Below are 57,671 nucleotides of genomic sequence, written 5' to 3' on the forward strand. Positions count from 1 at the left end.
GAGGCATTATAGGAGCAATGAATATGGTGCCGGAGCAGCCGGTTTAGCTTTTAAGCGAAATTATCATGCCTATGATTGGACGTTGGATAATATATTAACCTATCGAAGAACTTTCAATAACGAACACACCATAAACCTGACCATGGTGGCAGGGAGAAGGGAATTGAAAAATGAAAGTACCCAGGCAAATGGCACCAATTACGCTAATTTGGGCCTGGGCTACAATGACCTTAGCCTTGCGCAGTTACAGCTTATCCAATCTAGCGCCTGGGACGAAAGCTACGTCTATCAAACAGCACGTGCCAATTATGATTTCAGTGGAAAATACATGGTTACCGCCACGGTGCGTAGGGATGGTTTTTCCGGGTTTGCAGAAAACAATAAATTTGGAATTTTTCCTTCTGTAGGAATAGGTTGGGTGCTAAGTGAAGAAGGCTTTATGGACCAATCTGCATTCAGCTACCTGAAGTTCAGGGGCTCCTATGGAACGAATGGAAACCTGACAAGCAGGTATTCTTCCCTGGCAAGAGTCTCCCTTTATCCTGCTTATGTTTTTGGGGAAGGAGGATCTACCATTTTTGGTCAACGTGTGACCACGCTTTCCAATGCCGATTTGTCCTGGGAAACCACCACAGGGTATAATTTCGGTTTTGACTTTTCTCTATTTGATAGCCAATTGACCGGAACGTTGGATTACTATCAAAATACCACGAATGACCTCCTTTACAGTATCAATATACCGGAGATCACGGGCTTCAACAGCATTTCCACCAATGTAGGGGAAATTGCCAATAGAGGGATTGAATTTGTCTTGAAGGGAGATATATTAAACCGTGGTGGGCTTAACTGGAATGCCAATTTTAACATTTCCTCCAATAGAAACCGGATTGTCTCTTTATTGGGATTGGATGCTGATGGAGACGGTGTAGAAGATGATCTGATTGGAAGCGGTTTATTTATAGGAGAATCCATCAATTCCATTTATGATTATGAATCAGCCGGGATCATTCAATTGGGTGAGGAAGCCCCTCCCGGTTTTTTTGTGGGAACCCATGAGATAATTGATCAAAATAACGATGGGGTAGTGGATGCTAATGACCGGGTGATCATTGGCAGAAACGAACCGGCATTTAGGTTTGGTTTGATGAATGAATTCAGCTATAAAAATTTTACGTTCAGGTTTTTTATTAATTCCATTCAAGGAGGAAAAGACGGTTATTTAGGCTTTAATAATCCCAATTTGGGACAATCCGACAATGCCCGGAGATCCAACTTGTTTGTGGAAGCTGATTACTGGACACCATCTAATCCCGATGCAAAATACAGAGGGCAGGACCAGGTTGCAGGTATTGATTACCGATATTACGACAATCGTAGTTTTGTGAGACTACAGGATGTATCGCTAGCCTACCGGTTTAATCAAAACCTCATTCAGCAGTTCGGGATTCAAGGTCTGAAGCTATTTATCAGTGGTAAAAACCTGGCCACCTGGACCAATTGGGTAGGCTGGGATCCTGAAACAGGAAGCGGTCTGGATCCTTCTGGTCTGCCTGTGATGAAGGGCTTTTCAGCAGGTTTGGATGTCAGTTTTTAATCATTAAAATAAAGAATCATGAAAATATTAAACTATATCATACTTTGCGCAGGAATTTTAGTCATTGGGATTTCAGGTTGTGATGAATCAGCCATTTTGGAAGAAGTCCCATTGGATTTTGCCAGTCCGGAAAATTCCTACATTACGTTCTCGGATTTCAATGCTGCCGTTTACTCTCTTTATGACCAATCCAGAGTGATTTTATCCGATGGGGAGCATCGGCCCCTGGACTATATTTATGGAACCGACCTGGGATATAACGGTGCCAACCAGCTTCATGTGCGTTTTGGCTCTTATTTAGCCACCTTATTACCAACCAGCGGAATGGTGGAATTCCATTGGAGACAGTACTATCGGATAATTTCTGGTGCTAATACTATACTTAGCCGAATGGAAAGTTCCATGATGAACGAGCAGGAAATGACCTTGATTGAAGCTCAGGCTAAATTATTCCGGGGATTTGCTTACCGGAACCTGGCCCACCTTTATGGTGGCGTTCCCCTGGTATTGGAAGAAGTAAGTTCTCCAAAAACAGATTATGTTAGATCAAGCCGGGAGGAAGTTTACCTACAGGCCGCTGAAGATTTGGAATTTGCTGCTGCCAACCTCCCGGGTATCACCGAGGTGCGGGATGGAGAGATCAATAACCTGGCAGCCAATCATATCCTGGCAGAGGTATATGTTTCATTGGAAAGGTGGACGGATGCGATTGAAGCAGCTAGTGTGGTGATCAATGATCCCAACACCGAATTGATGACTGAACGATTTGGCTCCCTGGCCAGTGAGCCGGGAGATGTGTACTGGGACTTGTTCCGAAGATACAACCAAAACAGAGGAGTGGGTAATACCGAAGGGATTTGGGTGTGGCAATACGAAGTGGACATTCCTGGGGGAGCCATTTCTTCTTCATCAAAAATTGGCCCCCAACTGGAAAGAGACCATGCCCCCAGACCCTGGAGTTTTATAGTCCGAGATCCATCAGGCGTTGCTCCTTTCCTGTCCCAGGGTGTATCGGATTACACGGGAGGTCGCGGAATCGGCAGGTTCAGGGGAACGAACCACTTTAATTATGGAATCTGGCATTACGATTGGGAGGATATGCGCAATTCCGAACATAATTTTATCCGGGATGTGGCCTTTAACAACCCTGAATCGGAATGGTATGGACAAAAAATATCCGATCACATGTCTTTGTTCAGGCAGTCTTTGGACGATACCATTCGGTATTTCTATCCTTATCAATCCAAAGTCACCACCCCAGGCCAGCATCCACCCGAACTCTATATAGATCCCGAATTAAAATTGCTGAACTCTTCCACAGCTGGAACTACCTACAGTGACCAATACCATATCCGACTGGCAGAAACCTATTTGCTACGTGCAGAGGCCTATCTTGGTAACAATCAACCCACAGAAGCTGCCAACGATATCAATGTGGTCAGGGAAAGGGCCAATGCCAAACTGGTAAGTCCGGGAGAGGTGGACATCGATTTTATTCTGGATGAACGCATGCGCGAACTCGGAGTAGAAGAAAAACGGCGCCTGACCTTAAATCGCCTGGGCCTACTCTACGAACGAACAAACCGGTACTGTGAAGGCCGGCCTGATGTAACCAATTTCGGTGTGGACGTGCAGCCTTACCACAACCTGTTCCCCATCCCCTTTTCCGAGATCGAACGAAATACCGGTGCCCAACTGGCACAAAATCCCGGCTATGCGGCCGAATAGGCCGGGGTTTCTTTCTTATATAAATTCAGGAAATAACCCGATCTTTGATTATATTATGCCCGATTAACAAATTTTACACCCGAAACCAAGCATTTATTTTATGAAAAATGTGCTCCAAATAATCACCCTATTTGCTGTCCCTTTGATTTTTGGCTGTTCGTCGACGGAGGAAGAAACAGAGAAACGCTCCCCCAATATCCTCTTCGTGATCAGCGATGACCAGTCCTTTGCCCATACCAGCTTTGCGGGAAGTAAATTTGTCCAGACTCCTGCCTTTGACCGGGTAGCCAGGGAAGGAGTGTATTTTACCAATTGTATCGCCGGTTCGCCCGGTTGTGCCCCTTCCCGGAGCAGCATCATTACCGGCCGCCACCACTGGCAAAACGAACAATCCGGACAACATGCAGCCCCCTGGCTAAAGAAGCATGTGCCTTTTGTGGATTTGCTGGATAAAAATGGCTATATCACGGGTCGAACCGGAAAGGGAGTATCCCCCTTCCGGTATGCCCGGGATGAAAATGATTCCCTTTGGAGGGAGACCGATGCTGCCGGGATCGCTCATAGCACTATCCGCTATGAACCAGGAACCGAAGGAGATGCCCGACCTGCCAATCAGATAAATACCCTGAATTATTTTGAAAACTTCAAGTATTTCATGGAAAATGTAAGGGAAGCCGATGATCCTTTTTTCTTTTGGTACGGTGCCACGGAACCCCACCGGGCCTTTGAGCAGGATTCCTGGAAACGCACCGATAAAAAGCTTTCCGATGCGGAAGTTCCCGGTTTTCTTCCCGATCATCCCGTTGTAAGGGGTGATCTGCTGGACTATGCCGTAGAAATTGAATGGTTTGATCAACACCTGCAATACATGCTGGAATACCTGGAAGAAACAGGTGAACTGGAAAACACCATCATTATCGTTACTTCTGATAACGGCATGGCTTTCCCCAGAGCAAAGGCCAATGGTTACGATTATGGTATCCATGTTCCCCTGGCCATTCGCTATCCCAGTGCCTTTCCTTCGGGCCGCACCGTGGACGATCCCATTAATTTCATCGACCTGGCACCCACCATTCTTGACCTGACCCATACCAGTGCGGATGGAATGTTGCCAATTACAGGAGAAAGCATCCGAAATATTTTGGAATCTCCCAGAGAAGGTACGGTGGACCCCTCAAGGAAGTTTGTATTTTCCGGTCGCGAGCGACACTCTTCCTCACGTTATCAGAATTGGGGATATCCACAGCGGATGATAAGGAACCAGGAACATTTATTGATTTGGAACATAAAGCCCGATCGCTGGCCAGCAGGGGCTCCCCAACGGATAGACCCGGAAAATGAAAACGAGTTGCTGCCCCTTTATGGGATGGACGAAGAGGGCGAACACCATTCAGATTGGGCTTTTACCGATGTGGATGCGGCTCCTTCAAAATCCTTTCTGGTAGAAAACCGGAATGAGGAAGACGTGCGGCCATTTTTTGAAGCAGCCTTCGAAAAAAATCCGGAAGTGCAACTTTATAATATCCAATCGGATCCCGATTGCATGAATAACCTGGCAGATGATCCTGATTTTGCCGAAATCAAAGAAGAATTGCGGCAGGCCCTGCTGACCGAGCTGCGGGAAACAGAAGATCCCCGGGTAGTAGGCCCCGATCCGGAAGTGTTTGATTCCTACCTGCGCTACAGTCCCATGCGGGAATTTCCAAAACCCATCGAAGGAAGTACGTTAAAATGATTGGTTTAGATCGTTTTGGAAGGGTATCGCTTGTCTTGGTTTTTCTTTTGCTTAGCAAGGGAGGCCTGGCCCGGGAAATGTCCCCTGACCGACCCAACGTACTTTGGATTACCTGTGAGGATATCAGTCCCTACCTGGGGAGCTATGGTTTTGACCAGGCGCATACGCCCAACCTCGACAAGTTGGCCAAAAAGTCTATCCAATATAGCCAGGCCTACGCCGATGCCCCTGTCTGTGCGGTAGCCCGGGCCACCATCCTGTCGGGAATGTTTGCATCCACTACCGGTACCCACCAAATGCGCACAAGGGTGCAGTTGCCAAATCAGATTCCTGCCTATCCTAAAATTTTAAGGGAGGCAGGCTATTATTGTACCAACAATAGCAAGAAAGATTACAATTCCAATTTCATCAATGACCCCGATCTTTGGGACGAATCCAGCAACCAGGCACATTATAAAAACAGGGAAGACGCTCAACCTTTTTTTGCTGTTTTCAATCTTACGGTTACCCACGAAAGCCAGCTTAGCGAGGAAAGGATCCAATACTATGTAGAAAATGGTTTGATTCCGGAAAAACCCCGGATTGATCCGGCGGATATCGTACTGCCCCCTTACCACCCCGATCTACCCGAAATCAGGGAAGATTGGGCAAGGTTTCACGACCTGATCACCTTGATGGATGCTCAGGTAGGGGAATTGTTGGAGGAACTGGAAGCGGCGGGTCTTGCCGAAAATACGGTTGTTTTTTTCTATTCGGATCATGGCGGGCAATTGTCCCGCTCCAAGCGCTACATTTACAATGTAGGCACCCAGGTACCCATGATGGTACACCTTCCTGAAAAATGGGAACACTGGTCACCGCTGCCTGCCGGAAGCGTGGATGAATCCCTGGTAAGTTTTGTGGATTTGGCACCAACCCTGCTTTCCATTACCGGTTGTGACATTCCTGCCATCATGCAGGGAAGGTCCTTTCTGGGAAAGGAATCCACGGAATCCCCTGATTTTGTCCATTTTTTCAGGGATAGAATGGCCGAACGCTATGATTTCTCCAGGGCAGTGACCGATGGAAAATATTATTATATCCGAAATTTTATGCCCCACAGACCCAGGGGTCGGGATTCCCGGTACGGCTACCAGGTGCAAGCCAATTGGCGGGCCTATGAAACGGCTTACGAGGCAGGGAATACCAATGAAATTCAATCCCAATTTTACGAACCCAAACCCCTGGAACAATTCTTTGATACAGAAGCAGACCCCTGGCAGGTAGATAACCTTATCGAACAGCCGGCATCCAAAGCCAGGGTGAAAAGCATGTCTAAAGAACTGGATCGCTGGATGGTGGAGACCAGGGATGTGGGATTGATTCCGGAGCCCATGTTTCATGAAATGGCAGGAAAAGGAAAAAAACATGCCACCCTTTATGAATATGCGCAAAGTAAGGATTATCAGGTCCGGAAAATACTGAAAGCAGCGAAGGCTGCTACGGCTGATAATGCTGGAAATTTACTGAAGTATTTGAAAGTGAATGACCCCATCATCCGGTATTGGGGAGCCTATGGAATTTTTCTTCATCCGGATCAAAGCGACAGGGTTCAAAGTAGTTTAAAGGCCATGATCCGGGAGGATGAATCCGCAGCCAATAGAATCATGGCTGCCCAGGCGCTTGCCCTGTGCGGAGATGCGGATACCGCCTTTGAAACCATCATGAAGGAAGCACTAGCAACCCCCCATGGCTATGTATTGCTACAAGCCCTCAATACCTTTCAATACAGCCATACGGACGACAGGCTAAGCCTGGAAGATTGGCAAACCTTTAAGGAAAAGGAATTTGTAGCCAATGATCCCGGAGCTGGATTGGGCTATCCCCAGCGCATCATCGATGATGCCATTGCCCTATTTCCTGAGCGGCGAAAGGTGGATTGATGGTGGCAAATAATGACTGAATTCACTATATTTATTCCATGAATGCCAAAAATGACGATACCGTCAAAGAACCGGATTTGGAATACACCAATTATTCCTATGCCGACTACCTGACCTGGCAGATGGAGGAAGTGGTGGAGCTGATCAAAGGGAAAATCTTTAAAAAAGCAGCGGCTGCACCTAGACGTATCCATCAACGGATTTCAATAAAGTTAGCTGCTAAGCTCTATAACTTCCTGGAAGCCAAACCCTGTCAAGTTTACGATGCCCCCTTTGATGTGCGTTTTCCAAAGGCCTCAAAAGAGGATGAAAAAATTCACGATGTGGTACAACCGGACATCTGTGTGATTTGCGATACCGAAAAACTGGACGACCGGGGCTGCATCGGGGCACCGGACTTGATCGTAGAGATTCTTTCCCCCAGCAATAGCAAAACAGAATTGAAGCATAAGTTCGAGCTTTATGAGTCTCACGGGGTTCGGGAATATTGGATCATCCATTCTGAAACCCAGGATTTGCTCATCTACAGCCTTATCAATGAAAAATATGTCCCTTCAATTTTGTTTACTTCTGGGCATGTGGTGGAGTCCAAGGTGATTAAGGGGTTTAAACTGGATTTGGAAGCGTTTTTTGGAGATATCGAATAGATTTAAAACCAATGCTTATTCGGTTAAAGGCAAAAGCAAAACTAGTGGATCCTGCGGAAGTTATTGACCAATCTACCAATGATAAACATACTGGCATATCCTCTGGAATAAGCTGGTACCCAACCAGAAATCCAACTGGTTTTGGTTACCAAATGGAACGTGATCGTTTGATTAATTGAATCCTCTCTGGAGTCTTCGCTTATTAAAATTCAATGTTGAATTTGAGGGCCAAAGGTAGAACGATTTTACATACAACTAATTTTAAGAAAATGAAGAAACCGATTGTTAACCAATTTTTGACATTTATTTTTATCCCACTTTTATTTGTTAGCAACTACTCGCTCTTTGCCCAGGACCTAATGCGTGGGGATTATTGGAAACAACAGGTAATAGACGATGTACTGGAACCTTGGACTGAATTTGCCCGGGATAAGGAATTTGGATCATTCCATACCCTTCTCGATAAAGACTGGAAAGTAGGGGAAAAGCAGGAGAAGTATCCGGGAATGATCGCCCGGCATCTTTTTTCCTATTCCGTAGGCTACCATGTAACAGGAGACGAAAATTACCTCGAACTGGCTCAGGAAACCTTTGATTATTTAATCAAAAACGGCTGGGATCACCAATACGGCGGGTGGTTCCATGAACTGGATCGCTCAGGAAATGCCGTTTCTATGGACAAGGATATGTTCATGAATGCCTATGCCATTACTGGACTGGCCATGTATTATATCGTAACCCGGAATGAGGAGGTGAAACACTACCTGGATAAAAGTATCGACATTATGGAAAATCAAGCCTGGGATCCTGAAAATGGCGGCTATTTCCGTCGATTAGATCGAGACTTCCGCATCCAAGATTCAAACAAGGTTTTTTCTCCTCAATTGGCACCTGTCTCGGGTTATTTGCTCTACCTATACGCCGCAACACGGGAGGAAAAATACCTTCAGAAAAGTGAACAACTACTGGAGATGACGTTGACCCGCATGAACGATAAAAAAAGCGGGTGGATTATGGAGGGCTTCGACCGGAATTGGAATTCCCTTCAACAAAGGAACGAAATGATGAATACAGGTCACAATGTGGAAGTGGCCTGGATGCTCACGCGGCTTTACGCACTTACCGGTAAAGAAAACTATAAGGAGGAGGCCTTAAGATTGAATGAGCAACTTTTAAAATATGCTTTTGACAAAGACGCTGGGATTTGGTACCATAAACTCAGAGTTGACCATCCGGAACTACATAGCGAGGACAGCCCCTGGTGGGTGCAAGCCTATGGCAATATGTTTCAGCTTTATCTTTATGCCCTTTCCGACAAAGAGGAATCCTTGGGTAATTTTAAAAGGGGCGCTACTTTCTGGAACAATAACTTTATTGATAAGCAAAAAGGGGGAACCTATTTGAGTGTGGATAAACAAGGTAATTTTATCAACAGCAGTAAAGGGGTGGTGACAAAAACCTCCTATCATGCTGTAGAAAACGGATTCCTGACCATGCTCTACCTGGATTATTGGGTCAATGAGCAGCCTGTTACCCTGTTTTATCACATCAATTCAGCGACTACTGAAAAGCTGTTTCCCTTGTTATTGGAGGATCTCAATTACGATATAAAAAAAGTACGGATTGACGGCAAGTGCTGGAACAAAATAGATCAAGATCAAGGAAGCATCCGTTTACCAAAACGAGGAAATTATACTATGGAAGTTGTTTTGCAAAAAACGCAGTCTAAACCCAGGAATTAAGAGCTTCCTTTTAAGCTACTTAGACACCTTTCGTAAATTTGCTGATTTCTCAGTTGCTATTCCTGTCGATGAAATTGAATGTCGATTCTTCAAGTATTCCAGACACCCGGTTTTTGACTCGGTAAGTTTCATTAATGGATTTCTTAAGTGGAAGACAGCCTTACTTGCCCCAAATCTTTTTTAACCCGTCGCCTTTTCCCAGCAGGGGATCGGCTTCGGGCAAAGTCACCTGAGCGATGTTTTGATCTGCTTTTGGCCGTTCTCCCTTTTCTCCTTTTAGCAGGTCGGGACTCCTGCCATTGGGATAGGCACCCACTACCGTAAATTGATTGTCGTGACTTAGGCACTTATGGCCCACACCCGCGGGAATGATGATGACATCTCCCGGTTTCACCTTCACCTTTTGACCTTTTTCTCCGCCCAGCAGAATGAGAGCCTGTCCACTAAAGACTCCCAACACTTCGTGGGTATTGCTGTGGTAATGGTGAAAATCATAAACGCCCCATCGCCAGCTGTTGGTCCAATTGTTGGAAGCAAATGTTTCTTCCAGCCACCTTGCCGCTTCCGCCCCTTCTTCATCCAAAATATTCTGGTAGAGCAAGAGCGGTAAGGTGCTGTTAGGGATCACACCCTCGTCTTGGAAATATAGTTTTTTTGGTTGGGACAACGTAACAGGTATTTATGAACAAAGAATTAATCAACGGATTTTCAGCCGTATTTCCAAAATTTCTACCGATTAAGAATGCCTTCGAACATGTTCAGAAAATACAGGGGAAGTAGCTGCTGTACCTTTAATATGCCAGCTGAATTTCAAGCAAATGAAAACAAAATATATTCCTTCATCGGAAGGCTTTTTTCTGCGTAATTTGTACCTTTCATAGGGGCAGGTAATTTGGGATGTTTTCCCAAAAAGCTGTAACATTACTTCCGTAAAGCCTGCCTACCTTATTTATGGAAGGTTTTTGGCCTTTTCCGTACCAAAAAAAATGTAACCTGACCTACCGTTTGTTTAAAAGACCTGCATGAGAAATACAAACCCAAATAGCCAATACCTGCCTTTTCTCCTTTGCTCCCTGCTTTTTTTTGCCTGTGCCCCGAATGAGCCGGAAACCTCGCCGGATTCGGCCTACCAAAGCCGACTTAACAACCATACGGACTGGGGTATTTATCGGGGCCACTCCTCCGGTATCCAATATTCCGACCTGGACCAGGTGCATGCCGGAAATGTGCAGCAACTGGAAAAAGTCTGGGAATACCAGCACGGCAATCCCGTGGGACCGGGCATGTATGCCAATCCCATCATTATAGACGGTCTGCTTTATTTCACCACGCCGGAAGTAAATGCGGTCGCACTGGATGCGACCACCGGGGAAGAAGTGTGGGTGTTTCGTCCGGACCAGTACCGAAATGACGAACGCCCCTTTCGGGGAAGAAATAGAGGTCTTACCTACTGGGAAGACGAAAAGGGAGAAAATAAACGCATCCTTAACTTCGTAAAGGACCGGGTCTATGCCATTGATGCCCTTACCGGTACCCTGATCACTTCCTTTGGGGAAAACGGCTGGATCGATTTGCGCCAAAACCTGCCCCAGGATCCGGAACAGGTAGATTTTGAGGCCACCACCCAGGGCATGGTGTATAAGGACATGCTCATCATCGGTGGAAGAACGCCCGAAGGAGCTCCCTCCACCCCCGGAGACGTGCGGGGCTACGATGCCCTTACCGGGGAATTTCGATGGATTTTTCATACCATTCCCCAGCCGGGGGAATTGGGCTACGACACCTGGGAATTTGAAGAAGGAGTGAGTTATGGCGGTACCAATCCCTGGGGTGGATTGACCGTGGATGAGGAAAGGGGCTGGGTGTTCTTTGCCACCGGTTCCCCTGCACCCGATTTCATCTACGGGGGCATGCGCAAGGGGGAAAACCTTTTTGCCAATTGCGTGATCGCTCTGGATGCCACCACAGGCAAGCGCATTTGGCATTACCAAACCCTGCGTCACGACATCTGGGATTACGACCTGCCTCCGGCCCCCATCTTGGCCACCGTCACGGCAAACGGTACGGCCCGGGATATCGTGGTCCAACTGACCAAACAGGGATTTACATTTGTTCTGGATAGGGAAACTGGCGAACCGGTATTTCCGGTAGTTGATCTGCCCGTTCCTCCCTCGAAGATGCCCGGAGAAGAAGCCTGGCCCACTCAACCCTTTCCCTTACAACCACCCCCACTCAACCGGACCAGCCTTCGGGAAGCCGACCTGAGTAACATTACGCCCGAAACCCGGGAATATGTTTTAGATATTTTCCGAAAGCACGAAACCGGGCCCCTGTACACCCCGGCCTCCCGGGCAGGGGTGATCACCATGCCCGGGCATCAGGGCGGAGCGGAATGGGGTGGAGCGGCTTTTGATCCCACCACCAATGTCCTATACGTCAATATCAACGAAGCACCCACCATCCACAGCCTGGTACCCCTGGATATGGATACCGCTTCGGCTTCCCCGCTTCAACGGGGAAAAGCACTGTACAATACTTCCTGTACTGCCTGTCATGGGATCAACAAAGTCGGCAATCCTCCCTTGTACCCGCCCCTTCAAAACCTGCAGATCAGCGGAGATTCCATCAAATCCGTACTGAGCTATGGCCGGGGCATGATGCCCGCTTTTGGCCAGTTTTCGGATAGGCAGCTGGATGACCTAATCGCATACCTGCAGCACAGTGCCGAAGACCCAAAAGAAACTCCGGCTGGAACCGGTACTTCCAATTCCAGCCGGGCACCCCGCTACGCCAATGTAGCCCCCTTCTTTGTAGACCAGAATGGCTATCCCGCCATCGTTCCTCCTTGGGGAACCCTCAACGCCGTGGACCTGGATAAGGGTGAAATCCTGTGGAAGGTCCCGCTGGGGGAATACCCCGAATTGGTGGCCAAAGGCATTCGAAACACCGGGGCCAAAAGTTTCGGTGGTCCGGTGGCAACTGCCGGAAACCTGGTATTTATTGCAGGAACGCCCGATGAAAAGATCCGGGCCTTTGATACCTTTTCCGGGCAGGTACTGTGGGAATACCAACTCCCGGCAGGCGGCTATGCCACCCCCAGCGTGTACCAGGTAGAGGGAAAACAGTACCTGGTCATTACTGCCGGCGGGGGAGGGAAAAACGGCACCCCTCACGGAGATTCGGTCATTGCCTTTGCCCTGCCCGATTGATGGATTTGCGCTTTTATTACCACCATAAACCCCAAAAAATGATGACGATACCACGCACTGCTTCATTCTTACTGCTCCAGTTTGCAACCCTCCTGGCGCCATTCCCGCTACTGGCTCAGGAACAGAACTGGCAATCCCTTTTTAACGGTCAGGACCTTAGCGGTTGGACCGAATTAAACGGAGCCCATAGCTGGGAAGCGAAAGACGGGATGATCGTTGGGAGCACCGTTCCCGGACAGCCCAATGGGTTTTTGTGTACCGAGCAGGAATTTGGTGATTTTGTGCTGGAGCTCGAGGTATCCGTGGATACGCTGATGAACAATTCGGGCATTCAATTTCGTTCCCAGAGTTACCCCGAATACAAAAACGGCCGGGTGCACGGCTATCAGATGGAAGTCGATCCCAAGCCCCAGCAGTGGAGCGGGGCCATTTACGAGGAGGGAGCGGATCGGGGCTGGATCTACCCACCCGAAAAAATGGGCCCGGAAGCAAAGGCCGCTTTCAAACGGGACGATAAATCCGGGTACCAATGGAACCATTACAGGATAGAAGCAGTGGGCCCTATCATCCGAACCTGGGTGAATGGGGTGCCTGTTGCCCATCTGGTAGACGACCGCTACCTCAAGGGTTTTATCGGCTTGCAGTTACATGCCAACAACGGAAACGATCCGCAAGGAAGTTTTTCCATCCGGTTTCGCAACATCCGCATACAGCAGGGAAGCCTGGAGCTTACCTCAATGGAAGACCGGGTGCCGGTGGTCAGCTTGCTGCCTTCCTCTGAGGAGCACCGGGCCGGGAACCCCCTTTCCCTTCGCATCGAACAGGATCGGCAAGCAGGCCGTATCGCCGTCCATGCGGGAGACAAAACAGCACCCATCCTGACCCAACGGGCAAAACCAGAAGAACGGCCCTACCTGCATCCCATTCTGGCTCCGGACGGCAGGGGAGAGCTAACCGAGTACCGTCCGGTGCACCATCCCCATCAAACGGGCATATACTGGGGCTTAAAGCGGGTAAACGAGCGCGATTATTTTATGAACTGGAACCGGGATTATTGGCGAAGGGTATCGGCAGAAGTTCTTCAGGACGATGGGGAAAGGGTTCGTTGGCAGACCGTGTACGAGATGCTAGACGAGGAAGGAAACGTCCTGATGGTAGAAACCCAAAACTGGTCCCTGCAGGCCTATGCCGATCGCTACGTGTTGGACCTTGAATGGCAGGGGGAGGCCAAAATGGATGTGGTGATGGGCAAATTCTATGTGGGCGGTCTTTTTGTTCGCATGCCCTGGGTGCCCGAGACCATTGGTGAGATCCTGAGTGCTTCCGGACAGAAAGGGATAGAACTGGAAGGGCAGCGGGCCATTTGGAGCGATATTGGGATCAAGCTGAACGGGCGGGAGGACTTTGCCCGGATTGCCATCATGGATCACCCGGACAATGCGGCTTTCCCTACCCCCTGGCGGGTCGACAGCCAAATGGGCCTGGGCCCTTCCCGGCAAATACTGGGAGACTGGGGCCTGGCCGCCGGTGAATCGGAAACCATCCGCTACCGCCTGCTGATTTACACCGGCGCAGAAGACAAGGCCCTAAAGGCGGTAGTCTGGAAGGATTTTTATGAAGGGGAATAGGTGAATGGAAGGAGAAATTGCTTGGAAAGCGCTATTGATAAGCTTTTTGATGATTGGGATAATGACCCGGTTGGAACGTTTGGGTGTTGGGTGTTAAGTCCCTTTTGTGTAGTTGGAGCTGGATTAGGATGTGCCATTAAAGAAATCAGTAAATAGATTATGAAACGGTTATTAGTTACTTTGGGATTATCTGCGCTAGGAGTCATTGTTTTTGCTTCTTTAAAAGTCCTTTCTGAACACTATTTGTACGGCTGGGGAATTTTATTTAGTGCCTTTGTTTTTATAGGTACATTGATTTATTGGTTTATTTTGGTAAACAGGAAAAAGCAGCAAAGTTAATTCAAGGTTGTGCCCTAACTTGGTAATACCAAATACTAAATTTTTGGTTAAACGCCATTAGGTTGGTGGTTTTAGAGCCAAAAAAAATAGCAGGCCCAATTTTTTGGACCTGCTATTAATGAAAACATTTTAGATGGATGTAAATAAACCAATTATTCAGGATTTATTCCTGCCCAGCAACCATTTAAAGCCATAATAGCTTATATAGAACCATGCTATTGCAGCCCCTATGGAGGTGTAAAAACCGATCTCAAATTGATTAAACGACCCGTAGGATCCAAATGCCATAAATAAAAGGGCCATGCCAACACTCCCAATTATAAATCGATTTCTTAGTTTTCCGTTTTTGAAGGAAATGTTCGTGATTTGAGTGGGCTAGCTAAACGCTGCATGGGGCTTCCTTCCAAGTGTGAATTATTTGGAAGGAAACTTTTATTCTTTTGATCGGTTGGTTGCTACACATCCTGTCCAATTACATAGTAAATCTAATAAGCAATCACTAAAAAATCAACCCCCAATTCTGTATACAAATGGGCCCGCTATACTGAATGTTGGTTCTAAGTTTAACCGAATTATCATTCCAGAAGCGTGCAACCATTTGTATTATTTCAGTTGGATTTCAACCCCTATCGTGCTGGATTTTCTGTGGGAAGTAGTCTTCAGGAGGCGAACCGATCTGGTAGTATCCTTTTTAGTGAAGGTTTGGCCCTCCACTTTTAGGAATGGATTAACCGCACATTGCTATTATAGCAACCGGATTTTGACTCACTCCGAAAGGTGTTCATTTTTCGATGTATCTCCTTGATTTTATCTTAATTCACCAGGCTAATTTCCTTTTCCCTGAATCCCTACCCCTTCCTTCCCTTCATCTCCAGCTGCATTTCCCGGACCGCTCTTACCAATTGCTGCAGGTCCGTTTCGGGTTCGGGGATTTCGTTGCTGGTATAGGCCTGAAATTTCCATATCTCCAACACATCCCCTGCAGCTACCCTATAGGGTTCAAAGACCGGATTTAAGGAGCGAAGCAGCAGCTGCCCTGCGGCCTGTACGGTCACCAACTTAAACACAAAATCCTGCTGCCCACTCAGGATCACCACGCAGGGGGTATCCGGCTTTAGGGCTGTCCAGTCGTCCTGGTACCGGGTGATGATATCGCTTCCCCCCGGAATGGGCAACATGGAATCCCCTACGGTAGGGAATATCCGGTAGGTACCCTGTCTCGGTAGATTGGGTAGGGAAAACCGGGGCAGGGAGGCAATAAACTCGGGATCGTTGTATCCGGAAAGGTAGCCTGCTTTGGCTTTGATGGGCACGTATTCCACGTTTTCCTGGTTGCCCTTGTCCACGCTGATGGCCAAAACCCGCAGGTTGCCACCCCGCATGTACACGTCGTTACCCGCTTCCAGCTCCCGCAATTTCAGCTCTCCCAACGTGCGCAGGTCTACCCGTATCAGGCTGTCGATGCTGATACCGAAATAACTGGAAATGACCAGAAAATCCTCCGGGGAGGGCGCCTTGGTCTGCCCGGATTCCAGGGCATTGAGTTTGGAACGGGTTAGTTCCAGTTCGGCTGCCAGCCCTTGCTGGGTCAAGCCCTTCCGCTCCCGGAGAAATTTCAGGTTACCTGGAAAAAAGTTTTTTGACTTTTTCATCGAAGTTTGGTAGTATTAGAGTCAACGAGTTGATACGAATCGTGTCAAATATAGGCATTCTATGAAAACGATGAAAGGAAATAGTGATAAAATGGACCGGCTGCGGGCGTTAAAGCAGGAAATCATGGCCCTGGAAGGATACCTTCCCCCAAAAGGGCAGCAACCGGATTCCAGGCTGCAGCTGGGTCCCTTGCATGCGGCTTTCCCGGGCGGAGTATTTCCCCTGGCCGCCAACCACGAATTTATCAGTCGTACCCCATCCGAGGCGGCTTCCACCCAGGGCTTTTTGGCCGTGCTTCTGGGCATGCTGCTGCAAAAAGGTGGATTTTGCATTTGGCTGGGGACCCGCCCACAGGTCTTTCCTCCTGCCCTGAAGCGTTTTGGGGTAGCCCCCGAACGGGTAGTGTTTGTGAACGTACCCAGGGAAAAAGACCTGCTGTGGACACTGGAGCAGGCCCTCAGTTGCGAAGCCCTGGTAGCGGTGGTCGGGGAAATCAGGGAGTTGGGTTTCTCCGAATCCCAGCGCCTGCAATTGGCAGTAGAGCGGAGCCGTGTCACCGGCTTCGTGCACCGCCATCAGCCCCGTAGTCTGCATGCCCTGGCCTGTGCCACCCGCTGGAGGGTGGCCCCAGTTCAAACACCCATACCGACAGGCATGCCGGGACTGGGCTTTCCTGTCTGGAGGGTAGGCTTGATCAAGGTTCGAAACGGAAGACCGGGCGACTGGCAGCTGCAATGGGACGGGCAGGGTTTTCAGGAAGTTTTCCGGGAGGAGAAGATGCAAGCAATTACGCAAAACAGCAGAAAGTATGCCTAAGCGGTTTCTATCCCTCTGGTTTTGTCACCTGACCACGGACCGGCTGGCCATTCGACATCTGGAACTCCGTGGAAAGCCCTTCGTATTGGCCGGCAACGAACGGGGTCGGGCCATCGTGCAGGCTAGCAGTCGGGAAGCCTTTGCACGGGGCATTCGTCCGGGAAGGGCCGTGGCAGATGCCCGGGCCATTTTTCCAGATATAGTGGTCTTTCCCGACAGGCCCGGTTGGGGAAAGCGGCTCCTCTACCGGCTGGCCGAGTGGTGCTTGCGGTACACTCCGCTTCCCGCTGCCGATCCTCCTTCCGGACTGATGCTGGATATTTCGGGTTGTCCACATCTCTGGGGAGGTGAATCTGCCTACCTGAAGGACCTGGTATCCGCCCTGGAAGGCAAAGGCTACCGGGTACGGGCTGCCATCGCCGATACTATTGGGGTGGCCTGGGCATTGGCCCGGTATGGCGAGCAGGGCGGCATAGCCGAAGTGGGAGGGCAGCGAGAAGCCTTGCTGCCCTTGCCTCCGGCTGCTCTTCGCCTGGAATCGCGGATACTGGAGGGGCTGGAAAAACTGGGTTTCCGGCAAATCCAGCAGTTTATCGACCTGCCGGCGGCAACCTTGCGCAGGCGATTTGGGGAGGGGCTGCTGCTTCGGTTGGGGCAGGCCCTGGGTAGGGAAGAGGAAGCCTTTCAACCGGTACAGCCCCGGGTTCCCTACGAAGAGCAGTTGCCCTGCCTGGAGCCCATTCGCACGGCCAAAGGCATCGAAATCGCTCTCCAAAAATTACTGGATATCCTCTGTCAGCGCTTGAGCAGGGAAGGGAAGGGGCTGCGCAAGGCGGTATTCAAAGGTCTGCGGGTAGACGGAAAAACGGTGGGAATCACCATTGGCACCGGTCGGGCTTCCCACAATTCGGTGCACCTTTTCCGGCTCTTTGCCCTGAAAATCCCCTTGCTGGAGCCAGCCTTGGGAATAGAGTTATTTAGCCTGGAAGGATTGCTGGTGGAAAAGGTGCAGCTGCCACAGGAGCAACTCTGGCACCGATCCGGGGATCCAGCTGCGGTGGCCGAACTGCTGGACCGGATAGGGGCCAAACTGGGTTCGGGCCGCATACACCGTTTCCTGCCTCAGGAGCGGCATTGGCCGGAACATTCGGTGCGGCCTGCGCTTTCCTTTGACGAAAAACCCGATACGGGTTGGCCCGATTCGGTGCGTCCCCTGCACCTGCTGACTGTACCGGAACCCATTACGGTCATGGTCCCCCTGCCCGATTACCCTCCGGTGCATTTTAAGCATAAGGGCAAGCTGGTTCGCGTGGTTTGTGCCGATGGACCGGAGCGCATCGAGCAGGAATGGTGGCTGCAAACCGGGCCGCCCCGGGATTATTACTGTGTGGAAGATACGGAAGGGGGCAGGTACTGGCTTTTCCGACTGGGACTTTATGGAAAAGGGGAACCTCAATGGTTTTTGCACGGCTATTTTTCCTGACCCGGGACGATTTATCGAACCTATTGATACAGACAACTCATGCAACCAACCGCCTATAGCGAATTGCAAGTAACCTCCAACTTCTCCTTTCTGCGGGGAGGTTCGCATCCGGAAGAATTGGTGCAGCGGGCCATTCAGCTGGGGTACGAAGCCCTGGCCCTGACCGACCGAAACACCCTGGCGGGAATTGTCCGGGCACACGCGGCAGCCAGGGAATCCGGCCTGCGCTTTATTCCGGCCTGCCGCCTGGACTTGCTGGATGGTCCCAGCCTGTTGGCCTATCCCAAAGACCGGGACGCATACGGGCGGCTATCTTCCCTGCTTACCCTGGGCAATCTTCGGGCGGAGAAGGGGATCTGTCACCTGTACAAAGCGGATGTATACGCCCATGCCCGGGATAGCGTATTCATCGCAGTCCCTCCAACTAGCCTGAATGCCAACCTGGATTTTGAGCCGGCCTTTTATTCCGCCCTAGAGGAATACCGGGAGGCTCTGGGTAACAGCCTTTACCTGGCCGCCGCTTTTGCCTACAATGGCAGCGATCAGAAGCGGCTGTTTCGGATGGCGCAGCTGGAGCAAAGCCTGGAAATTCCCCTGGTGGCGGTCAACGACGTACACTACCATGCCTCGGGAAGGCGGGCCCTGCAGGATGTGCTGACCTGCATCCGGGAAAAGTGCACCATTCAACATGCCGGATTTCGCCTGCATCCCAATGCCGAGCGGTACCTGAAATCCCGGGAAGAAATGTACCGCCTGTTTCGGGAGTACCCGGCGGCCCTTCGCCGGGCGGTGGAAATTGCCGCCTCCTGTGAGTTTTCCCTGGATCAGTTGACCTATCAATACCCCGAGGAAATCAGCAGTGAAGGGCACAGTCCCCAGGAGGAGTTGGAATTGCGGACCTGGGAGGGAGCCCGGGGCAGTTTCGGGGAGCAACTTCCCGAAGCCCTTCGGAATACCATCCGGCAGGAGTTGGAATTCATTGCCCGGAAAGACTACGCCTCCTATTTTCTGACGGTATACGACCTGGTGCGTTTTGCCCGGAAGCGGGGTATCCTCTGTCAGGGGCGGGGTTCGGCAGCCAATTCGGTGGTTTGCTATTGCCTGGGCATCACTTCGGTGGACCCCTCCAAGTTCAAGTTGCTGTTTGCCCGCTTTATGTCCGATGCCCGGAACGAGCCCCCGGATATCGACGTGGATTTTGAGCACGAGCGCCGGGAAGAAGTGATGCAGTACATTTACGAAAAGTACGGACGGGACCGGGCGGGCATTGTGGCCACCGTCACCCGACTGCATTGGAAGGGAGCGGTACGGGACCTGGGCAAAGCCATGGGCTTGTCGTTGGATGCGGTGGACCGGCTTGCCAAGTCAGGGCACGAACTGACCAAAGAATGGCTGCAAGGCGAGAAAGTTTCCTCTCAGGGATTTGATCCCCGGGATTCCCATTTGCGAAAGACGCTGTTGCTTACCTGGCAGTACATGGGTTTTCCAAGACAATTGGGTCAGCATACCGGTGGCTTTGTGATCACCCGGGATCAGCTCTCCAACCTCTGTCCGGTACTGCATGCACGGATGGAAAACCGGACCTGCATCGAATGGGACAAAGACGACATCGATGCCCTGGGTTTTCTGAAAGTGGACGTGCTGGCATTGGGCATGTTGACTTGCATACGCAAGGCGTTTGACCTGGTCCGTTCCCATTACGGCCCGCAGCTTACCCTGGCCAATATTCCACAGGACGATCCCCAGGTATATGAGATGATTAGTCATGCGGATACCCTGGGGGTTTTCCAGATTGAGAGTCGCGCGCAGATGTCCATGCTGCCTCGTTTGAGGCCCAAGACCTTTTACGATTTGGTAATTGAAGTGGCGATTGTACGGCCAGGACCAATTCAGGGAGACATGGTGCATCCCTACCTCAAACGGCGCAGGGGAGAAGAGCCGGTGGAATATCCCTCCCGGGAATTGGAGGAGATCCTTGGCCGCACCCTGGGGGTGCCCCTGTTTCAGGAGCAGGCCATGGAGATTGCCATCGTGGCGGCAGGCTTCACCCCGGCGGAAGCAGACGGACTGCGGCGAAGCATGGCGACCTTCAAGGCGCATGGGCTGGTGAGTCAGTACGAGAAAAAGCTGGTGGGGGGCATGGTGGCCCGGGGCTACAAGGAGGACTTTGCCAGGCGGGTGTTTCGTCAGCTGGAAGGATTTGGCAGTTACGGTTTTCCTGAGAGCCATGCGGCCAGTTTTGCCCTGCTGGTGTACGTTTCCTGTTGGCTGAAGTACCACTATCCGGATGTTTTCGCTACGGCCCTGCTCAATAGCCAACCCATGGGTTTTTACCGACCGGCACAGATCGTTACCGATGCCCGCAAGCACGGAGTGGAAGTAAGGCCGGTGGATGTAAACCGCTCCTTCTGGGACCACGTGTTTGAGGAAAAATCCGGTCAGTACCTGTCCATTCGGCTGGGATTCCGGCAGGTGAAGGGATTGAATCAATCCGACATGCAGCTGCTGGTGGAGCAGCGGAAGAAACCCTATGACCATATCACCGACCTGATCAATGCCGGGGTCCCCAAGTCTGCCCTGGAGCGCCTGGCTGATGCCGATGCCTTTCGATCCGAGGGCCTCGACCGCAGGCAAGCTCTTTGGGAAGTGTTGGCCCTTCAGGGAAGGCCCATCGGTGTGTTTACGGGGCAGGTGCAGGAGACGCCCCAGGAAAAGGAGGTTTCCCTGCCAGCCATCCCCCCCATGGAGCAGGTACTTAGGGATTATGCCGCCACCACTCTTTCCCTGAAATCTCACCCCTTAAGCCATTTACGCGACCAATTGGATCAGTTGCGCGTAAGCCCCACGGCTCATTTGGGGAAAATGAAGGACGGGGCTTTTGTCAAGGTTTGCGGCCTGATTACCGTAAGGCAGCGACCAGGTACGGCCAAGGGGGTGCTTTTCATTACCGTTGAAGACGAGACCGGTTTTGCCAACCTGGTGGTTTGGGCCAAAACCTTTGAGAAATACCGATCCGTTATCCTGCAGTCCAAGCTTCTGATGGTTTCCGGGAAACTACAAATAGAAGGAGAGGTAATCCACGTGGTGGTGCGCGCTTGTCATAACCTAAACAAGCTGCTGCAACCCAGTTCGGTGGAACAAAACCGCAGGTCGGCAGGGAAGAGAGAAGAAGCAGGCAGGGAAGTTTCCCAGCGCCCTTCTGGAGAAAAAGGGCAACAGGGGGAACTGTTTCCCTCCAGGGACTTTAAATAAGAAGCTCCAGGCAATGTCTTGCTCCCATCCGTTGGTTTTGGTGCCGGGAAATACCCGGAAAACTCTCCGTGACAGGAAATGGAGCGGTGTTTTTTGTTCCCGCAGGAAACAAACAAGGTCAGTTGTTCTGCCTTATTGGAACGGGCTTTCTAATTATTCCTCCCAGTTCTGGATTTTTTACCTGATTTTATCATAAATTGACTTGACCTTTGCAACGGCTTTTCTAAGGAAAGTTGATGAATTTGGCAGATGAAAGCAATGTATGGCACTACTGAATAAACTGAACACCCCTTTCTTTCAGGAAGTAGGAGAAATAGCCCGATTTACGGGCCGTTTTTTCCGGGAAGTCAGCAAGCCCCGGCAGGAGTGGGAGGAGTTTGTGAACCAAAGCTATTTTATTGGTTACAAGACCTTTACCCTCGTGGGTATCACCGCTTTTATCATGGGGCTGGTTTTGACCATTCAGTCACGCCCTACCTTGATGGAGTTTGGGGCGGCGTCTATGCTTCCATCCATGGTGTCTGTTTCGCTGGTCCGGGAGATCGCACCCGTAATTACAGCCTTGATTTGTGCGGGTAAAATAGGCTCTGGAATTGGGGCGGAACTGGGGTCGATGCGTGTGACCGAGCAGATAGATGCGATGGAGGTCTCGGGAACCAATCCCTTCAAATACCTGGTGGTTACCCGCGTTTTGGCCTCTACGGTCATGGTGCCCATTCTTTCCAGTTTGGCCATTGCGATTTCATTGTATGGAGGGTATTTGGGAGCGAATCTGAAAGGGGATGTCAGTTGGCCCTTGTATTGGTTCCAGGCCTACAAAGTATTGATTTTTGGGGATTTTGTACCGGCTATGGTCAAGACGATCTTCTTTGGATTTGCCATTGGTATCGTCGGCTGCTACAAAGGCTATCATTCCCAAAAGGGAACCGAAGGAGTAGGACGATCTGCCACCACGGCAGTGATTGTGGCTTCGCTTTTGGTGTTTATTTTGGATTTGATCGCGGTGCAAGTTGCCGATGTCCTGGGACTTACCTGATTTTATGGCAAAGGGCGACTCCATCATCGAGGTAAATAACTTGAACAAATCCTTTGGGCAGCATCACGTGCTTCGGGATTTTTCACTTACTCTTTCTGAGGGAGAGAATCTGGTGATCCTCGGAAAGTCGGGTTCCGGGAAATCCGTTTTGATCAAATGCATTATCCGATTGATCGAACCGGGCAGTGGTAGAATCACTATTCTCGATCAGGATATTAGTCTGCTGGATCAGGACGAAATGGATTTGCTTCGCGCCGATGTGGGGTTTTTGTTTCAAAGTAATGCACTCTACGACTCCATGACGGTCCGAAAAAACCTGGAATTTCCACTTCGTCGGCACTGGACAAAGGAAGAACGTGCCGCAAATGCCGAATCGGCGGTGAAAGAAGCACTGGAGGATGTGGGCTTGTTGCATACCATCGATATGATGCCTGCCGAACTCTCCGGAGGGATGCGCAAGCGAATTGCACTGGCCCGGACAATCATTCTCAAGCCAAAGGTGATTTTATACGATGAACCGACCACCGGTTTGGACCCGATAACCGGTAGAGAAATCAGTGAACTGATGAACCGGATTCAAGAAAAATACAATACCGCTTCCGTCATCATATCGCACGATATGAATTGTATCCGAATGACCGCCAACCGTATCATCATGTTGATTGAGGGGAAGAATTATGCGGAAGGAACATTTGAAAACTTAATTAAATACCAAGACCCCAAGGTGAGGGAATTCTTCGAAGGACTATGAGTACAGATAGAAAATTATCCAATGCGAAGCTTGGCGCGCTTGTGATCGCTGGCTTACTGTTTCTTGTCTTTTCGCTCTACATGATCGGGAGGAATCAGAATATCCTGGGAACATCCATGCACGTTTTTGTAGAAATGGAAGATGTGAATGGCTTACTTCCCGGAAACAATGTCCTGTACAAGGGGATGAATGTAGGCACGGTAAGTGACATCAATGTGTTGGATGAAAACACGATTCAGGTGGGTCTTTTGATTCGCAACAAAATGACTCCCTTCATTCTCAAAAATGCCCGAACCACCATCAATACCGATGGACTGATAGGGAATAAGATTCTGCAAATCCACCCGCAGGAGGGAGTTGCGCTGCCGATTGAAGAGGGAGATGTCTTGATTCCCCTGGAACAAATTGGTACAGAGGACATGCTTCGGCAGCTCAACAGTTCGGGCGATTACCTGCAAAACACGCTGATGAACCTATCTGAAATCACAGAAAAGATCAATCAAAACCAGGATCTTTGGAATACGCTTTCGGATACACTTTTGCTAGTGGAGATGAAAGAGGCGATTCGCTCGTTCCGCCGAGCGGGGGATCAGGCGTCACAGCTGGCCATGGCCGGCAAGGAATTGATGGAAAATATCGAAAACGGGAATGGTTTGGCAGGTACCTTGATTTCAGATACGGTGCTGACGGCAAGCGTGGAGCGAAGCCTGGAGCAGATCGAATCGACCACGGCTGAGACACAGGGGCTCCTTCAGCAGCTCAATCAGCTGGTCGAGGGAGTGAAAGCAGGCGAAGGAACTGCTGGGTTGATTTTGGAAGACTCGCTGTTCCGGGCTACCCTGATGCAGACACTGATCAATCTGGAGTCCAGCACCGAGAAGTTCAATACCAATATGGAAGCCATACGGTCGAATTTTTTATTCAGAAGATACTTCAAAAAGCTCGAAAAAGAGGAGAAGAAAGCGACAATTCAGGATTGATTGGACGTCACGTTTCAGGTAGTTCGTGCCTATGTGCGCGATAATTTCCACTTGGTGCGTACTTTTTTTCCAGTAGAGCGGGTTTAAAGCAACAGGCGTAAAAGAATACCTGGTTTGATCAAATTACGATGCCCTGATTTACCATGTTTAATTAACAAATACGTTAATGGCATGGTAATTGGACCGTTTTTAGTCCTGCCCGATTGGAAATGTCCAATCGGTAAGGAATGGAATCAATTATTAACCAAACTATTTTGTAACATGCCAACTTTAAATGATAAGTTCGTAGCTATTTTGACCGAAACCGGATTTGAGGAGAGTGAATTGAAAAGCCCCAAACAAGCTTTGGAGGAAGTCGGAGCTACGGTTCATGTGATTTCGCCAGCAAAGTCTATCAAAGGTTGGAAAGGCGGCAACTGGACAGAGGAAGTGAAAATAGACAAGCCATTAAGTGATGCCAACCCCGCCGATTACCATGCATTAATGATTCCCGGAGGGGTGATCAATCCCGATAAACTGCGGACCAATACGGATGCGATTGACTTTATTCAGTCCTTTTTTGAAGCAGGCAAGCCGATTGGCGCCATTTGCCACGGTCCACAGGCGCTGATCGAGACGGGTGCCCTGGAAGGTAGGGAAATGACTTCCTGGCCCTCCATCAAAACCGACCTGATCAATGCCGGTGTGGCATGGACAGACAGCGAATATGTCTGTGATTCGGCCCTGGTGACGGCCCGAAAGCCGGACGACCTGCCTGCTTTCAATAAGAAATTGATCGAAGAGATTCGTGAGGGAGTACACGAAGAGCAAAAAACCTTGTAATCACCAGCTGGATATTAATATCAAGAGCGCCTGCCCTATTAAAACGGCAGGCGTTTTGCATTTTGAATGAAATATGAAAAATTTATTCCTATATCTGCTGGTATTTTTGTGCCTGTCCTGCCAGGGAACAAAAATAGAACAATTCCTGAGATCCGGTAGCCCCTATGACAATTACCTGCAGGACCTTAAAGCTTCGAGTCTGAAAGGCAATTCGATGGTCAGGGATTGGGAAGCAGTGGGAGTGCGGGCACTTGCTGATTCCAACAGGGTGGAACTTCCCTATAGGGAGCTGACCCAGTTTGATCCGGCTGTGCCGGAGGCAGCTTCTTTTTTGTTTTCGGCCAGCGAGGGGCAGGAAATTACGGTAGATTTGAAGTTACTTTCGGATACCACCGCTACCTGGTTTATGGATTTATTTCGGGGGAATGGAAGTGACGACCTGGAGGAATTGAAACCTGAAGGGGAAGAAAATACCATCAGGTACCCGGTACGATCGGAAGCGAGCTACCTGCTTCGACTACAACCCGAATTATTGAAGGGTGGTTTGGTGGAGATATCCATTAGTTATGCTCCCACCCTGAGTTTTCCCCTATTGGAAAAGAGCCATTTGAATATTGCCAGTTTTTTTGGGGATCCAAGAGAGGGGGGTAGAAGAAAACATGAAGGGGTGGATGTATTCGCAAACAGAGGTACACCGGTACTGGCGGTCAGCAAGGGAAGGGTTTCCCAGGTGGGTAATAACCGATTGGGAGGAAAGACCATAAGGATTTCATCAGGAAGGTATTCCTTTTATTATGCCCATCTTGATAGCCAGCTGGTGGCCGCAGGCACCAAGGTAAAACCTGGTGATACCCTGGGTACGGTGGGCAATACCGGCAACGCCCGCACCACGGCACCTCACCTGCATTTTGGAATTTATGCGCGGGGATGGAAGAGCCTGGATCCGATTTATTTTTTTCAGGATGCACCAAAATTGCCAAATTTACCAAAGGCTGACTCAGTATTATTCAATAATTGGGCAAGGGTAAAGGGGGAGCTGGTCAATCTGCGGCAAGGCCCCAGCACCCGCAGTTTGATTTTGGACAAGTTGGAAAGTCAGGAGGTATTTAGAATTGAGGGTAAAACCGCAGGCTGGTTAAGAATCAGGTTGCCGGATCAGCGGCAGGGCTTCCTGGCAGAAAATCTGGCAGAGGATATAGAAAGACCCCTGGATAAGCGGACACTCCAAGATTCGGATTGGTTAAAAGTAAATTGGTGGTCCCCTGAATTTCAACACCCCTCATTTTCTGGAAAGGTAGAAGTGTTGGGTAGCTTCGGGCAATTTGACCTGGTGACTGCCGCAAAGGGTAGCCAACTATGGGTTAAAAACCAAACAGCCCAAACTGATTTATAGGTTTTTTTGATTTTTCCAATGGGCACTGATAGGAGTATCAATAAATGAGTTGCAAATTTTTTTTATGGGTAAAAAATCCCTTAGACAGGATAATTCAGTCGAGGCTGTTTGCTGATAATGGTACCCATTAGCAATTGAAATTGTCATCATAAAAAGCTATCCATTGACAGGATTGTAGCAATAAAATAGACTGCAAAGGGTGCCGGTTGATATTATTTTACCGTAAGGCTGATTTCATCAAAATAAAGTTTCCCCGAAATCCCTCTTGGCTTTGTTAAATTAACCCGGATGAAATCGGCTTCAGCAGGGAAGTTATCCATGGTGACGATATTGGGGGTCCAATCAAAATCACCTTCCAGAAAAAATGCTGATTGGCATCCATTTGATAATGGTTTGGAACAAATGCCTTCGTTAATCCAATGGTAAATTTATTGAATTAGGTGCCTGATAAATAAGTTATAAAATATTGTAAATCAATAGGTTATATATTATTATTTTTTAAATTTATCAAGGAATAATAGTATTATTAGTAAATTCCAGATCTAAAACTCATTTTATGGTCAATGGACAAAGATTGGAGTATTGATTAAGTGCCTAATTCAAAAAGACTTAAATTCAGCATTTTCATTCCATGATTGCCAAAAACCGGAATACGCTCAATGAACCGAATTTGGAATATGGCAACTATTCCTTTGCCGATTACCTGACCTGGCAGAGGGAGGAAGTGGTGGAATTGATCAAAGGGTTTGCACTGGATTTGGAGATATTGAATAGCGTTCAAAATCAAGGCTATTCGTTCTAGGTCAACAGACCAACGAATGGGTCCCGTGGAAGTTGTTACATAGTCTCACCTGGATGAAAAAACTGGTAAATCACCTGGCAAAAAGAGCTTCCACGTATCCCACTTGTGCGCGATGGTGTTTCCTTCCTGCTTAACCGTGGTACCTTCACTGCAACACACCTGCTGATTTTGATGATTTCTCTTTACTGTTTCTGAATGTTTATGTTCGATTGACATTATTTTCAGAAAGTTAGGCCCCCAGTATGATTATCCATCCTGCAAGGTAGTCGAAAAATCCATGCAGGTGTAATGCATAAGCCAATCGTGGGCTAGCTTTTCCTACCTTTTGAATGTTATAAAAGGTTGAAATTAGATAAAAAAACTTGCAGGTATAAAAAAATTGACCATTATTGTGTCATAAGATACTATGACACTAAAACACTATGCCAATGATTCAACTAAGGAATGTCAGTTACGGCTATCGAAAATTGGAAAAGCTTTTCCAACATATGAATTTGGAAGTTAGAGAGGGAAATATAGTGGGCCTATTGGGTAAAAATGGAGCCGGGAAATCATCACTATTGCGTTTGACCAACGGACTGCTTAAAGTGCAGCACGGAGATATATCCGTTCTCGGACACGATCCTTTTAAACGTTCTCCCTATTTTCTCCAGAAGGTCATTATGATACCGGAAGAGTATAACTTACCGGACAAAACCGTTATGGGAAAATTTGCCAGTTCTCTCGCTGTGTTTTACCCCACCTTCGAAAAGGAAAAATTTCATTCCCTCCTTCAGAGTTTTGATCTGGATCCTTCCAAGAAGTTTGGGAAGTGTTCTTACGGACAGCGTAAGAAGTTCTTAATTGCCTTTGCCCTTTCCACGGGATGCAAGCTGTTACTCTTGGATGAACCTACCAATGGGCTGGACATTCCATCCAAAAGCATTTTCCGCAAAATGGTAGCCGCCAACCTACGTACAGACCAAACGGTTATAATCAGCACCCACCAAGTAAAAGATGTGGAAAACCTGATTGACCGGGTCATCTTGGTGGATCAGGGACGAATCGTCCTTGATCAGGACATGCTGGCCATCAGCGACCACTATTCCTTTGGTTTTAGTGCCCAGCTTAGCAAAGAATGGATCTATTCGGAAAAGGCCCAGGGAGGCTACCATTTTTTCAAAAGACTTACCCCCGGAGAAAACCCCACCCAAGTGAATTTGGAATTGTTTTTCAATGCTGTTTCTCAGGGGATAGTTTTAGTTGAATCAACCCAAAATGAGACCGTATTATGAAAGAAGTATTTGACATTAACCGATTTGGTAAATTGCTGCGCTATGACCTTAGCGTGAATAGGTGGGAATATATACTACTGTTACCTGTCTCAATCTTGGCGCTTTGGTTTGTTATGTTTATGTCTTATGGAAACGTAAATGCAAGTAACTTCGAGGCAGTCAACTATCTCCCAATCTATTTCATAGGATATTTGATTATGGGAATTTTTCTAAACTCCAAAAGCTTTGGTGCGTTAAAAAACAGACTCAGTGCCACCTCATACCTAACTCTGCCCGCATCGGCCTTTGAGAAGTTTTTTCTTCATTGGTTTATGCGTATTGGGTTGTTCACAATCCTTTACCCTGTCGTGTTTTATATAGGAGTAAATTCCTTTATACCCATTTTCAAATTTGGGGTGAAGTTGTATCTCAGCTATCAAGGGGCACCAGCTACTTTTCCTGAAATCGCACCATTTGAATTCACTTTGGTGAATCCCCAATATGGAAGATTTATTTTTATACCCTTTGTAATTTATTTTGGGCTCATTTTCGCTTTGACGCTGGTACAGTTAGGGAGTATTGCCTTTGAGAGGTGGAATCTGGTAAAAACCAGTGGGGTTTTAATTGGTGTTCTGGCCGTATTTTATTTATATGTTAAACTGATTGTTGCTTTCAAGGGCGGTTTTGAGGAGTTAAGGCCTAATTTTTTCCTCGACGGATTTCCTGAACATATCACCTTACTTGAAATAGGCCTTATGCTGCTTATGGTCATTACCTTAATGGTATGCTGGACAGCCACTTTTTTGAAACTTAAAGAAAAGGAGGTATAAGATGGACTTTAACGAATCAAAAAATATCTTTCTTCAAATAGAGGAGTGGTTAAACAACCGCATCCTAGATGACAAGATACAACCGGGTGAACGCATTCCCTCAGTACGGGAACTGGCTGAGGAGATGGAGGTCAATCGGAACACGGTTATGAGAACCTACAGCACCATGGAAAATAAGGGTATACTCGAAAACAAAAGAGGCATAGGATTCTTTGTGGCGATTGATGCCCCTAAAATCATTCAAAACATGCAGAAAACGGAGTTTTTTGAAAAGGAATTACCCCGACTGCTGGAGCGCATCAAACTCCTACGACTGACTTCCAAAGACCTCGCTGAATTAGTAACCCTCATAAAAAACAACGATCATGAAACTCAAAACTAGCAACAAATTACTTCTTGGCTATGTAGTAGGTCTCTTTCTCCTAGTAGGTGGCACCCTTGTTTTTGGATTTACCCATATGGACAATCTACCTGAAAGCAGATTTACGGAAACAGCTGAAATAGACAGCGAGGTAATAGATGAATTCAGCGTATTGCACATAATTGGCAACACTTCTTTACATCTCATCAGAGGGGATGCTTTCGAAATCATCAGAACCACCTATCCCAAGGATACTTTACAAGTAATTATAGACTATGCGATCAGAAATGATACCTGTTTTGTAACTCAAGGGGAAAGAAAGGGTATGAGCTATGCCAATTTGAAGGTTGCAACCATCGAATCGGTGATTGTGGAAAACAACACTAGCCTTCACCTGGATGAATTTAAACAAGACAGCTTGGCGGTTTCTCTTCACGGTGGCAAACTGGAGACAAGTAATAAAATGTTCAAGGTAGACCAGTTGGATTTAACTGCCTCCGGAGGAGCTAATGCCTTGCTTCAAGGAGGTATTACTACGCTTCAATTGGATGCTGTTGCTAGTGAAATACTGGTGTATAATTACCTTGAAAGTATATCTGGAAAAATCCAACAAGGTTCCCGTCTGACCTTATTTAAAGGTGCTGGCAAGTTGGATTTTGAAAAAAGCACCGATTCCAGACTTACTACCAATTGAGTTGGCCAATTTAGAATCGAATTTCAAAATTGTTTCAATGTTGGTACTTCAAGACCTGCCAGGTTTGGGAAAAAACCTGGCAGGTCTAACTTCAAAAAAGCCTATCAACTCAATAGAATAACAGAAAAATTGCAATAGTGCTAATTTGTTTAAGAATTTGCAATTTCTGTCGTCCGACTAATTTTCAGATTGGTCTTCAAGCAACTGAATACGGTCTCCACATCTTATTTGATTTCCGCAAAAAATGCTTCCAGGTCCAGTTCAAACCCCGGTACAGCAAAAGACCTTGCCCTATCCCCGGAAGTCATCAGGCGGGAACTCTGGTACTTGCCTTGCACCAGGGTGTAAATCAATAGTGTCTGTCCGGCTGCATCCATCAGCCAATATTCCGTTACCCCCGATTCTTCGTAAACCTCGTATTTATGTTGGAGTTCAAGTTGCTTGTTGCCCGGGGAGAGTACCTCCACCACCAGGTCAGGTGCTCCAATGCAGCCCCTGTCGTCCAATTTGTCAAGGTCACAGACAACGCAGATATCCGGTTGTACGACGGTATATATTTTGTTGTCTTTTTTGGATTTGACAGGAAGCCGTACATCAAATGGGGCAATGTAGGCCTGGCATGTTTTGCCTTTCAGGAACATGTTGAGCTCAGTAAGAAGGTCTCCCGCTAGTCGTTGATGAATCCTGTTTGGAGCTGCGGCAGCTTTTTTGAATACTTTGCCTTTGATCAGTTCGACCATCTCCTCTATATCCCAGGACAGGTAATCCGCATAGGTATACGGCCCATAGCTTAAGTCGGGTTCTTTTACGGAAGATTTGGTCCTTTCTTTTTCCATACCTGAATATAACAAATTGGAAGCAATTTTTTCCATGGATCAAAAAATTCCCGCTTACAGTTGCAGGTCTTATTGTTTTAACCCGGATTATTCATTAGGAATCGTAATGAGAGCTGAAACTGCAAGAAAATCAGGTAGTTTGGTGATTGAGGCATAGCATCGCTATGGTGAAATCGAAAACTGCAGCGTAGCGGCTGATTTTGAAGCAGTTTAAGGTCGGAATAGATAGGCTATTGCATATTTAGGGTTTTAATAATTTTATGTATTTTTAGTTTTCCCAATCGGATAGACCATCACCCCTCCATGAATTGTATAAAATCTGGTCTAAGGAGGGGGAGCAGGTAAACTTTCTTTAAGATGATGAAGAATGCAAATGATATGAAGTGGTATTTAATTCTATTTTCAGGTTTATTTATCCTGGGCCTGTATTCCTTTGTTTCCAAAGAAGAGAATGAAAAGGCCAGGCTCTTGGAAATGGTACAGGCATATGCAGATGCCATGATTGAAAAAGGTAGGGATAACTATGGTGATTTGCAATCACCACTATTCGCAGCAGCACTTGACAGGTTCGGAATGACCCTTGGATCAACAGAAATTTTTAGTGAGATTCAGGGTGTTCGTAAAAGTGACCGATCATTGGGAGGTGCCAATCCTCAGGAGGACCGATCCTTGTATGCCATCCTTTACCAGCTGACTGATATTACCGCTGATGAAAAGTATGCCAGGGAAGCGGACAAGGCGCTGAAATTTTTCTTTGATCACTGTCAAAGTCCTGAAACCGGATTAATGGCCTGGGGAGAACACCTTTATTGGGATTTTCGAACCGAATCGGTTGAGGGAACAGACATGCACGAGATCAATGGGGAATGGCCATTCTGGGACCAATGTTATCGTTTGTCTCCGGAATCCAGTTGGCGTTTTGCTTTGGGTTTATGGGACAATCAAATCGACAGCAAGGAGACCGGGGATTATTCCAGACATGCACGTTGGTCGCGTCGGGAAACCTATCAGGGATTTGAATTCCCCCGATATGCCGGCCAAATGATTTCAACCTGGGCGGATGCTTATGTGCGGGAGGAGAACGAAGAGAAAAGTAGAAGACGCGACTTGATAAATGCGATTGCCACTGTAGTGCGCCGGATGGAAGAGAATAGTAAAATTGCCGAATCTGGTTACCTGATTGCGGGAAGGGCTGAACAAGGTGACCATATAAACGTCGTATGGTTGAGCAATAACCTGGAGATGGCAAGGTGTCTGTGGGGTGCTGCAAAACAAATCAAACCTTTTGAGGAAGAACTTGCCATCCGAATGGAAAAGTTGGCCATTCAACAGGATTTGGATTTTCATAGAACGGGGCACCATATCGCAAAGGGTGGCGGCTTTTCCGTTACCCTTCATGCAAAAACAGGCGAACCCAGGCACCGGTCCATGAATATTCCTTATACAGCCGTTTGGGCTACGGGCTACGGGTACTCCACCCATGCCGATTTAGCAAATTTGCTTTACTCCAGGTATTTGCAATTGAAAGAAAGTCATCCGCAACTGGCAGAGAAATACAAAACACTCATAGTGGCTGCAGCAGATCAGTATCTTGCGGCAAGTCCTGATGAAAATGAATTGCAAAAACCCGACGCCTTTGCCAAAGTGGTGGAGCATATGATCAATACCTATCAATTGACAGGAGAAGCAAAGTATCTCAGGCGGGCGGAATTCTTCGCCTGGTTAGGAATTGATTTATTTCTTGCAGATAGAAATCCACTGCCAATGGCTACCAATCAACACGATCATTATGAAGCCATCACAGGAGGGCCAGATTTTATATATGCCCTTTTGCATTTATACCAACAGTACAACCTCTCTCAATCTGATGCCTGAGCTTGTCGAAGGCCACTCTCCTTCAATCTTTCTGTTAACACCGCAGCAGGTTATCTATGCTGGCCAGGGTGCTTTATCCGAAATCAGATCCTTCTCCACCAGCTCCTCCCAAAATGCCTGCGGAATTTTCACCTGCATTGCTTTTACATTAGCCTTGGCCTGATCCGGATATCGTGTACCAGGAATCACGGCAGAAACCACTGAAGGTGCGGCAGAAAATTGCAAGGCAGCGGAGATCAGGTCTATCCCATGTCGTTGTGCGATTTCCGTCATTTGTCGCCGCTTTTCCTTAAAGCCTTCCGGCATTTCTCCCCAGTAATTGTACCGGTCTATGCCAGCCAGGAAGCCGGCATTCAGTGGAGCACCCACAACGATGTCCACTCCTTTATCTTCACAAGGGGGAAACAACCGATCAAGGGCATCTTCATGGTACATCAGCGAATATTGGGTTGCTGAAAGACATACGTCAGGATCCGCCACTTTAAGGGTTTCCAGAATGGGTTCGATGCGGTTTACGCCAAGCCCCCAACCTTTGATCAATCCTTCTTCCCGCATTTTCGTCAGTTCGGGCATGGCACCTTTGGCTGCCACTTTGAAATACTCCATCCAATTGTCCTTCATGTCTCCATTTTCAGGAGAAAGGTCGTGGATAAAAACAATATCGATGCTGTTGATGCCCAACCGCTGCAGGCTGTCCTCTATGGATCTGCGGACTCCCGCTGCGCTGTAGTCGTATTCGTAGTCAAAAGGTGAAGCATCCTTCCAGGAGTTGTTACCCGGGGCTTCTTTCGCTGGTTTCAATAGCCTGCCGACCTTTGTGGCCAGTACATAGTCTTCTCGTTTTTGATTGTGTAGAAAACGCCCAAAACGCCGTTCGCTTAGTCCCAATCCATACCAGGGAGAAGTATCAAAAAACCGAACTCCGGCCTCCCAGGCACCTTCCAGCGCCAATTGGGCCTGTTCATCCGTGGTAGGTCTGAAACCATTGCCTATGGCCACACCCCCCAGGCCAAAGTTGGCCGGAAGAGGGACCTTGTCAAATTTTGCTTTCGAATTCATAGCTGCTGTCGTGTTAATATTAAATCCAGGCAGTATGGAAGCCATACCGGAGAATGCTCCCAATTGCAGGGATTTATGGATAAAATTTCTTCTGCTATTCATAAGGTAGGGTATAAAGTTCGGCAATCCTCCGGAATTTTTGATCAGTGGATTCTATTTGCACCCAAAACCGGCAGATTGGATCTATTAAATCCGGTTTTTAATGAAAATCCGAATACATCCTATGGTAATTAGTAGCTTAAAATTACTTGATTTTTGTTCGAAAGGCAACCTTGATCCACTCAAATGCCTGTGAATTGACATTTCTTCCCCTCAGGTACCCGCATCTTTTGAGTGATTATTGGAAAAGTGGATAAAAGCAGGGATTATTTTTAAGAAGGAGAAAAACCTTTTGGTGTGTAAAAGCTTTTGTCCAAAAAGCAGCTATTTATTTTTATCTTCATAGATTAATCCCTATTTTGAGTAGCCATAAACCCAGATTACCCTATATGTACAAAGGAAAGCCATGTGCCAGCCCAGACCAAAATGCCAATGATGCTACCTATTGGAGGCAAATTCAGAATAGCGATAGGGCTGGTATGGAAGGCTTATATGTAAAATATACCCAGGAACTTTTTAGGTTGGGTATGTCCATCAAGGGGGACCGCAGTTTGGTTAAGGATTGCATACAAGAGGTTTTTTTGAAAATTTGGCAATACCGACATACCATTAAAGCTACCGATAATATCAAACTTTATCTTTTTAAATGCCTTAGCAATAAAATCCATAAAGAAGTAGGAAAGGACAAAAAGCGGCATGGTCACCTGAATGCGGAACTGGGAGATGATTTACATTATGAACAGGAGACAGAGGTAGGGAACTCACTTGAAAGAAGGAAAAGCCTGATGGAAGCCATGGAGTCTCTGTCTGCACGGCAACACGAGGTGATCCACCTGCTGTATTATGAAAACCACTCCTATGAAGATATCTCTATCATTATGGGGATCAATGTGCAGTCGGTTTACACCCTTGCCTGGAAGGCCCTAGCCAATTTGAAAAAGCGCTTTGCGCTAATAGGCTTATTTCTTATGACTTTTTTAGCCTGATATTTTGTTAAAATATTAAATTTATCCTTTTTAATTTTCCATATTACCATTTTAATATAGGTAATTTTAAATTTTCTTTAATTTTCAAACTTTTTTTACCGATGATGGATAGATTTTTAAAATTCGGGACTTATGTGGACGAATTTATTTTAATATGGAGATATCCAACTATACCACAGAGGATTTTGTTTTAGACCCTTCGTTCCGAAAATGGGTGATGCAGCCCAATGCCGCATCCAATCTTTTCTGGGAGGATTTATTGACTAAAAACCCCTCCAAATACAAAGCAGCCAAAGAAGCAAGAAAGATCATACTCAAGCTGAATACCAAAAATCAACCTAAACTTTCAGATGCGGAAATTTCGGGCATGTGGAACGATATGGATACCAGGATGTCGGAAGCACCTCGGGAGGGAATAAGGTCAAGAGAGGAAAAAGTGATTCCCCTGCATTCCTTGAGCACCTTGGAAAGGGCAGTACCCAACGCTCCGCACCACTCAAATTTCTTTGCCGATTTCCGTTTCAGGGTGGCCTGTATCCTGGCCATGGCCATTGGGTTTGGCTACCTGTCCAGTTGGCTGTTGTCGACCACAGTTATTCAGGAAGAAAATCCACCCGTGTCGGAATTTGTAGAGCATAAGACCGTGCCAGGGGTAAAATCTCATCTTACCCTGAGTGATGGCTCGCTGGTCATCTTGAATTCAGGGAGTGAATTGAGGTATATTAAGAATTTTGAAAAGGGCAGAAGGGAGGTCCATTTAAAGGGAGAAGCATTTTTCAGTGTGGCCAGGGATTCCATGAGACCTTTTATCGTCCATTCCAGGGAGACCACCACCATTGCTTTGGGTACCAGTTTTAATGTCAAGGCTTACGAAGGGGAAACTTTGGATGTTTCGTTGCTGACCGGAAAAGTGGCTATAAAAAGGGACGGTGAGGCGGAGGAAGTTAGGTTAGTACCTGGAGAAGCTTTGAAAATCGGTACGGAAAAAGAGCAGTTGGAAAAAACCGGGTTTAACCCTGACCTGGTGATAGGCTGGACAAAAAAGCGGATTATTTTTCAGGAAACCCCATTAATGGAAGTTATCAGGGTATTGGAAAATTGGTATGGTGTTGAAATTCAGTTAATAAGGAAACCTAAAGAGCAGGTTTTACTTTCTGGAAAATTCCAGGATGAGACGCTGGAGAATGTTTTGGAAGGATTGAAGTTTTCGGCAAGGTTTGATTTTACGATCGATAAGGAAAATGTAAAAATTATATTTTAAGGATTTAGAAAAAGTTGCCTATGATATAAACCCAAGTGTAAAGAAGCTGGGAATGCGCCAACATCCCCAGCCAAATTAATCTCCGGAATACCTGTAAAGGAATATTCCGGGGCATGTTGATCAAAAACCATTCACTATAGTTTTAAAACAAACGAAGTAAAGGTATGAAAAATCTTGTACTAACACATGTTATACGCATGACTAAACTATTTTCTTACGCATTTCTGATTCAACTCCTATCCATGAGTTTTTTGCTTGCCGGGAACGGCAATGCCCAGGTCAAGGATATTGAAGAAGTAATGGTATCGCTTTCCTTAGAACAAGCAAGAATTGAAAAGGCATTTTCAAGTATTGAGAAAATGACGGGTTTTAGTTTTGTGTACACAGATAAGGAATTGAAAGGTACGCCAAAGGTCTCTACCGGTGGAGAAACCCAAAGTGTTTATGATTTATTGTCTGTTATCGGGAGACAAACCAGATTGTATTTCAAACAGGTCAATCAGAATATTCATGTCAGGAAGTTGCCGCCGCAGGCCCAACAGGATCAGGCATCTGATCTGGGAGCTTTATTGCCGGTAACTATAACCGGCACGATTACCGATGAAAATGGGGACCCTCTGCCGGGTGCTACGATTACAGTAGAAGGCACCTCAGCAGGGACCGTATCAGATATTGATGGTAATTTTTCCATTGACGTGGATGAGGGAGCCGTATTGGTAATATCCTTTATCGGATACGAGTCCAGGAGAATAACGGTTTCCAATCAATCGCAAATCGATATTCAGATGGAAATGGATGAATCGGCTTTGGGAGAGGTAGTGGTGGTTGGTTATGGAACTGCTCGGAGAAAGGATATTAGTGGGGCAGTGGGAACTGTAAACTTAGAAGATTCTGAATTGTCTTTATCCTCTACCAATAATGCGCTCCAATCTTTACAGGGAACTGTTGCGGGTGTCAACGTGGGACCTCAAAATTCACCAGGTTCTACACCCAATATTCTGGTGAGAGGGCAAAATTCTATTAATGGTTCCAATTCTCCACTTATAGTCTTGGATGGAATCATTTACCTTGGAAGTATTTCAGATATTAATCCGGATGATATAGCTGTTATTGATATTCTTAAAGATGCTTCTGCTGCTGCGGTGTATGGGTCAAGGTCTGCCAATGGGGTTGTGGTCATAACTACTAAAAGTGGAAAGACTGATAAACCCATCATTAAATATGACGGTTCAATGGGCATTAATCGCTGGCAGAACCGATTTGACATGATGAATTTAGATCGATGGACCGAGAAATATATCGCTCAAAACCCATCTTTTAATTCTCCCTCTGACGTGGTTTTTGATGATGTTACCAGAACCCGGCTATTTGCCCAGGGCGTAGATACGGATTGGATGGATCTTATTTCGAGAAATGGGTTTATTCAAAATCATCAGGTATCAGTTTCAGGAAGGGCGGATCGTATAAATTACTATTTTTCTGGTGGATTCAATAGCAATGAAGGAGCCATTAAGGGTGATAATTTTCAAAGAATTTCTGTGCGATCCAAATTAGATGCAGATGTCACAGATTGGCTGAAGGTGGGAATCGATGGAGCATATAACAACAATGATTATTCCGGACTTGATGCAAGTTTATCAAGTGCGTACGCAATGGCTCCTCATGGATATCCCTACAGATGGGATAACATGCCCGAAAATCCGGAATCAAACACAGAAAGGTTACTGGAAAGGTACCCTACCGGTTCTTCCATTCAAAGCCCCTTGTGGAATTTGGGAAATGGGGTCCAGGATGTAGATAAAAGAAATTTCTATCGGTTTGCCACTTATGCATTGGTCAATATTCCTAAGGTAGATGGCCTTACCTATAGATTTAACTATTCGATAAATGCCAATAACAATATTCAGGACAGGTTTTTTCACGAAGACTACTATATCCAGGAGCAATTGGTAGAACCATTTATTCAAAGGTATTCTCCATCGGAGGTTGCCAAAACACTGGCACAAGCAAATGGCTATAATAGGCGTACTAACTATTATACCTATGTAATGGACAATATCATTAACTACAATAAAGAATTTGCAGACCATTATCTGGATGTAACTCTAGTCGCTACCAGGGATTTCTCTTACACCAAAACAGTTGAAGCAAATGGTAATGATTTTTCGGCAAATGGCAATACTTTATTGGGCGTAAACGGAATCCACAAGGCGACTGTTCAAAGGAACAACTTAAATATAGTAGAAAGGGCAAATGTAGGTTATGTGGGGCGAATTAGCTATTCCTATAAAGATAGGTATAACATGACTGCTACAGTTAGAAGGGATGGTTCATCAGTATTTGGTAACGAAAAAAAATGGGGGAATTTTCCATCAATTGGTGTTTCCTGGACACTCTCTGAGGAGGCGTTTTTGAAAGGAAATGACTATGTAGATTACTTTAAAATTAAGGCCTCTTACGGGCAAAACGGTAATCAGGGCGTTTCACCCTATGGTACCCTGGCCCCTTATTCCAGCGGAAGTGACGGAGGTATTCGCTATCAATTTGGAGACGCACCCTCTACCATATTGTATGGTATTGCGCAGGACGGCCTTGGTAATCCGAATTTAGGCTGGGAGACCACCACCGCTTTTAATGGGGGATTTCAATCTGCCTGGTTTGACGGTTCCGTTCTTTTAGATTTGGATTTCTATTTTTCCAATACCACGGATCAGATATTTGTGAGGCAAATCCCCATCATGACCGGTTTCAATTCTATTATTTCCAGTTTGGGACGGGTGGATAACCAGGGAATCGAAATTAGCCTTAGAACCTCCAATGTTTCCCGGAAGGATTTTTCTTGGTCTTCAGGTCTTATGTTTTGGCAGAACAGAAATAAATTAGCGGAATTGTATGGTGTAGATAATGATGGGGATGGTAGGGAGGATGATGATCTGGCCAATGGCCTGTTTATTGGAAGACCATTAAATGCCATTTATGGCTACGAATATGATGGCGTGGTTCAGGAAGATGATTCGGAATATATTAACAACACAGGAGCCATTCCAGGGGATGCAAAATTTAAGGATCTTGGTGGGCCTGAGGGAGTCCCTGATGGAATCATTACTGCGGATTATGACCGAAAAATTCTGGGTTTCCGGCAAGAGAATTTCAGGCTTAGCTTATCAAACACGCTGAAGTATAAAAACTTTAGCTTTTATGTAATGCTTTCAGGCATATTTGGGGGAGGAAGTGATAATTTTTACCAGCGGGAAAATCCTAGACATAACTCTTTTAGAAATAGGTTTGATACCAATGAGGTTGACCATGACTGGTGGACTACTGAAAATAAAAGTGAATTTTATCTACGTCCTGATTTTAATGGCAATCGCTATTTGGGATTAATGTCCAGAGGTTTCCTAAGGATACAGGATATAAATTTCTCCTACGATCTTCCGAAAGGAATATTGAGTGGTATCAGTGTATCTTCCTTACAGGTATACGGGAGCATATATAACTTGCACACCTTTACTAATTGGTACGGGGGAGGAGACCCTGAAACGGGAATCAGACCGGGTGACAATATCAACCCTGTTCCCACCATATATACCATGGGTTTGAAAGTAGGCTTTTAACTTAAAAAGACAGTAATCATGAAAATCAATAAATATAAAATTAAATTGCTCACGATATTGTTTGTTTTAATGGCAATGGGGTGTAATGATAACGAATTCTTACTTGAAGAGCCAAAAACATTTTATACGTTTGAGAATATATTTTCATCAGAATCCCAGGTAGATCAGCTGTTGATCACCATGTATTCCAGATTAAGGAATTTCAGAACCACAAATAGTCAAGCCAAAGGTTTCAGTACCGATGTAATGGATGCACCTGAATTCAGAATAGTCACTACTTTCGGTGATTACAGCAGGGTAAATCCTGAAAGTTCAGAATTTAGCACTACGTATAATTTCTATTATCAACTTATTGCCACGGCCAACACAGCCATCTATGCGGCCAATCTGGATGAAATTACCTTTGAATCGGAAGAAAAGAGAGCCTATACCGTTGCTCAGGCGAGGTTTTTCCGTGCCTATTCATATGGGATACTCGCTGAGTTGTTTGGTGGAGTACCTATAGTTACGGAGATTGCTACTGAACCAAGGTTTGATTACGTAAGGGAGAGCAGAGAAGCTACTTATCAATATGCTATTAATGAGTTGGAGGCTATTCTGGAAAGCCTGCCTGAAACCACTGCGCAGGATGGAAGGATCGTTAAAGGTGCTGCACAGCATTACCTGGCTGAATTTTATCTTGGATTAGGAATAGAAACCTCGAACCCTTCGGCTTATGATCAGGCGGTAAAACATGCTTCTGATGTGATAGATGGGGGCACTTATGCCCTGATGACAGAGCGTTTTGGTGAAAGAATGAATGAGCCGGGCAAAGATGTTTATTGGGATCTTTTTCGTATCAATAACATCAACTATAATGATGGAAACATGGAAAGTATCTGGACATTTCAGGTAGATTTTGATGCTTTTCTTACAGAGGATAACCAATCTTATCTGAACTATCCGAGATACTATATGCCTGTTTACAGGGCCATTCCGGGTTTTGATGGAGTAGCTGAGGATGCCGGTGGTCGTGGTGTCGCCTTCTATAAACAAACCCCGTATGCTGGAGATATGATATGGAATGATCCAATATCTGCCAATGATCAACGCGGAGCAGAACACAATATCATTCGAACCATCATTTACAATGATCCTAATTTTCCGGAACTTTTTGGAAAAGAAGTGCCGCAGGAGGTTATTGATGAGACCAATGCTGGACGTGGTTGGGTATACCCTATTATATTCAAATTGACAACCGATCAGTTTGTAGGTCTTGATCAAGGTCAAAACAGAAGTAATCTTTTTAGGGATGACTATGCCATTCGCCTGGCGGAGACTATCCTTTTGCGTGCTGAAGCTTATCATCGAAAAGGTGATAATCAAAATGCTGCAAATGATATCAATAAAATCAGGTCACGGGCACAATGTGAAGTCATGGTCACAGCTGGGGAGGTGGATATTGATTTTATTCTGGATGAAAGGGCACGGGAGCTATTTGGGGAAGAATGTAGATGGAACACTCTATTGAGAATGGGAGGAACTGTTGCAGTGGATCGAATCAGAAAGTATGCCATGCATGAAATTACACCTTTAACTCTGACATTTGATTACAACTTGTGGCCAATTCCTCAAAGTGTTATTGACAGGAACAATGATGCGCCCATGGAGCAAAACCCAGGTTGGGTGAACAGATAAAAAACGCAATATTTAATACTGCCCCGGACAGATACCACAGGGTATTTGGTCGGGGTTTATTTTGGTATTGAATTTTTCTGTCATTTGTAATTGGGTATCGTAATGCGGAGTTTTCAGTAGTGAATTACAATTACGGTTTAATACCTATACTGGTTGAAATATACTTTTAACAAAAACGAACTTATGATTGCCAGAAAACTCATAATAGCGTTTGCTCTCGTATTTTCCAGTATAAGTCTGATTGGACAAAGCCTGGAAGAGTCCTTTCGAACCCCGCCCGATTCAGTAAAACCATGGGTTTTTTGGTTCTGGATAAATGGCAATATCAGTCAAGAAGGCATTACCAAAGACCTTGAGGCCATGAAAGAAGTTGGTATTAACGGTGTGATTTGGATGGAGGTAAGCGGACCCTGGTGGGCACCAGAGGGAAAGATTGAAGCAGGCAGTGCAGCCTGGCACGAGGCAATGCAATGGGCGATAACAGAAGCAGACAGATTGGAAATGGAGTTTGCCCTCACCGTGGACTTTGGATATGGTGCCGGAGGGCCTCATATCACCCCTGATATTTCTATACAAAAACTGGTTTGGAGCCAAACCGAAGTGCAGGGGGGCAAAAAGTTAAATCTGCAAATAGAAAAACCTAAAATTGATAAAACACTTGAACCTGTTTGGTTGCGCCCGGGGCAGGAAATGAATCCTGAAGTAACCAACGCTGTAGACAGTATAGACTCCTACAGGGATATTTCCGTATTTGCAATCCCTACTGCCAAACTCAAAAAATCCACTCTTATTCCCGAAAATGAAAAAGAGAAAATAGCAGAGAAATTGAGAAATGTACCGGGGCTTAAAGACGTACAAAACGATCCTCTGATGGCCTGGGACGGACGAGGTTGGAAAACACACCTACCCCCGATGGCCTTTAATGCTGAATTGTCGGCATTGCAAGAAGCTGAGACCATCAATCTATCGGAGCATATGGATGCAAACGGGAAGCTGGTGTGGGATACTCCCGAGGGAGACTGGACTATTGTCAGGCTGGGCTATGCAAGCAATTACCATATCACAAGGCCATCGCCCCGTCTCGCTGTAGGGTTGGAAAGCGACAGGCTGCATCCGAGAGGCATCAATACCCACTTTGAGCACCGGCTGCAACCCATCATCGAAGCTGCCGGAGAAAAGGCCGGGAGGACATTAAAGTACATACATATTGATAGTTGGGAGGCTGGCGGACAGAACTGGACATTGGGTTTTGAAGAAGAATTCAGGAAAAGAAGAGGATACAGTATTACGCCATGGTTGCCCGTGTTAACTGGCCATGCGGTAGATAACAGACAAAAGACAGAGGGCTTTTTATGGGATTTGCGCAAAACGGTGAGTGAAGTTACTTTAGACAATTATATCGTCAGACTGAAAGAACTCATTGCTCCTTATGGAATGAAAAATTCCAATGAGCCTTACGGCAGAATAGGTATAAACAGCCTAGAATATGCGACAAACAGTGATTTTATGATTGCAGAGTTTTGGACGGAAAGGGAAATAATAGACAAATTCCCGACCTTTTCGGATTACTGGTACCATTCCATGAAAGGACTGGCTTCTGTGGCCAATACTTACGGAAAAACACGGGTCGGGGCAGAGGCCTTCACGGGCTCAAGGGGCTGGGTTGACCATCCCTACCTGATAAAGGGAATGGGGGATGAAGCATTTGGCCAGGGTATAAACCATTATATTTATCACCTATACGCACATCAGGCTTATGACAATATGAAGCCGGGGCTGACTCATCGCAGATGGGGACAACATATCAACAGGTATCAAACCTGGTGGAACATGAGCAAACCTTATTTCGATTATGTGGCAAGATGCCAGGCACTTTTACAGAAAGGCAGAAGGGTTGTCGATGTTGCGTATATGTATTACGAAGGAGCTCCGCTCAATTTTAATAACATCAACTTTTCATTGCCTTTTGGGTATGACTATGATTTCTGTACTTCTGAGACCATAGAACGGATGACGGTTAGAGATGGAATAATTCATTTACCAAACGGAGTTTCTTACAACTATTTGGTCCTGCCCAGCTCTGACAGGCTATCCCTTCCGTTAATAAGAACGGTACAAACCCTAAAGAAAGCCGGTGCTAACGTTTATTTGCAGCAACCCGTGGCCGGAACACCGGGCTTGGAAGGTTACCCCGAAGCTGATCAGCAAGTGAAAGCCATTGCCGAAAATTGGAAAATCCTTCCTGAGGGAGGTTGGGAAAGCGTTTTTAGTTCGGATAAAACCTTGCCTGATTTTGAGGGCGACAGCCTCAGGTGGATACATCGTCAAACCGATGAAAATGAATTTTACTTTGTCGCAAATACCAAGCCCGAAGAAATGAGGCGCACCTGCATTTTCAGGACAAAAAAGAAAGTGGTGGAGTTATGGAATCCCGAAACGGGGGAGATATTTAAAATAGAAACAACACAAAGAAAAGACGGTCGGACGGAAGTTGATTTACAGTTTGAACCCTCACAAAGTTGGTTTATTGTTTTTAAAGACAAACCAAGCAACCAAATAGCGGTAAAACGTCCCTTCATGGAATGGGAAGCAGTGAAAGAGATAGTGGGAACGTGGGACCTGGAATTTGATAAAGATTGGGGGCCAGCAGAAAAACAGACCTTTGGAGAGTTAAAATCTTGGTCTGAGAGTTCCAATGAGCTGGTAAAATATTATTCGGGCACGGCAACCTATCGAAAAGAATTTAATATTTCAGATGCAACCATTAAAAGATTGAAAGAAATTAAAGGATCAACGGTTGGGTTGGATTTGGGTAGAGTTGAAGTAGTGGCCAAGATAAAGTTAAACGGAGAAGATTGCGGCATAGTTTGGAAACCGCCCTTTAGGGTTGATATAACCAAAGCGATCAAAACGGGCACTAATAAACTGGAAATAGAAGTGGTCAATACCTGGGTGAACCGTATGATTGGGGATGAGCAGCTACCCCTGGATGCGGAATGGAAAGATTGGGAAACACTTGTTGAATGGCCCGATTGGTTTAAACAAGGAGAGAAAAGTCCGACAGGCAGATATACATTCACCACGGCAAGGCATTATCAAAAAGATAGTCCGCTTATGCCTTCGGGACTGCTTGGTCCGGTAAGGATCATGTCTGGAAAATGATGTTTTCAACATTTTAAATAATCAAATATGATAAAAGTGGGACTCTTTGGAATAGGATTAGACACCTACTGGCCACAATTTGAGGGATTGCTCGACAACTTGAATGGATATCAGCAGCACATCAAAAACCAAATAGCCGGTTTTGGAGTAGAAGTCATCGATGCCGGAATGGTGGATAATCCTGAAAAAGCGCGCGAAGCGGCTCAGTTGCTAAAGAAAGAGGATGTAGAAATTGTTTTTTTGTATGTTTCTACCTATGCTTTATCCTCAACCGTATTACCCATAGCGCAAAAGGTAAAGGCATCGATCGTAATTTTAAATCTTCAACCCGTACCGCAGTTAGATTACGAAAATTTCAATGCGCTCAACGACCGGGGCAAAATGACCGGCGTTTGGCTGGAACATTGTCAGGCCTGTTCAGTCCCTGAAATTGCAAGCGTGTTTAACCGGTCCGGCATCCCATACGATATTGTGACCGGATATTTAAAAGAGGAGCAAGCCTGGTCGGAAATAAAAGCGTGGACAGAGGCAGCAGGTGTTGCCGCTAGTATGAGAAACAACCGGCTTGGTGTTCTTGGGCATTACTACGGTGGAATGTTGGATGTGTATACCGACCTGACAAAACAAAGCACCGTATTCGGCACGCACATAGAAATGCTGGAGATGTGTGAATTAAAAAAATACCGGGATGCAGTTACAGACGATGAGGTGCGCTCAAAGATAGAAGAATTTAAAAACGAATTTGAGATCTCCCCTGAGTGTGAAGAAGGTGAGATTGAAAGGGCTGCGAGAACATCGTTGGCAGTTGATAAGTTGGTTGAAACTCATACCCTTGGGGCGATGGCTTACTACTACGAAGGCGAATCCGGAAACGAATACGAAAATATAGTAACCTCGGTAATTGCTGGCAATACCTTATTAACCGGGAAAAACATACCGATTGCGGGAGAATGTGAGGTAAAAAATGCTCAGGCCATGAAAGTAATGGCTGAATTTGGTGCAGGAGGCTCCTTTTCTGAATTCTACCTGATGGATTTTAAAGATGATGCCATCTATCTGGGGCACGATGGTCCTGCTCATCCCGCTATTGCCGAGGAAAAAGTAAAGCTGGTTCCACTACCTGTTTATCATGGCAAGCCCGGGAAGGGGTTGTCCATTCAAATGAATGTAAAGAACGGCCCGGTGACTTTACTCTCTGTGGTGGAAGGAAAAGAGGGTTTATTCCTATTAACCGCAGAAGGGGAATCAGTTCCGGGGCCAGTATTGCAAATCGGAAATACCAATAGCCGCTATAAATTCCCAATTGGCGCTAAAGCGTTTATGAATCAATGGTCGAAACAGGGACCTGCGCACCATTGTGCGATTGGACTTGGGCATATTGCTGATAAAATTGAAAAATTGGGTCAACTATTGAATATTGATGTGGTAAAAATTGGTTAACCATTGCCTTAAATCCACAAACCTTCCAGGTTTTGTTGAAAATCAACTAGTCTTTCAAATTAAACGAGCGAAACCTGGAAGGTTTTATTTCATTTATGATCAACTGATGGCAGGAAAGACCTTTCGATTTTAGGTATTACATTAAACAATATAAAAAGTAAGACTATGAAACGTTTAAGTGCATATTACATATTCATTTTACTTTTATTTTCTTTAAATGCTTTATGTCAAAACAATAATTCGAACAGATCTCCAAACAAAACATATGAATATTTAGCAACCAATTTTCAAAATCCGGAATCCAACTACGGAGTAAACTGTTGGTGGTGGTGGCTCAATGGGAATGTAACTAAAGCGGCTATCACAAAAGATTTGGAAGCCATGAAGTCTAAAAACTTCCAGGGAGCAATGGTTTTTGATGCTGGGGGGCACAATCAAAGAGGAAATCATGATATCCCGGCAGGTCCTTTGTTTGGTTCGGATGAATGGAACGAACTGTTTGTTTTTGCCCTGGACGAAGCCAAAAGACTTGGACTGGAAATAGGGTTTAATATCCAAAGCGGTTGGAATTTGGGTGGACCAAGGGTACCGCCTCAACATACGGCAAAACAAATTACGTATTCCGAAACAAGTACCTCGGGCGACAAAGAAGTTTCGTTAACTTTGGATTTGCCACAAACAAGGAACGATTATTACCGGGACATCGCCGTCCTGGCGTTTCCCATCAGTAATGCTCAAAAAACAAATGAGGTCATTACCAACCTCGATCTGAAACTGGGATATCACGAATTGGGAGGTTCCGCCCCCGATACCCGTTTTTTACTGACCAACTCATCTGCGCAGGGCAGGAATGCTGCAAACAACAAGAGCTACCTGATATCAACGCAGGATATACTGGATATTTCCGCTCAAATGGATGCAAATGGCCACTTGAACTGGAACGCCCCCATTGGAGATTGGCGTATTTTACGCATTGGCTACACCAATACGGATTCCCATGTTTCCACTTCAAGTGGAGATTGGCAGGGCAATGTGTTGGATTATATGAGCAAAGAAGCTTTTAAATTTTACTGGGAGGATGTAGTGGATCCTATTTTCGATGCTGCCGGAGATCATGTGGGTACCACACTGAAATACATGGAAACCGATAGCTGGGAATGTGGCGGAATGAACTGGACGGATAATTTTGCAGAAGAATTCATACAATACCGGGGATATGATTTAAAAAAATACTTACCCATTGTGGCTGGTTATGTTGTTGATGACATTCAAACTTCGAATGCCTTTCTGGCTGATTTTAGAAAAACGCTGGGCGACCTGGTAGGCTATAACCACTACGCCGTATTTCAGAAATATGCACACAAATACAACATGGGCATTCAGCCGGAGTCGGCCGGCCCTCATGCCGGTCCACTGGATGGTATAAAAAACTACGGATTCAGCGATATTGTGATGAGTGAATTCTGGTCGCCATCGCCACATCGGCCAAAACCTGAAAACCGCTTTTTCTTAAAACAGGCCTCATCTGCAGCCCACATCTATGGAAAAAAAATAGTTGGTGCAGAATCGTTTACCACCATTGGCCCGCACTGGAACGATGAATTGTGGCACGACCAGAAATCATCCTTCGATCACGAAATAGCTGCCGGTCTGAATCGGATGTATTTTCATACCTTCACCAGTTCGCCTCCCGAAATGGGTTTGCCTGGTCAGGAATATTTTGCCGGTACACACGTAAATCCACAGGTTACCTGGTGGGAGCAATCCGGACCTTTTATCGATTATATGCACCGCACCCAATCAGTTGTGCAGGAAGGTAAGTTTGTGGCAGATGTTCTTTATTATTATGGCGACCATGTCCCCAATGTTTTCCCGTATAAACATGCTGACCCGGCAGGCGCCATGCCCGGTTTTGATTACGATGTGACCGATGAAAATATATTTCTGCAACTAAAAGTGACAGATGGAAAAATTGTCGTTCCAGGTGGAGTAAACTACCGTGTTCTGGTACTACCCGACCATAAAGTTTTATCAATGGAGGTATTGGAAAAAGTAGAAGCGTTGTTGCAAAATGGTGCGACGATCCTAGGATATAAACCCGAAAAATTGGCGAGTTTGGTTGGAGGACCAGAAACTCAAAAGAAGTTTAACGAATTGGCTGATATAATCTGGGGAGACGAAACTCAGGAAAGAGGAGTAAAAGAATTTAGCAATGGAACTGTTGCCTGGGGAATGACGGCAAGAGAATATCTTTTGTCGAGAAATATACCCGTAGATTTTGATATTCTGGAAAATGATAGCAAAACCGATTTTGATTACATTCATTATACGGTTGGAGAAAGCGAGGTCTATTTTGTAACCAACCAAACAACCGAAAGACAACTAATAAATGCCTGTTTTCGGGTATCGGGGAAACAACCTGAACTGTGGAATGCATTAACCGGAGAAATTCGGGAAGCCAACGCTTTTACCCAAAAAGAAGGATTAACAACGGTTCCACTGACTTTAGAGCCTTATGGAGCAATCATGGTGGTATTCAATACTGAAATTTATGATAGTAAGACCGGCGGAGCAACTCGAAATTATCCTGTTTTTGAAACGCTGAAAGAAATCAGCGGAGAATGGACCGTCCATTTCGATCCAGTGTGGGGTGGTCCGGGGACTGTGACTTTTCCTGAATTAATGGATTGGTCGCAACATTCCGAAGAAGGGATCCAATATTATTCAGGTACTGCGGTTTATGATAAAACATTCAATATTGATTTTGATCCACAACAGGATAAGCAGTACTATTTGCAGCTTGGAAGCGTAAAAGATGTGGGAATCGCTGAGGTGAAAATAAATGGAAAAGACAAGGACATTGTCTGGACATCTCCATTCCGGGTAGAAATAAGCGATGAATTACAAAAAGGCGAAAACACCCTTGAAATTAGAGTGGTGAATTCCTGGTACAATCGCGTAGCCGGAGACCAGACTTTTCCCGACAAAAAGCAATACACTTCCACCAACATCGATTTGAAACATGATTATCGGGGCAGGCCGATTGAAGAAATACCATTGGAACCATCAGGTTTATTGGGGCCGGTTACTGTTTTAGGGGCAGAAGTTTTCTAGTTGCTATTTTGACTTTAGTTGACACCGGGATATAAGCTAAACTGCAATATGCAACTTGAAAGGTCAAATAATGAAAAAAAAATTCAAAGCATGCATTTAAATGATTTAAAAGGTGGACTATTTTCACAATTAGGGGTTAAATGAATTTCTAAACAAAAATTAAGACAAAACATAATTAATCAATGCAAGCAATTTTTGGAATAATTTATCACTCAATTGGCGGATTTGCCGCCGGCAGTTTTTACATGCCCTTCAACAAAGTAAAAAGTTGGGCTTGGGAAAGTTACTGGATCGTTGGCGGCCTTTTTTCATGGATAATTGTGCCTCCGCTGGCAGCCTGGCTTACAGTGCCTGGTTTTGCTGAAATTATTGGTAATTCATCAATGAGCATTCTTTACATTACTTATTTAATGGGTGTTTTATGGGGAATTGGCGGATTAACCTATGGGCTGGGAATAAGGTACCTGGGCATGTCCTTGGGTAGTTCGATTGTTTTAGGGTTTACAGCAGCTTTTGGGGCTTTGGTTCCCTCCATATATTACAATTTATATCCTGCTGTAGGAAAAGTTTCATTTACCGATATGATTAGCAGTACCGGAGGCCGATTGGTACTATTGGGTGTCCTGCTTTGCTTGACGGGCATTGCTGTTTCCGGAAGGGCTGGTATGATGAAAGAACGGGAACTATCGGATGAACAAAAAAGAAAAAGTATTAAAGATTTCAGTTTGGTAAAAGGATTGATAATCGCCATTATTTCCGGTATTCTTAGCGCGTTTTTCAACTATGGGATTGAGGCAGGAAAACCCCTGGCAAATGCCGCAGTGGAGGCAGGATTTAATCCGCTTTATCAAAACAATGTTAGTTTTGTTGTCATTTTGTGGGGTGGTTTCACTACCAACTTTATTTGGACCACAATTTTGAGTTTAAAAAACCGTACCTATAGAGATTTTTTCGATAAAACTACACCCTTATTTAATAATTATATTTTCGCAGCACTTGCCGGAACGATCTGGTTTTTACAGTTCTTTTTTTACGGTATGGGCGAAAGTAAGCTCGGTAACGGCGCAGGTTCATGGATACTACATATGTCAACCATTATCCTAACGGCTAATTTTTGGGGCTTTTACCGAAAAGAGTGGAAAGAAACAACTGCGAAAACGAAGTGGACCATAGTATCAGGTATTTTTATCATTATTTTGTCGGTTTTTATTGTAGGGATAGGTAGTCATTTGTAAATTATACTGGCGAAAAGTTTAAGAAAAATAAATTTCACCAGCCAGTAATTAATGTCAAGCTAAATCCAAAATAGTTTTTGCGGGTTTACTATTAATATGGGCAGAAGCATCGCCTTCAGGTAAGAGCCTATGAATTCCAATTTGAAGGGAAGCGGTGGTTGGATTTAAAAAGAACAGGTAGGGCCCAGGAAATGGTGATGAAAAATAAGGGTTTGGAAATTGCAGAAGCACATTACCTATGGCCCATTTCTCAGCAGGAAACCAATTTTAATGGGGCAATAGATCCTTCAATTGATCAAAATCCCGGTTATTAGTTTTAATAAGACCTGGCAGGTTTTCAAAACCTGCCAGGTCTAGGTAGTTCAAACCCAACAGAAAATGAAAAGAAGACAAATGATTGCCAGGATGGGAGCGATATCCGTAGGACTGACCGCCCCGCAGCTTACAAAAGGGGAAGTTCTGGCAGCACCCTATACCATCAAAAAGCAGAAAATTGAAACCAATGTGCTGATAGTCGGAGGGGGTACCGCCGGGGTAATTGCGGCCATACAGGCAGGCAGGGCAGGAGCCAAAACCACCCTGATAGAAAGTGGCAGCCAATTGGGAGGGACAACTACCACCGGAGGGGTATCCTTCCCTGGGATATTTCATGCCTGGGGAAAGCAGATTATTGGAGGAATAGGATGGGAGCTGGTGATGGAAGCAGTAAAACTTAACGATGATATCCTGCCCAATTTCTCCATCATTCCCAACAATGATACCATTCGTCATTGGAGGCATCAGGTGACCGTCAATAAAGCCCTTTATGCCCTGCTGGCAGAGGAAAAGTGCACGGAAGCTGGAGTGGATATTCACTTTTATGAAACGCCTACAACCATTAATTTCACCAATGGAAAATGGACGGTTAAAACAGTCGGAAAAGGAGTTGCCAATGAAATCATTTGTGATCAGATCATCGATTGTTCCGGTAATGCCGCCGCCACCTCAATTGCTGGATTTGACTTATTGAGAGAGAATGATACACAACCAGGATCCTTTATCTTTCGGATAGGGGGTTACGATTTCGATTCACTGGACCTTTCCAAAATCCCGAAGGAATACCATGGGAGACTCAGACAGAATATGCTCATCAACGGTGAGGTGAAGGTGGAATCCTCGGTGAATAATTTTCCTCCTACTGTGCCCTATAATTATGTCTATGTGCCTGGGGCCGACTCGTCCACAGCGGCCTTACATACAAAAGCCAATATAGAGGGCAGGGCTTCCCTGTTGGAGCTGATCAGGACTTTGAGAACTTTCCCGGGCTGTGAAAAATTAAAATTAATGGATGCCCAAACGGAAACTGCTGTGCGGGAAACCTACCGGATTGACGGACTTTATAAGGTCACCCATGAAGACTATGTTTCTGGAAAAGTGTTTGCCGATTCCTTGTCTTATTCGTTTTATCCCATTGATTTGCATCGAAACGGGGAATCCATTTACCAGGAGTTTCTGAAGGAGAATATTGTGGCTACCATACCGCTGAGGGCCCTGATACCAAAAGGCAGTCGGAATTTTTTGGTGGCGGGACGCTGTTTGAGTAGTGATCGCCTGGCCAATTCTGCCCTAAGGGTGCAGGCATCATGCATGGGTATGGGGCAGGCAGCGGCAGCGGCGGCTGTTTTGGCCATTAAACACCAGGTGACACCGGCTGATGTTCCTCTGGATGATTTAAAAAATTTACTGAGAGACCATGGGGGTATTGTGCCGGAAGCCTGAGCATTACATACAAAACAAAAATAAATGATCCATTGGATAAAGGGATTTTTGATTGGGCTTTCTTTGATCCTGTTTTTTTATGAAAAGGAGGAGGATATCCGGTATTTTCAACCTGCTACCATATCCATTGCGGATTCCTCCAGGTTGATCACCTTGTCCGTCAACGATTCCTTGCACCGGCAGGAATTGCCTCAGGACGAGGGTGCGGCCGGTATTCCCCTGAATTATTTTATGGACCTTCATACGGGGGTATGCTATGATAACGAGTGCCGCCCCTTGAAAATACGGGTTTACTGGAACATCACAGGCAGGTACCTGGGTTTTGAACTGCTGGATGGAGAATTTCTGAGCAAGCATGACCATGAACCCTTCCTTCCGGCGGAATACGAGCAATTGAACCGGCTGCTGGCTGATCCCTTTTTGCCCCTGGGTAATTTTTCCTTTGAAGATTTGGTGAACAATACAGCTGGGACCGACAATTCAGTAGATGGTGTTTCGGGCGCTACGGCAAAGGATGTGCTGGAGTATGTCGTACCCGGTGCTGCCTATACTACCCATAAACTATACCATGTGGTCCATGGTCCGGTCCAACAGCAGGTCATGGAGCTGACAGAAAAACAACTTGATCCGTATTTGTTTACCGAAATCCTTCAAAGTACGGATCAAAGTGACCGGACCTGGGCATTGGAACGGCTTGCGTTACTTACCAAACTGGATGATTCGGTGATTGATGCCTTTATCGGAATACTCCTTGAAGAGGAATATTTCCAGTCCTACCTGTTATTGAAATCACTTACTATTGAACAGCTGGAATCGGAGGATTTACAACTTCAGCTTTTCAAGCTTATCGGTAAGGTGGACCATGGCATAGAAAATCTGATTTTTGATCATTTGGCAGAAGCAGCCCATTTAAATCCGGCAGTGGTGGATCATTCAAGGGCAAATCTTAGCCAGGTGAATGGTCCACAGCTGGTAAAGTTACTGAAGTTATATACGGTTCATGGGATTAATTCAACCAAATTGAATGAAGCACTAAGCGAAATGATACCCCATGAAAACAGTTTTGTGGAGCGTCAGGTACGGCAATTTCTGGAGAAGCAGGGCTGGAGTCCTGATCATTAAAGGGATCCTTGTTGTATAGGGGAGACAGTTGGCTTTTTCTATTGTGGGAGTTAAATCGCCTACAGCTCCACCAATTTAAGTAAAATCCTGTTGGTCCAGATTTTTTAGAATTTTGCTTTTATTAACTGGTAAAAATACGATACTTTATCGTATATTCGTAAAAAGTTAATAATATGAAAGTTACAGCCATTATTCCTGACGAGTTGATAGCGGAAGCCATGGAATTATCCAAGGCAGATACAATCACAGAAACGGTAAAAATCGCTTTAATTGCTTACATCAGAACCCAAAAAATCAAGCAATTGGGAGCCACGGTTTTGAATGAACCATTGGCGTTTCGGTACGCTGCGCAGGAAATACGGGACTTGAATCGCGAATGAGAGGTGTTGTGTTCGATACCTCCATCTGGATTGAATACCTGAAGGGAAATCCCAAATACTTTAATGTTTGCCAGGAACTTCTTGAGAATGGCAGGGTGTTTGGCCTTGAGCTTATTTTTGCCGAACTGTTGCAAGGTGCAAAAAGCAAAAGAGAGGTAAATGTTATTCTGGAATATGCATCTTTGGTTCCTACTTTGGATGAACCTTTTTTGGTGATGGCTTCAGGTTTACTTTCTTATCATTCTGGCTTGGTTCATCATGGAGTAGGAATAATCGATGCGATAATTTTTAATGCAGTACAGAAAAACGAACTCCAACTCTGGACGTTGGATAAAAAATTGAAGCAAGTTGTGGGGTATGATTTGTTGTTTAATCCTTAAAGCTTATCTTCTTCAATCTGGGGACTGGGCCTGTCGAAGTCCAATCCCACTCAATCTCCCTCAATCTTTTTCCTTCAATCTCTAATGAAGCTGTACGAATTATACCCGTTGGCTAACGGGTCATTTGGCGTCAAAGGAAAATGCTTAAGTCATAATATAAAACTCCTTACTTGATTTTTCCGAATTTTTCATTCAATTTAAAATCATGGAAGCCAATCCAATATCCTTTTTTCATCCCAGGGAACTGCATAGCAATACGAGTATCCTTACAATGACTGCCTATGTACTCAATGGTTTGATGGTATATTTGAACTGGCCCCATTGGGTGGGGTACCTATCATTACTTATTTTGACCGTTAATTTTATTCTGATAGGCATACTTTTTTACCAGGCCTTGAACGACGACGAAGAAAAAAATAGGCGCAGAAATTGGTTATTTGCTATTTTAAGAACAGTTATAAACCTGGTACTCTTGTTTTTGGTGCTTTACCATATGGAATTCATCTGAATGTTGCCTGTGATGAAAAATCCCTATCCTGTTTTTTCCTGTTTTATTTTTCAACTTGTATTAAGCATGGGTTGGTTACAAGCCCAGGAATCCCAGCCACCCAATATCCTGATGATCTCAGTGGACGACCTGAACGATTTTGTCGGCGGGATGGGCCATCCGGATGCCATTACCCCCCACCTGGACCGGTTGATTGCTAACGGCCTGTTATTTGCTAACGCCCAATGCCAGGCTCCCATGTGCAGCCCGTCTAGAAAGGCCATTATGACCGGTTTAAGGCCTTCTACCACCGGTATTTATGGGTTTATCGGGGACAACCAAATCAAGGAAACGATACCTTTGCCAAAGTGGCACTCTGGAACAGGGCCACCCTTTCCCCCTTGATCTTTGCCGGCCCCGGTATCCCAAAAAAACAGCGGGTGGATGCTCCGGTGGAGTTATTCTCCATTTATCCGACGCTTACGGACCTGGCCAAGCTCCCCCACCCCCAAAATATTGAAGCCGAAAGCATCTATCCCTTGTTGAAAAATCCCAAAAGTAAGTGGGCAACCCCTGCTATTACTACATGGGCCCGGAATAACCATGCGGTGGTCAGCCAGGACTATCGCTACATCCGCTATGAGGATGGTTCCGAAGAACTGTACGACCTGGCAGCAGATCCAAATGAGTGGCACAATGTAGCCGCTGACGAAAAATTTGCACCCGTTATATCTGAGCTGGCGCAGTACCTACCCAAAATAAACGTAAAATGGGCAGCGGCATCCCGCTATGACAACAATGACTATTTTCGAAAACAAAAAGCGGAGCAAAGTGAGTAGGGGATTTAGTGTTTTCAGAAATGAATTCAATTCAAACCCCAAATGAATTTTCCTTCATTTTTATCGTCCTCAGACCATAATTCTGGCGTTCTGAGTTTTTGATTTATTGATAGTCCACGATTAAAAAGCGTTTCAAGCCGTTTTAATTATTGTAATTCGAACATCAATTTAAGCTTTTTATTAACAGCATGTTGTTGAGTGGCTGAAAGTTCTCCCAGTTGCCTTTTGATAAGGTTTTTAGGAATCGTTACCAGACGATGTAGTCTGACAACGGAATTAACAGCTAAACCGGTAATAGAAAAATCATCAATATTTTCTCTGATTACAATATCAGAAACGGCTGGAATATTAGGGGTTTTGCTACTTATGAAAGCTATTATAACATGGTGGTATTCTCCAATTGTGTTGGTCAGGCATACAGCAGGTCTGACCTTTGTTGCACTAAAATCATCAAAAGGAAAAGGCACTAATACAATTTTATGTTTAATCATTTAGAGGTTTTCCATCGGTTATAGAATAAATATCTTCTTGCTCATCCTTGAGAAAATCAAAGGCAGGATTGGTTGACATCGTAGATAGCCATTCCTTCTCTTCCTTTTCATCTTCCTCCATTAAAATAATAATTTTCACTTTTTTCCCTCTCACAACCAAGGGCTGGTCCAGAAGTATCGCTCCTTCTTGATTAATTTGTCCGGTAGTCTCTATCGCTTTCATATGCTTAAATTTATCCTTAATCAAAAATATGAAATTAAAACTGAACTTTCTATTCCTATTTCCTTTCTAAGATCAAAGTATTCATCCTCAGTTGAAGACCCCTGACAGCAACTGGCAACCCCTGCCATCACTACATGGGCCCGGAACAGCCAGGCGGTTGTCAGCCAGGATTACCGTTACATCCGCTATGAGGATGGTTCTGAAGAATTGTATGACCTGGCAGCAGATCCAAAAGAGTGGTATAATGTAGCCGCTGAGGAAAAATATATATTGGTCAAACCGGAGTTGGAGCAGTATCTGCCGTAAATCAATGTGAAATGGGCAGCGGAATCCCGATATGATAATAACGACTACTAAAATGTGGAGCAAAGTGAATAGCAGCTGGTATATTAGAGATTTGGCTACTTAATGAAAGCTATTATAACATCTAGCCCTTGCCATAGCTCGCCCAAGTCCAATCCCATCAATCTCTTTCAATCTATTTCACAATCAGCCCAGATCAATCCTGTTTTTATTTTGCCATTTATTGGATTTAAGATGTCATTTAATTTAACTTGGATTTTAATTTTGAATTTCTGCCCAATTAACCCAAGTCTTATGTGCCAAATCATTTCCTTCTTTCGTTTTTTTGGTAAACGATCAATTTGGGTTTATTTGGTTCGGTTGGTATTATTTCTGAATTTGTTTTTCTTCCTTAAGCCCGATGGCCAGGCACAGTCATCAGAAAAGATCCCTGTTTTAATTGTGGATGGGTTCAGCAACCACGATTGGAAACAAACTTCCGCGGTTACAAAATGGATTTTGGAAGAAAGCGGTTTGTTTAAAGTCGAAATAAGCACAGTTCCTGAGGACAGCATAGCAAGGCAATCCTGGCTTCCAACATTTGACCAATATGCTGTGGTCATTCAAAACACAAATAACATCCACAATTCCAGTTTAAGTTGGCCCAAAGTAGCCGAAAGG

43 protein-coding genes and 2 pseudogenes (2 of these 45 running past the window's edge) are annotated in these 57,671 nt (G+C 45.7%); 39 read left to right on the plus strand and 6 right to left on the minus strand.

Translation table 11 applies throughout. The annotated features are described in order from the left end of the window. From GJS45_RS06845 to GJS45_RS06870, 6 genes are all read left to right on the plus strand, one after another. A protein-coding gene (locus tag GJS45_RS06845) for a SusC/RagA family TonB-linked outer membrane protein (protein WP_235954655.1) crosses the window boundary here: on the plus strand, positions 1-1,594 show its 3' end. It extends 1,721 nt beyond the left edge of the window; 1,594 of the gene's 3,315 nt are visible here — the last part of the coding sequence; its start codon lies beyond the left edge, outside the window; the stop codon is at positions 1,592-1,594. 18 nt (positions 1,595-1,612) lie between these two features. Further along, a complete protein-coding gene (locus GJS45_RS06850; RefSeq protein WP_162340725.1) occupies positions 1,613-3,322 on the plus strand; it encodes a RagB/SusD family nutrient uptake outer membrane protein in 1,710 nt (569 codons plus the stop codon). Positions 3,323-3,422: 100 nt separating this feature from the next. Then, positions 3,423-5,057 (plus strand): sulfatase family protein, encoded by a 1,635-nt coding sequence (locus GJS45_RS06855; RefSeq protein ID WP_162340726.1) that lies wholly within the window; start codon positions 3,423-3,425, stop codon positions 5,055-5,057. Then, positions 5,054-6,979, plus strand: coding sequence for a sulfatase family protein (locus GJS45_RS06860; protein ID WP_162340727.1), 1,926 nt, complete (start codon positions 5,054-5,056; stop codon positions 6,977-6,979). The genes GJS45_RS06855 and GJS45_RS06860 overlap by 4 nt, the downstream gene beginning before the upstream one ends. A 38-nt stretch (positions 6,980-7,017) precedes the next feature. Next, positions 7,018-7,626, plus strand: a complete 609-nt coding sequence (locus tag GJS45_RS06865; RefSeq protein ID WP_162340728.1) for a Uma2 family endonuclease — start codon at positions 7,018-7,020, stop codon at positions 7,624-7,626. A gap of 269 nt (positions 7,627-7,895) precedes the next feature. After that, a complete protein-coding gene (locus tag GJS45_RS06870; RefSeq protein WP_162340729.1) occupies positions 7,896-9,368 on the plus strand; it encodes an AGE family epimerase/isomerase in 1,473 nt (490 codons plus the stop codon). Positions 9,369-9,528: 160 nt separating this feature from the next. Here GJS45_RS06870 and GJS45_RS06875 read toward each other — a convergent pair whose 3' ends face one another. Continuing rightward, entirely contained in the window at positions 9,529-10,035 is a 507-nt protein-coding gene (locus tag GJS45_RS06875) for a cupin domain-containing protein (RefSeq protein WP_162340730.1), read from the minus strand. Positions 10,036-10,390: 355 nt separating this feature from the next. Between GJS45_RS06875 and GJS45_RS06880 the strand changes: the two genes are divergently transcribed. Both GJS45_RS06880 and GJS45_RS06885 read left to right on the plus strand, forming a co-directional pair. Further along, positions 10,391-12,577, plus strand: coding sequence for an outer membrane protein assembly factor BamB family protein (locus tag GJS45_RS06880; RefSeq protein WP_162340731.1), 2,187 nt, complete (start codon positions 10,391-10,393; stop codon positions 12,575-12,577). A 38-nt stretch (positions 12,578-12,615) separates the two neighbouring features. Continuing rightward, a complete protein-coding gene (locus tag GJS45_RS06885; RefSeq protein ID WP_162340732.1) occupies positions 12,616-14,205 on the plus strand; it encodes a DUF6807 family protein in 1,590 nt (529 codons plus the stop codon). A 1,187-nt stretch (positions 14,206-15,392) separates the two neighbouring features. Here the strand turns inward: GJS45_RS06885 and GJS45_RS06890 are convergent. Then, positions 15,393-16,196, minus strand: a complete 804-nt coding sequence (locus GJS45_RS06890; protein WP_162340733.1) for an XRE family transcriptional regulator — start codon at positions 16,194-16,196, stop codon at positions 15,393-15,395. A gap of 61 nt (positions 16,197-16,257) precedes the next feature. On the opposite strand from GJS45_RS06890, the gene GJS45_RS06895 reads away from it, so the two are divergent. From GJS45_RS06895 to GJS45_RS06955, 13 genes and pseudogenes are all read left to right on the plus strand, one after another. Further along, positions 16,258-17,013, plus strand: a complete 756-nt coding sequence (locus tag GJS45_RS06895) for an ImuA family protein (RefSeq protein WP_235954656.1) — start codon at positions 16,258-16,260, stop codon at positions 17,011-17,013. Continuing rightward, the gene (locus GJS45_RS06900) at positions 17,006-18,496 is read left to right on the plus strand and encodes a Y-family DNA polymerase (RefSeq protein WP_202928044.1); all 1,491 of its coding nucleotides are present in this window, start codon (positions 17,006-17,008) and stop codon (positions 18,494-18,496) included. The genes GJS45_RS06895 and GJS45_RS06900 overlap by 8 nt, the downstream gene beginning before the upstream one ends. Before the next feature lie 39 nt (positions 18,497-18,535). Further along, entirely contained in the window at positions 18,536-21,748 is a 3,213-nt protein-coding gene (locus GJS45_RS06905) for an error-prone DNA polymerase (RefSeq protein ID WP_162340734.1), read from the plus strand. A gap of 262 nt (positions 21,749-22,010) precedes the next feature. Beyond that, positions 22,011-22,784: an MlaE family ABC transporter permease gene (locus tag GJS45_RS06910; RefSeq protein WP_162340735.1), complete on the plus strand. Its 774-nt coding sequence runs from the start codon at positions 22,011-22,013 to the stop codon at positions 22,782-22,784. A gap of 4 nt (positions 22,785-22,788) precedes the next feature. Continuing rightward, positions 22,789-23,535, plus strand: coding sequence for an ABC transporter ATP-binding protein (locus GJS45_RS06915; protein ID WP_162340736.1), 747 nt, complete (start codon positions 22,789-22,791; stop codon positions 23,533-23,535). After that, the gene (locus GJS45_RS06920; RefSeq protein WP_162340737.1) at positions 23,532-24,515 is read left to right on the plus strand and encodes an MlaD family protein; all 984 of its coding nucleotides are present in this window, start codon (positions 23,532-23,534) and stop codon (positions 24,513-24,515) included. The genes GJS45_RS06915 and GJS45_RS06920 overlap by 4 nt, the downstream gene beginning before the upstream one ends. A 261-nt stretch (positions 24,516-24,776) precedes the next feature. Further along, positions 24,777-25,337 carry a type 1 glutamine amidotransferase domain-containing protein gene (locus GJS45_RS06925; protein ID WP_162340738.1) on the plus strand — a complete coding sequence of 187 codons (561 nt, stop codon included), beginning with the start codon at positions 24,777-24,779 and terminating at the stop codon, positions 25,335-25,337. A gap of 73 nt (positions 25,338-25,410) precedes the next feature. Continuing rightward, positions 25,411-26,730, plus strand: a complete 1,320-nt coding sequence (locus GJS45_RS06930) for a M23 family metallopeptidase (RefSeq protein WP_162340739.1) — start codon at positions 25,411-25,413, stop codon at positions 26,728-26,730. 631 nt (positions 26,731-27,361) lie between these two features. Then, positions 27,362-27,475 (plus strand): annotated as a pseudogene (locus GJS45_RS06935) (Uma2 family endonuclease); the annotation flags it as partial. A 485-nt stretch (positions 27,476-27,960) separates the two neighbouring features. Continuing rightward, positions 27,961-28,806 (plus strand): ABC transporter ATP-binding protein, encoded by an 846-nt coding sequence (locus tag GJS45_RS06940; RefSeq protein WP_162340740.1) that lies wholly within the window; start codon positions 27,961-27,963, stop codon positions 28,804-28,806. After that, positions 28,803-29,615 (plus strand): hypothetical protein, encoded by an 813-nt coding sequence (locus GJS45_RS06945; protein ID WP_162340741.1) that lies wholly within the window; start codon positions 28,803-28,805, stop codon positions 29,613-29,615. The genes GJS45_RS06940 and GJS45_RS06945 overlap by 4 nt, the downstream gene beginning before the upstream one ends. A 1-nt stretch (position 29,616) precedes the next feature. Next, the gene (locus tag GJS45_RS06950; protein WP_162340742.1) at positions 29,617-29,997 is read left to right on the plus strand and encodes a GntR family transcriptional regulator; all 381 of its coding nucleotides are present in this window, start codon (positions 29,617-29,619) and stop codon (positions 29,995-29,997) included. Further along, complete coding sequence (locus tag GJS45_RS06955) at positions 29,981-30,670, plus strand: hypothetical protein (protein ID WP_162340743.1); 690 nt, start codon at positions 29,981-29,983, stop codon at positions 30,668-30,670. Before GJS45_RS06950 ends, GJS45_RS06955 begins: the two co-directional genes overlap by 17 nt. A 224-nt stretch (positions 30,671-30,894) precedes the next feature. Here the strand turns inward: GJS45_RS06955 and GJS45_RS06960 are convergent, their stop codons facing one another. Continuing rightward, positions 30,895-31,506 (minus strand): Uma2 family endonuclease, encoded by a 612-nt coding sequence (locus GJS45_RS06960; RefSeq protein WP_162340744.1) that lies wholly within the window; start codon positions 31,504-31,506, stop codon positions 30,895-30,897. 357 nt (positions 31,507-31,863) lie between these two features. Here GJS45_RS06960 and GJS45_RS06965 point away from each other — a divergent pair, with 357 nt between their 5' ends. Beyond that, complete coding sequence (locus GJS45_RS06965) at positions 31,864-33,381, plus strand: hypothetical protein (protein WP_162340745.1); 1,518 nt, start codon at positions 31,864-31,866, stop codon at positions 33,379-33,381. Positions 33,382-33,435: 54 nt separating this feature from the next. Here GJS45_RS06965 and GJS45_RS06970 read toward each other — a convergent pair whose 3' ends face one another. Further along, entirely contained in the window at positions 33,436-34,542 is a 1,107-nt protein-coding gene (locus GJS45_RS06970) for an aldo/keto reductase (protein WP_162340746.1), read from the minus strand. Between the two features lie 386 nt (positions 34,543-34,928). On the opposite strand from GJS45_RS06970, the gene GJS45_RS06975 reads away from it, so the two are divergent. The 16 genes and pseudogenes from GJS45_RS06975 (at position 34,929) to GJS45_RS23690 (ending at position 55,994) form a co-directional block, all read left to right on the plus strand. Then, positions 34,929-35,525 carry an RNA polymerase sigma factor gene (locus GJS45_RS06975; RefSeq protein ID WP_162340747.1) on the plus strand — a complete coding sequence of 199 codons (597 nt, stop codon included), beginning with the start codon at positions 34,929-34,931 and terminating at the stop codon, positions 35,523-35,525. Positions 35,526-35,679: 154 nt separating this feature from the next. After that, the gene (locus GJS45_RS06980; RefSeq protein ID WP_162340748.1) at positions 35,680-36,786 is read left to right on the plus strand and encodes a FecR family protein; all 1,107 of its coding nucleotides are present in this window, start codon (positions 35,680-35,682) and stop codon (positions 36,784-36,786) included. 197 nt (positions 36,787-36,983) lie between these two features. Continuing rightward, on the plus strand, positions 36,984-40,400 hold the full coding sequence (locus tag GJS45_RS06985) for a SusC/RagA family TonB-linked outer membrane protein (protein ID WP_235954657.1): 3,417 nt from the start codon (positions 36,984-36,986) through the stop codon (positions 40,398-40,400). A gap of 18 nt (positions 40,401-40,418) precedes the next feature. Continuing rightward, positions 40,419-42,077: a RagB/SusD family nutrient uptake outer membrane protein gene (locus GJS45_RS06990; protein WP_162340750.1), complete on the plus strand. Its 1,659-nt coding sequence runs from the start codon at positions 40,419-40,421 to the stop codon at positions 42,075-42,077. A 183-nt stretch (positions 42,078-42,260) separates the two neighbouring features. Beyond that, complete coding sequence (locus GJS45_RS06995) at positions 42,261-45,239, plus strand: glycosyl hydrolase (protein WP_162340751.1); 2,979 nt, start codon at positions 42,261-42,263, stop codon at positions 45,237-45,239. Between the two features lie 27 nt (positions 45,240-45,266). Beyond that, on the plus strand, positions 45,267-46,679 hold the full coding sequence (locus tag GJS45_RS07000) for an L-fucose/L-arabinose isomerase family protein (protein WP_162340752.1): 1,413 nt from the start codon (positions 45,267-45,269) through the stop codon (positions 46,677-46,679). Positions 46,680-46,844: 165 nt separating this feature from the next. Next, positions 46,845-49,793 carry a glycosyl hydrolase gene (locus GJS45_RS07005; protein WP_162340753.1) on the plus strand — a complete coding sequence of 983 codons (2,949 nt, stop codon included), beginning with the start codon at positions 46,845-46,847 and terminating at the stop codon, positions 49,791-49,793. Positions 49,794-49,975: 182 nt separating this feature from the next. Next, entirely contained in the window at positions 49,976-51,028 is a 1,053-nt protein-coding gene (gene rhaT, locus GJS45_RS07010) for an L-rhamnose/proton symporter RhaT (protein ID WP_162340754.1), read from the plus strand. 134 nt (positions 51,029-51,162) lie between these two features. Then, positions 51,163-51,342, plus strand: a pseudogene (locus GJS45_RS07015) (RagB/SusD family nutrient uptake outer membrane protein); the annotation flags it as partial. Positions 51,343-51,406: 64 nt separating this feature from the next. Next, a complete protein-coding gene (locus tag GJS45_RS07020; RefSeq protein WP_162340755.1) occupies positions 51,407-52,786 on the plus strand; it encodes an FAD-dependent oxidoreductase in 1,380 nt (459 codons plus the stop codon). Between the two features lie 24 nt (positions 52,787-52,810). Continuing rightward, entirely contained in the window at positions 52,811-53,908 is a 1,098-nt protein-coding gene (locus tag GJS45_RS07025; protein WP_162340756.1) for a hypothetical protein, read from the plus strand. A gap of 173 nt (positions 53,909-54,081) precedes the next feature. After that, positions 54,082-54,288, plus strand: coding sequence for a type II toxin-antitoxin system VapB family antitoxin (locus GJS45_RS07030; RefSeq protein ID WP_162340757.1), 207 nt, complete (start codon positions 54,082-54,084; stop codon positions 54,286-54,288). Beyond that, positions 54,285-54,668 (plus strand): PIN domain-containing protein, encoded by a 384-nt coding sequence (locus GJS45_RS07035; RefSeq protein WP_162340758.1) that lies wholly within the window; start codon positions 54,285-54,287, stop codon positions 54,666-54,668. Before GJS45_RS07030 ends, GJS45_RS07035 begins: the two co-directional genes overlap by 4 nt. Positions 54,669-54,873: 205 nt before the next feature. Beyond that, positions 54,874-55,176, plus strand: coding sequence for a hypothetical protein (locus GJS45_RS07040; RefSeq protein ID WP_162340759.1), 303 nt, complete (start codon positions 54,874-54,876; stop codon positions 55,174-55,176). 66 nt (positions 55,177-55,242) lie between these two features. Continuing rightward, positions 55,243-55,560: a sulfatase-like hydrolase/transferase gene (locus GJS45_RS23685; RefSeq protein ID WP_202928045.1), complete on the plus strand. Its 318-nt coding sequence runs from the start codon at positions 55,243-55,245 to the stop codon at positions 55,558-55,560. Then, positions 55,524-55,994 (plus strand): sulfatase/phosphatase domain-containing protein, encoded by a 471-nt coding sequence (locus GJS45_RS23690; protein WP_202928046.1) that lies wholly within the window; start codon positions 55,524-55,526, stop codon positions 55,992-55,994. The genes GJS45_RS23685 and GJS45_RS23690 overlap by 37 nt, the downstream gene beginning before the upstream one ends. A gap of 146 nt (positions 55,995-56,140) precedes the next feature. On the opposite strand, the gene GJS45_RS07050 is transcribed toward GJS45_RS23690, so the two are convergent. Further along, positions 56,141-56,485, minus strand: a complete 345-nt coding sequence (locus GJS45_RS07050; RefSeq protein ID WP_235954659.1) for a type II toxin-antitoxin system PemK/MazF family toxin — start codon at positions 56,483-56,485, stop codon at positions 56,141-56,143. After that, on the minus strand, positions 56,478-56,708 hold the full coding sequence (locus GJS45_RS07055) for a hypothetical protein (protein ID WP_162340760.1): 231 nt from the start codon (positions 56,706-56,708) through the stop codon (positions 56,478-56,480). Before GJS45_RS07055 ends, GJS45_RS07050 begins: the two co-directional genes overlap by 8 nt. A 597-nt stretch (positions 56,709-57,305) precedes the next feature. Here GJS45_RS07055 and GJS45_RS07060 point away from each other — a divergent pair. Further along, a protein-coding gene (locus tag GJS45_RS07060; protein ID WP_162340761.1) for a ThuA domain-containing protein crosses the window boundary here: on the plus strand, positions 57,306-57,671 show its beginning. 597 nt of this gene lie beyond the right edge of the window; only the first 366 of its 963 coding nucleotides appear in the window; its start codon is at positions 57,306-57,308; its stop codon lies beyond the right edge, outside the window.

The sequence above is a fragment of the Cyclobacterium salsum genome (assembly GCF_010119245.1).
GTDB classification, from domain to species: Bacteria; Bacteroidota; Bacteroidia; order Cytophagales; family Cyclobacteriaceae; genus Cyclobacterium; species Cyclobacterium salsum.

Coding starts and splice junctions, on each gene's coding strand:
- GJS45_RS06850 (WP_162340725.1), top strand. CDS start 1,613: ATGAAAATATTAAACTATATCATACTTTGCGCAGGAATTTTAGTCATT.
- GJS45_RS06855 (WP_162340726.1), top strand. CDS start 3,423: ATGAAAAATGTGCTCCAAATAATCACCCTATTTGCTGTCCCTTTGATT.
- GJS45_RS06860 (WP_162340727.1), top strand. CDS start 5,054: ATGATTGGTTTAGATCGTTTTGGAAGGGTATCGCTTGTCTTGGTTTTT.
- GJS45_RS06865 (WP_162340728.1), top strand. CDS start 7,018: ATGAATGCCAAAAATGACGATACCGTCAAAGAACCGGATTTGGAATAC.
- GJS45_RS06870 (WP_162340729.1), top strand. CDS start 7,896: ATGAAGAAACCGATTGTTAACCAATTTTTGACATTTATTTTTATCCCA.
- GJS45_RS06880 (WP_162340731.1), top strand. CDS start 10,391: ATGAGAAATACAAACCCAAATAGCCAATACCTGCCTTTTCTCCTTTGC.
- GJS45_RS06885 (WP_162340732.1), top strand. CDS start 12,616: ATGATGACGATACCACGCACTGCTTCATTCTTACTGCTCCAGTTTGCA.
- GJS45_RS06890 (WP_162340733.1), bottom strand. CDS start 16,196: ATGAAAAAGTCAAAAAACTTTTTTCCAGGTAACCTGAAATTTCTCCGG.
- GJS45_RS06895 (WP_235954656.1), top strand. CDS start 16,258: ATGAAAACGATGAAAGGAAATAGTGATAAAATGGACCGGCTGCGGGCG.
- GJS45_RS06900 (WP_202928044.1), top strand. CDS start 17,006: ATGCCTAAGCGGTTTCTATCCCTCTGGTTTTGTCACCTGACCACGGAC.
- GJS45_RS06905 (WP_162340734.1), top strand. CDS start 18,536: ATGCAACCAACCGCCTATAGCGAATTGCAAGTAACCTCCAACTTCTCC.
- GJS45_RS06910 (WP_162340735.1), top strand. CDS start 22,011: ATGGCACTACTGAATAAACTGAACACCCCTTTCTTTCAGGAAGTAGGA.
- GJS45_RS06915 (WP_162340736.1), top strand. CDS start 22,789: ATGGCAAAGGGCGACTCCATCATCGAGGTAAATAACTTGAACAAATCC.
- GJS45_RS06920 (WP_162340737.1), top strand. CDS start 23,532: ATGAGTACAGATAGAAAATTATCCAATGCGAAGCTTGGCGCGCTTGTG.
- GJS45_RS06925 (WP_162340738.1), top strand. CDS start 24,777: ATGCCAACTTTAAATGATAAGTTCGTAGCTATTTTGACCGAAACCGGA.
- GJS45_RS06930 (WP_162340739.1), top strand. CDS start 25,411: ATGAAAAATTTATTCCTATATCTGCTGGTATTTTTGTGCCTGTCCTGC.
- GJS45_RS06940 (WP_162340740.1), top strand. CDS start 27,961: ATGATTCAACTAAGGAATGTCAGTTACGGCTATCGAAAATTGGAAAAG.
- GJS45_RS06945 (WP_162340741.1), top strand. CDS start 28,803: ATGAAAGAAGTATTTGACATTAACCGATTTGGTAAATTGCTGCGCTAT.
- GJS45_RS06950 (WP_162340742.1), top strand. CDS start 29,617: ATGGACTTTAACGAATCAAAAAATATCTTTCTTCAAATAGAGGAGTGG.
- GJS45_RS06955 (WP_162340743.1), top strand. CDS start 29,981: ATGAAACTCAAAACTAGCAACAAATTACTTCTTGGCTATGTAGTAGGT.
- GJS45_RS06960 (WP_162340744.1), bottom strand. CDS start 31,506: ATGGAAAAAGAAAGGACCAAATCTTCCGTAAAAGAACCCGACTTAAGC.
- GJS45_RS06965 (WP_162340745.1), top strand. CDS start 31,864: ATGATGAAGAATGCAAATGATATGAAGTGGTATTTAATTCTATTTTCA.
- GJS45_RS06970 (WP_162340746.1), bottom strand. CDS start 34,542: ATGAATAGCAGAAGAAATTTTATCCATAAATCCCTGCAATTGGGAGCA.
- GJS45_RS06975 (WP_162340747.1), top strand. CDS start 34,929: ATGTACAAAGGAAAGCCATGTGCCAGCCCAGACCAAAATGCCAATGAT.
- GJS45_RS06980 (WP_162340748.1), top strand. CDS start 35,680: ATGGAGATATCCAACTATACCACAGAGGATTTTGTTTTAGACCCTTCG.
- GJS45_RS06985 (WP_235954657.1), top strand. CDS start 36,984: ATGACTAAACTATTTTCTTACGCATTTCTGATTCAACTCCTATCCATG.
- GJS45_RS06990 (WP_162340750.1), top strand. CDS start 40,419: ATGAAAATCAATAAATATAAAATTAAATTGCTCACGATATTGTTTGTT.
- GJS45_RS06995 (WP_162340751.1), top strand. CDS start 42,261: ATGATTGCCAGAAAACTCATAATAGCGTTTGCTCTCGTATTTTCCAGT.
- GJS45_RS07000 (WP_162340752.1), top strand. CDS start 45,267: ATGATAAAAGTGGGACTCTTTGGAATAGGATTAGACACCTACTGGCCA.
- GJS45_RS07005 (WP_162340753.1), top strand. CDS start 46,845: ATGAAACGTTTAAGTGCATATTACATATTCATTTTACTTTTATTTTCT.
- rhaT (WP_162340754.1), top strand. CDS start 49,976: ATGCAAGCAATTTTTGGAATAATTTATCACTCAATTGGCGGATTTGCC.
- GJS45_RS07020 (WP_162340755.1), top strand. CDS start 51,407: ATGAAAAGAAGACAAATGATTGCCAGGATGGGAGCGATATCCGTAGGA.
- GJS45_RS07025 (WP_162340756.1), top strand. CDS start 52,811: ATGATCCATTGGATAAAGGGATTTTTGATTGGGCTTTCTTTGATCCTG.
- GJS45_RS07030 (WP_162340757.1), top strand. CDS start 54,082: ATGAAAGTTACAGCCATTATTCCTGACGAGTTGATAGCGGAAGCCATG.
- GJS45_RS07035 (WP_162340758.1), top strand. CDS start 54,285: ATGAGAGGTGTTGTGTTCGATACCTCCATCTGGATTGAATACCTGAAG.
- GJS45_RS07040 (WP_162340759.1), top strand. CDS start 54,874: ATGGAAGCCAATCCAATATCCTTTTTTCATCCCAGGGAACTGCATAGC.
- GJS45_RS23685 (WP_202928045.1), top strand. CDS start 55,243: ATGGGTTGGTTACAAGCCCAGGAATCCCAGCCACCCAATATCCTGATG.
- GJS45_RS07050 (WP_235954659.1), bottom strand. CDS start 56,485: ATGATTAAACATAAAATTGTATTAGTGCCTTTTCCTTTTGATGATTTT.
- GJS45_RS07055 (WP_162340760.1), bottom strand. CDS start 56,708: ATGAAAGCGATAGAGACTACCGGACAAATTAATCAAGAAGGAGCGATA.